Source organism: Achromobacter sp. D7-1, from assembly GCF_059760445.1.
Window position 1 is genome coordinate 1 of the sequence record NZ_JCBAMT010000042.1, and the last position, 55190, is coordinate 55190.

The 55190-nt window shown below is 66.7% G+C and carries 20 protein-coding genes; 10 read left to right on the forward strand and 10 right to left on the reverse strand.

What is annotated here, in order from left to right:
* Positions 1-118: 118 nt before the first annotated feature.
* Positions 119-787 carry a Crp/Fnr family transcriptional regulator gene (locus AC6LKD_RS18395; protein WP_013395551.1) on the forward strand — a complete coding sequence of 223 codons (669 nt, stop codon included), beginning with the start codon at positions 119-121 and terminating at the stop codon, positions 785-787.
* Between the two features lie 22 nt (positions 788-809).
* Here the strand turns inward: AC6LKD_RS18395 and AC6LKD_RS18400 are convergent, their stop codons facing one another.
* Genes AC6LKD_RS18400 through AC6LKD_RS18420 form a run of 5 tightly spaced genes read right to left on the reverse strand, consistent with a single transcriptional unit; the run spans position 810 to position 5466 of the window.
* Positions 810-1175 carry a hypothetical protein gene (locus AC6LKD_RS18400; protein WP_498117043.1) on the reverse strand — a complete coding sequence of 122 codons (366 nt, stop codon included), beginning with the start codon at positions 1173-1175 and terminating at the stop codon, positions 810-812.
* Entirely contained in the window at positions 1172-2848 is a 1677-nt protein-coding gene (locus AC6LKD_RS18405; RefSeq protein WP_498117044.1) for an ATP-dependent acyl-CoA ligase, read from the reverse strand. The genes AC6LKD_RS18400 and AC6LKD_RS18405 overlap by 4 nt, the downstream gene beginning before the upstream one ends.
* A gap of 9 nt (positions 2849-2857) precedes the next feature.
* Positions 2858-3874 (reverse strand): tripartite tricarboxylate transporter substrate binding protein, encoded by a 1017-nt coding sequence (locus AC6LKD_RS18410; protein WP_013395548.1) that lies wholly within the window; start codon positions 3872-3874, stop codon positions 2858-2860.
* Between the two features lie 12 nt (positions 3875-3886).
* Complete coding sequence (locus tag AC6LKD_RS18415) at positions 3887-4300, reverse strand: Zn-ribbon domain-containing OB-fold protein (protein ID WP_013395547.1); 414 nt, start codon at positions 4298-4300, stop codon at positions 3887-3889.
* Positions 4297-5466 carry a thiolase family protein gene (locus AC6LKD_RS18420; protein WP_013395546.1) on the reverse strand — a complete coding sequence of 390 codons (1170 nt, stop codon included), beginning with the start codon at positions 5464-5466 and terminating at the stop codon, positions 4297-4299. The genes AC6LKD_RS18415 and AC6LKD_RS18420 overlap by 4 nt, the downstream gene beginning before the upstream one ends.
* Before the next feature lie 277 nt (positions 5467-5743).
* Here AC6LKD_RS18420 and AC6LKD_RS18425 point away from each other — a divergent pair, with 277 nt between their 5' ends.
* From AC6LKD_RS18425 to AC6LKD_RS18465, 9 genes are all read left to right on the forward strand, one after another.
* Positions 5744-6079: a hypothetical protein gene (locus AC6LKD_RS18425; protein ID WP_498117045.1), complete on the forward strand. Its 336-nt coding sequence runs from the start codon at positions 5744-5746 to the stop codon at positions 6077-6079.
* Positions 6080-6469: 390 nt separating this feature from the next.
* Entirely contained in the window at positions 6470-7240 is a 771-nt protein-coding gene (locus AC6LKD_RS18430) for a SapC family protein (RefSeq protein WP_498117046.1), read from the forward strand.
* A 16-nt stretch (positions 7241-7256) separates the two neighbouring features.
* Positions 7257-8126 carry a hypothetical protein gene (locus AC6LKD_RS18435; protein ID WP_013395543.1) on the forward strand — a complete coding sequence of 290 codons (870 nt, stop codon included), beginning with the start codon at positions 7257-7259 and terminating at the stop codon, positions 8124-8126.
* Positions 8119-9780 carry a TolC family outer membrane protein gene (locus tag AC6LKD_RS18440; protein ID WP_013395542.1) on the forward strand — a complete coding sequence of 554 codons (1662 nt, stop codon included), beginning with the start codon at positions 8119-8121 and terminating at the stop codon, positions 9778-9780. Before AC6LKD_RS18435 ends, AC6LKD_RS18440 begins: the two co-directional genes overlap by 8 nt.
* A 146-nt stretch (positions 9781-9926) precedes the next feature.
* Positions 9927-42119 (forward strand): DUF4347 domain-containing protein, encoded by a 32193-nt coding sequence (locus AC6LKD_RS18445; protein WP_498117047.1) that lies wholly within the window; start codon positions 9927-9929, stop codon positions 42117-42119.
* Positions 42112-43935 (forward strand): efflux RND transporter periplasmic adaptor subunit, encoded by a 1824-nt coding sequence (locus AC6LKD_RS18450; protein WP_492276536.1) that lies wholly within the window; start codon positions 42112-42114, stop codon positions 43933-43935. The genes AC6LKD_RS18445 and AC6LKD_RS18450 overlap by 8 nt, the downstream gene beginning before the upstream one ends.
* Positions 43936-43945: 10 nt before the next feature.
* On the forward strand, positions 43946-46099 hold the full coding sequence (locus tag AC6LKD_RS18455; RefSeq protein WP_498117048.1) for an efflux RND transporter periplasmic adaptor subunit: 2154 nt from the start codon (positions 43946-43948) through the stop codon (positions 46097-46099).
* Between the two features lies 1 nt (position 46100).
* Positions 46101-48080: a preprotein translocase subunit SecA gene (locus tag AC6LKD_RS18460; protein WP_498117049.1), complete on the forward strand. Its 1980-nt coding sequence runs from the start codon at positions 46101-46103 to the stop codon at positions 48078-48080.
* Position 48081: 1 nt separating this feature from the next.
* Positions 48082-48897 (forward strand): efflux RND transporter periplasmic adaptor subunit, encoded by an 816-nt coding sequence (locus tag AC6LKD_RS18465; RefSeq protein ID WP_498117051.1) that lies wholly within the window; start codon positions 48082-48084, stop codon positions 48895-48897.
* Positions 48898-48903: 6 nt separating this feature from the next.
* On the opposite strand, the gene AC6LKD_RS18470 is transcribed toward AC6LKD_RS18465, so the two are convergent.
* The 5 genes from AC6LKD_RS18470 to AC6LKD_RS18490 form a co-directional block, all read right to left on the reverse strand.
* Positions 48904-51339, reverse strand: a complete 2436-nt coding sequence (locus AC6LKD_RS18470; protein WP_498117052.1) for a TonB-dependent siderophore receptor — start codon at positions 51337-51339, stop codon at positions 48904-48906.
* 74 nt (positions 51340-51413) lie between these two features.
* Positions 51414-52400, reverse strand: a complete 987-nt coding sequence (locus tag AC6LKD_RS18475) for a FecR domain-containing protein (RefSeq protein WP_498117053.1) — start codon at positions 52398-52400, stop codon at positions 51414-51416.
* A gap of 25 nt (positions 52401-52425) precedes the next feature.
* Entirely contained in the window at positions 52426-52929 is a 504-nt protein-coding gene (locus AC6LKD_RS18480; RefSeq protein WP_498117054.1) for a sigma-70 family RNA polymerase sigma factor, read from the reverse strand.
* Positions 52930-53037: 108 nt separating this feature from the next.
* Positions 53038-53688, reverse strand: a complete 651-nt coding sequence (locus tag AC6LKD_RS18485; protein WP_498117056.1) for an HD domain-containing protein — start codon at positions 53686-53688, stop codon at positions 53038-53040.
* A gap of 82 nt (positions 53689-53770) precedes the next feature.
* Positions 53771-55099: a purine-cytosine permease family protein gene (locus tag AC6LKD_RS18490; protein WP_498117057.1), complete on the reverse strand. Its 1329-nt coding sequence runs from the start codon at positions 55097-55099 to the stop codon at positions 53771-53773.
* Positions 55100-55190 lie beyond the last annotated feature (91 nt).

Sequence of the window (55190 nt, forward strand, 5' to 3'; positions counted from 1 at the left end):
GGCCAGGGCCGGCCGCCGCGTGCCTTCTCCGGGAAAGCGATGATGCGGCAGATCCATCCCTCGTGGAAAAACCTGTGTTGCGCGCTCTAGAATGAGCCTCGAGCAGGAGGAGGCGAGGATGTGGGATACCGCGCTGGACGGGCTTTCCGAGGCCCAGCGGCAGCATATTGGGGAATGCATGACGCGGCGTGAACTGGCTCCCCGGACGGTCCTGCTGCGGCAGGGATCCAAGGCCGGATGCATCAGTGTGATCGTCAGCGGGCGGATGCGCAGCGTCCAGGTCGCCCGCGATGGCAGGGAATCCAGCAACGTGTTCGGCAGGAACGCCATGCTGGGCGTGATATCGACCATGCTCGACGAACCGGCCTTTGCGTCGCTGGAAACCCTGGACCGGACGGTGGTGGCGCAGCTCGATCGCGCCAACCTGCTGCGCCTGATGGAAACAATGCCGCGCCTATCGCTGAACATCGCCATGACCTTGGCGCGCTTTGGCGCCACCAGCGTGCAGCGCCGCTATCGCGCCGAAGAGCAGACGCCGCTGCAGCTTGCCCAGGTCCTGTGCGAACTGGCCACGCTCGACGGCGCGGGACCGCGCGGCGAAATCCATGGCCTGACCCAGCAGGACCTGGCCGCCATGGTGCATGCTTCGCGCAGCTGGGTGGCCACCAAGCTCGGCCATCTGGAAGCGCTGGGCCTGCTGGATTACCGGCGCGCCATCATCGTCATTCCGGATCTGGACGCGCTGGCCAGCTACAGCCGCGGGCTATGGCAGCCTCCGCGGCGCTGAAAGCCGCCTGGGGCTGTGGGCGCTAGCAGGCGTAAACAATGCCGCCTGCAGGCCCCGCCGTGAATACAGGCGTGGCCGCCGTGAACGCATAGACGATGCGGTGCTCGTCCAGCGCGTCGCACATGCGCATGGCAGGCGTGCCGGCGCGCGACAGCAGATCATCCAGCGTGCCTTGCAGGTCCTCGGTTTCGATCTCCAGTATGGTCATGTAGCGCCAAGACTGGGGATATTGCCTGGCCTGCGCATGCGACCACGCATAGCGCTGGCCGGACACGAAGCCAGGCACGCGCATGACGTCCGGCATGTGTGTGTTCATGTACCAGTCGTCGAATTCCTCTTCCCGTCCTTCGACGGGGTTGGTGAAGACCACCAGTTTGTGCCTGGTCATGGTTCCTGCCTCTCGATTGTGGCGGGGAGCGGCCGCTGGCTGTCCCACAGGTTTTGCAGGTTGGATTCGGCGCGCGCGCGCAGTTTGTACTTCTCGACTTTGTTGGTCAGCGTCAGGGGCAGCTCGGCGACGAACTCAACAAAGCGCGGAACCATGAACTTGCTCATGTTTTCCTGGCAGTACCTGACCAGTTCATCGGCTGCCAGCGCCTGACCGTCGCGTAGGATGACCGAGGCCGCGACCTCGTCTTCGGTGAATTCGGAGCGCACCGGATAGACTGCCGCCTGGCGTATGGCCGGGTGGGTCTGGAGGATGCTTTCCACTTCGTAGGCCGAGATGTTCTCGCCCCGGCGCCGGATCGCGTCTTTCTTGCGGTCGGTGAAATGCAGGTAGCCGTCGGCATCGATGCGGCCGCGGTCGCCGGTATGGAACCAGCCATTGCGGTGCGCGGCGATCGTGGCCTCGGGCATCTTGTAATAGCCCAGCGGCGTTGCCCAGGGCTGTTCGACGCGCAACAGGATTTCGCCGGAGGCTCCGGCGGGGACATCGAAATCGTCATCGTCGACGATCCGTAGCCGGACGTTGTCGCGTGCCAGGCCCACGCTGAAGATCTTTTCAGCAGGCGCATCCAGGGGACTCCAGGTGGCGGCGCAGTAGTCGCTGAGCGCGTAGCCATTGAGCACCTTGATGCCGAAGCGTCGTTCGAAATCGTGAACAAAGGGCGGTGGCGGCGCCAGCGAGCAGACCCGGACCTGGTGTTCTGGATCGCGCCCGTCGGGCGGTTGGGCATACAGGAAGTTACCGACCGCGCCGATGGCGTTGAAGCGGGTGGCGCCGGCTGCGCGCACCTCATCCCAGAAGCGGCTGGCGGAGAAACGCCGTGCCAGCGCGATGGCGCTGCCCGCCATGAGCGCGGTGGTCATGCCCAGCAGCAGAGCATTGGCGTGGAACAGCGGCAGGAAAACATAGTCGACGTCGTCGGGCCGGAAGTGGCGATAGCGTATGTTCTGTTCGCCCCAGAAGTGGGCGCAGGCATGCGTGATCATGATGGCCTTGGACGGGCCGGTGGTGCCTGACGTGTAGAGCAGGTAGGCGAGGTCGTCGAAGCGCACGGACGAATCAGGCGCTTCATCGCAGGCCGCATCGGCCGCAAAGGCATGGATCGAGGCGGCGGCCGCCAGCCGTTGCGCGGCCGCGCCAGCGTGGCCGACGATGAAAATGCGCTTCAGGCGCGGCAAGTCGGCAATGATGTCGCAAAGCGACCCGGCCAGGCTGTCCGACACGACGATCGCCGAACAGTCGGCATGGTCCAGGTAGTAGCGCAGCAGTTGGCCTTTCGCGGCGGTATTGATCGGCACCGATACGGCGCCCAGTTTGCCTAGCGCGGCGTAGCAGAAGACCTGGGCGGCGCAGTTTTCCAGCATCACCGCGACATGGTCGCGATGGGCGATACCCTGGGCCTGCAGCGCCTGAGCGATGCCATTGCTGCGGCGGTGCAGGTCCATATAGGTATGGAGACTGCCGTCCGCCATGTCGCGCAGAAAAATGTCGGAACCGTTGGCCGCCGCGCGCCTGGCGATGATGTGGCCGGTGGTCCAGTGACGCATGTCACCGAACGCGGCGTGGACGTCGATGGAGGACGCGGGAGGGGTGATGCACCGTGAGTGCTCCATGATTCAGGTTCAGCCTTGTTTGGGTTTGATGAATCCCGCCTGGCGCAGCAGCGCTGACCAGCGCGCTTGTTCGGCGGCTGCTTCGGCCGGCCAGGCGTCGGGCCCCATGAAGGAAGGCTCCACCCCTTGTTCTCGGGCGAACTCGCGGAACTCGGCGCTCATCGTGACGCTGCGCATGCCATCGGCCAGCGCGGCAATGGCTGCCTGCGGCGTGCCGCTACGCACGAATGCGGCGTTCCAGGACACGAAGCCGAATCCCGTGGCGCCGGCTTCGGCCAGCGTGGGAATTTCCGGCACGGCCAGGGAGCGCGTCGGGCCGCTGACACCCAGCGCGTTGAGCTTGCCGGCGCGCACCATCGGCGCGACGCCAGCGATGGCCGCGGCAACGGCGTCCACGTGACCGGCTGCGGCATCCGTTATGGCCTGGGAGGTGCTGGTGTAGGGAACGATGTTGAAACGCACGCCAGTGGTCGATTTCAGCGCGGTCGCGACCGCCATGGCCGCGGACCCGGAAACGGCGATATCCACGCTGCCGCCTTGGCGCCGGTTCAACTCGATCAGCTCGCGCAGGCTGGTGAATGGCGCATGCTTGCTGGCCGCAAACAGCCACATGGCGCTGGAGCAGCGCGCGACCGGTTGGAAGTCGCGCAGCGGCACATAGGGCGCAGAGTCCAGCATCTCGGTGTTGTAGAGAAACGGCGGGCCGGTGAACAGCACGGTGTGGCCGTCGGCGGCGACCTGCAACACGGCCCGGGTGCCTACGACGCCGTCGGCGCCGGCCTTGTTCTCCACCATCACAGTGATCCCCCACAGGCCGGTCAGCTTGGCGGCGATGAAACGCGCCACGGCGTCGGCCGCGGTGCCGGCCGTGTACGGCACCAGCAGCGTGACGCGTTGCGCGGGAAAACCGGCTTTCTGGGCGAGGGCGCCGCCGCCCAGCATCAGCGCCGGGATGGCGGCCAGCAGCGCGCGGCGGGTGCTGTTGGGCCGGGCCGGAGCGTTTCGGCCGATGGATTCGATTTTCATGCGGCGTTTCCTTCAGTCAGGCATGACGGTGAATACGGGGACGCAGCGTCCCTCGGGAGTGGGCCGGAAGGCGGCACGCACGCCCTGGCCGATGCGCAGGCGGTCGAGATCGCAGTCGACGATATTGGTGAGCAGCAGCGGTCCTTCAGCCAGTTGCACGTAGGCGATGGCGTACGGCTGAGCTGCGGCCCGCATGACGCTGAAGGAATACAGCGTGCCGGAACCCTGCGCGTCGACCCAGTCGAGCGAGGTGGAGCCGCACAGCGGGCAGATGCCGCGTGGATACCAATGGCATTTCCCGCAGGCGCGGCAGCGCGGCAGCACCAGGCGGCATTGCGCCGCAGCTTCCCAGAACGGCAGGCTTTCCGGGTTGGCCTGCGCATAGGGATCATGCTCGAGGTTCTTGGCGTGGCTTTCCATGTTCATTCGCGTTCCAGGATGACGGTGGCGTGCGAGTGGCCTATGCCGAACACCAGCCCGGGGCCGGCGGCCAGGGCCAGGTTGCAGTTGGGGACTTGTACGGCGGGATGGGCTTCGCCGCGCAGTTGGCGCACGGCTTCGATGGCCTTGGTGATGCCGCCGCGATTAGCCGGGTGGTTGTTGCAGAGTCCGCCGCCGTCGGTGTTCCAGGGCAGCCGTCCGACACCCGATATCAGGTTGCCGTCGGCGACAAAACGCCCGCCTGCGCCTTTCTCGCAGAAGCCCAGGTCTTCGAGCTGCATGATCACCATGATGGTGAAGTTGTCGTACACCGACGCATACTTGACGTCGCGCGGCGTAATTCCAGCCTCGGAAAAGGCCGCCGGACCGGAGCGTGTTGCGCCGGTGTGGAGCATGTCGGCGTGATGGCCGCCGTTGTTGGTGCGTATGGTTTCGCCGCAGCCCAGCACCCGGATGCGCGGACGGGAAAGGCTGCGCGCCACCTCGGGCGCGACCAGCACCAGCGCGCCGCCGCCATCGGTGATGACGCAGCAGTCCAGCCGGCGCAGCGGATCCGCGATCATGGGGGAGGCCAGCACGTCGTCGACGCTATACACCTTGCGCAGCAACGCGTGCGGGTTGTGCTGCGCGTGATGCGAAGCCGCGACCTTGACCCAGGCCAGTTGCTCGGGAGTGGTGCCGTACTCATGCATGTGGCGGCGCGCGAAATTTCCGTAGATGCCTGCGACGGTCCAGCGGTAGGGAGCTTCCCAGGCCGCCGCGGGGCGGTCTGGTCCTAGTTGACGCGCTTCCGTGCCGGTTGCCTGGCCTGCGCTGCGCGGCTTGCCCGCGAGAGTGATGAGCGCCACGCGGCATTTCCCGCTGGCAATCGCCTGCGCGGCGTGGCCGATCAGCGCCAGATACGATCCGCCACCGATTTCGGTGCCGTCGACGTGGCGCAACCGCAGATTCATATGATCGACAAGCATGGCGGGGCTCACGCCTGCGTCGCCGGCACAGAAGTAGCCGTCCACGTCGGCCAGGCTCAGGCCGGCATCGGCCAGCGCGCCTAGCGCGCATTCGGCATGCAGTTGCGCCACGGAATGTTGGGGGGCGTAGCGCAGAGGATGTTCGTAGGCGCCGACGATGTAGGCTTTGCCGCGTATGCTCAAGATGGTCTCCGATGGCCGTGGCCCATGCGGCCAGGCCGCGTCAGGAGCAATCTACGTGCGTTGGCAGCGGGCTGTCTGTTTACTTCTTGACAGAGCGGACCGCGGCGGGACTCAGCCCGGCTATGGGTCTCATCGGCTGGCGTGAAGGGCTGGTCTTGAGCTGGACTGCATGACCTTCGGACGACGCAATATCACTGATTTCAGTGATAGGCGCGCATGACTTCGTTGGCTAGAGTGCGCATCAACTATTTCAACCCACTCTACCAACGGTGAATAAATGAAGGTTCGGCAATTTGCAGTCGCGGCTTTGGCATGCTTTCCCATCGTCGCCGCGGCTGCGGACGTCGTGTTCGTTAATCAGTCGTCCTGGGAAATCCACGAGATCTACTTTTCGCCCGGCAAGCAAAAAAGCTGGGGCGAAGACCACCTGGACAAAGACGTGCTGCAAAAGGGCGATTCGCTCACTCTGTCCGGCGTGACTCGGGGCAAGTGGGATGTCCGTGTCGTCGACGAGGACGGCGATCAGTGCGTGCTCGAAGATGTCCAGATCGACGGCGCCGACAAGTGGGTGATTACCGACAAGGAACTGTTGGCTTGTCAGGCCGCCAGCTGATGGGCGTGACGCGAGCGGCAGGGTTTGCGGGACTGGCGTGAGGCAATTCGCGCCGGGAACGCTGGGGCCGACAAGCTAGCCAACGCAATCAAGAACCCGTTGCCCCGGCGGCGGGTTTTTTTACGCACCATTGCTCGCATCAATGTGAAATACATCAATTTATTACGATATTACTAGTTGTAACTCAGAAAAAAGCCTTACGCCATACAGAGATATACCTAGTTTCAGGTATAGACGAAGAGTTTCAATCACCGTCTAATACTTGCAGTCAATAGACAAAATGATGCATTGACTTGAGCGAAAAAGGCTGCATTTCAGAAACAGTGTGTGCAACTTTTACGTAATGCTCTGGTTAGTGACTGGCAAAAACAGGCAAGGAGGGTTGGAAGCATGTCAGCGACTGTGTTTTATGAACGGGCTGTGGCGCTGGATCGGGCAGCGCACCAGGACACCAGGATCCAGATTCAGCCGGATCATTACGCATTCGCGCAGGACACGAATGCGCTACCCATCGCAGCCAGCGAATTCGCCGACGCGGGCCGCCACTATCCCATCGTGTTCGTGGGCGACGACGCCGGCAACTTCCACGTAGCCGTGCTGCTGGGCCTGGAAGACAAGTCCAACCTGTTCGTGACCGAGTTGGGCACCTGGAAGGCCGACACCTATGTGCCTGCCTTTGCCCGCCGCTATCCCTTCGTGCTGGGCACTACGGCCGAGGCCGACCGACTGGCCGTGTGCATCGATGAGTCCTATCCCGGCGTCAATACCGCCGATGGCGTGGCTTTGTTCGAAGACGGCAAGGAAACCGGCTACCTGACGCAGATGATGGAATTCCTGCGCGTGTTCCAGGGCGAGATGGAACTGACCAAGAGCATGGCCCAGCGCCTGAACGAGCTGGGCCTGCTCACGGCCAAGACCATCACGATTTCGCAGGCCGACGGCGACCGCTACCTGAGCGGCTTCTGGGTCGTGGACGAGCAGAAGTTCGCCGGCATCGACGATGCCCGCGTGACCGAGCTGCACCGTGCCGGCATCCTGCGCCTGATCGAACTGCATCGCGCTTCGCTGGGCAACGTCCAGCGCCTGGCCATGCAACTGGACGAGCAACGCCGCTTGAAGGCGCAGCAGCAGGACGCCGCGCCCGCCGCGTCCGCGGCCTGATCCGCGCCGCAGGGCCATGCTGACCGCCACCTTGACTCCCGCGATCGGCCCGGCCCCCAGCCAAGCCGGCGCCGAGCCCGAGATCCAGATCCCCCTGCATACCCTGCGGGGGGAGCAACGGATCTGGGCGGACCGCCTGCTCGCGGTGTTCAAGAACCGGCAGATCGACGGGGTCGAGTGGTCGATGAAGTTTTCGGCCGCGGGCCTGGTCGGCAATCGCTTCATGCTGGGCATCCAGCGCGAAAACTGGCGCCAGCTGGACCTGGCCACGTTGTCGCGCGCGCTCGCCATGCCGCAGTCGCTGTGGATGCGGGTGGTGCAGGACATGGAGCATGCGCGCGCCATGTTCTTCGCCTACGAACCCGACGGCGCCGCCGGCACGTACCGCGTCTACCTGGAGTTCATGCCCACGTCCGAGGCGCTGCGCCAGCATGGCGTCCTGCCTTTGGGCTGCGGCTACAAATGGCATCCGGCCACGCAGCGCGAGGCGGCCGTGACCACTTATCGCATGCGTTATCTGCAGGACCGCGCGGCGTTCGATGCGCATCTGGAGCCCTATTTGGCCAAGCTCGCCAACCCGGTGCTGCGGCAGGTCGCGCAGGCGATCGTGGCGCAAGCATGCGTGGCAGCCGACCCGGCCGGCTTCATGTTCCTGGAAGTGGACGAGCCCGATACCCGGCGCGATTCGTTCACGCTGACCTTTCGCGGGGCAGACCTGCCCTTGAGAGCTTTCATTCCCGACCTCTTGCGTCTTGCCGCCAGCCTGGCTCTGGCGGAAAGCGATGTGCTGGGTTTTCTTTTGCCCGACGAGCCCCGCAGCCTCTATAGCCTGGCCGCGGGGGCCGCGCGGGACGGACACGAGTTTCTGACTGTCTACTATGACTGACAACGACAAGCTTCTCTTCCGCCTGGCGCATGCGCGCAAGGGCCTGCTGGCGGTGGCGGCGCTGGCCGCATTGGGCATGGCGGGTTGCGCGACGCGCGACCAGAAAGCGCCGGTCGCGTCCACTCCCGCAACGGCTTCCGCGACCGCGTCTGCTTCGGCTGCGGCGTCCTCCAGTCCGCAAACCGAAAGCGGCACGCTCAAGATCGGCCAGCACACCCCGCAAGAGGACTCGGGCTTTGGCAAGACGACGCCCAGCGCCCAGATGGACGAGGTTCCGCCCGCGCCCGCGCCGCGTTTCGACGAGAACACCACGTTCCCGGCGCCAGCGTCGTACCTGGCGGAGAACATGCCGGCGTACAACGGCGCCCAGTTGCCGGACCAGGCCGATCCGATGACGCTGGATCAGGTCTACATGATGGCGCTGCAGAATGATCCGCAGATGCAGGGGGCCTACCAGGAGCTGCAGGCCGTAGGGTATGGCGTCATGTCCGCCCGCGCGGGTCTCTTGCCCAGTATCAGCGGCGAAGTCAATCGCAGCCGCGTACGTCAGAACGTGGTCGACAGCGAAAATAGCGTCTACCAGACGGGCCGCGCCAACTGGGCCGAGAACGGCTGGGCGCTGACCCTGAACCAGCCGATCTTCGAGCTGGGCGCATATCACAAGTGGCGCCAGTCGCAGGAGGCCGAGCGCAAGGAGGTGGCCAGCTACGCCTATGCACAGCAAGACCTGATGCTGCGCACGGCAACCGCCTATCTCAGCGTCCTGGCCGCGCAGGATCAGATCGAACTGACCGAGGCCGAACGCCACACCACCCGGAAGCAGCAGGAGCTGGTGCAGGCGCGCTACCAAAGCGGCCAGGAAACCCGCGTTGGCCTGAGCGAAGTCCAGGCCCGCCTGGACATCCAGGACGCCAACACCCTGCTGGCGAGGAACGACTACCTCGACAAGCAGCAGGCCGTGCAGGAGATCGTCGGCTACGGCAACCTGAAGTTGCGTCCGGTGCGCAAGGATCTGCCGATGACGCTGCCCCTGCCCAACGATCCCCAGGCCTGGCTGCGCACGGCGCTGGACCAGAACTGGTCGATCCGCGCGGCCTCGGCAGGCGTGGCGGTGGCGGAGAAGGAGGTGTCGGTGCAGAAGGCCGGCTACTACCCCAGCGTGAATCTGCGCGCCTCCACGGGCCGCAATGAAACGGGGGGCAGCCTGTTTGGCGGCGGCAGCACCGTGGCCGACACCCGCTTCACGGTGAACCTGTCGGTGCCGATCTTCCAGGGCGGCTACACCTACGGCATGAGCCACGCGGCGGCCAGCCGTCTGAGCGCGGCCTCGTCCGACCTGAGCCTGACCCGCCGCAAGGTGCAGCGCCAGGTGTTCTCGTCGTTCCAGAACATCGTGATCGGCATCGACCGGATCAAGGCGCTGAACAGCTCGGTGGAATCGTTCGAGCTGGCGCTGAAACTCAAGGAAGAGGGCTTCCAGGCAGGGCTGAACGACATCGTCAGCGTGCTGGACGCGACGCGCAATCTATACAACGCCAAGCGCCAGCAGGCGGAGGCTGGCTACAACTTCCTGCTGGACGGCCTGAAGCTCAAGCAGGCCGCCGGCACGCTGAACGCCGCGGACATCGCGGCGATCAGCCAGCAGATGCTGTAGGGCAAGACGGGCTTGCGGCGCCACGCGCAGGCCCGGCGGTACGCGGGCAAGACTACAACAGGGCCGTCCGGCGTTGCGCCGGATGGCTCGGAATCGTTTAAATCAGGGCGCTGCATGCGTCCGCACAAAAAGTGTCGAGCGACGATATGAGCATGAAGAAACTGGCGCGCAAACTCTGGACCGGCCGTTCCTCCCGCGAGGTGCAGCAATCCCTGTTTCGCAGGCGGCCGCTCTTCGAGGCGCTGGAGCGCCGCTATCTCATGTCGGCCGAATTGCTGGTGCCGCCGCCGCCGCCCGCCAGCGACCAGGCTCCGGTGGTGGCGCCTGCCCATCCCGGGGCCGGCGGTCCGGCCGCCGGCGCCCAGGGCAAGACGCCCAGCGCGCCCGGCTCGCATCCCTACCTGGTGGAGCGGGCTGCCTTCAAGGCCGCTACCCAGCACAGCGAGATGCTGACGCTGGAGCAATACGCCAAGGCCAACGCCACGCGCCAGGGCGATGCCAAGGCCTGGCTGCCAGGCCAGGAAGCGGGACAGGCCCGGCCGTCCGCGATGGCCGCCAACATCCCCGGCTACACCACGAACTCCGAACAGACGCCGGTGCGCCAGATCATCTTCGTCGATCCGGCGGTGGACAACGCCGAGCAGATCGTACAAGGCCTGTATGGCTTGATCAGCGGCAAGACCGAAGGCCTGGACGGGCTGGCAAGGCCCACCGGCGACGGCCCGCAATTGCAGGTGCTGCGCAGCCACGACACGGAGATCATCGTGCTGGACGGCCGCTACGACGGCGTGGACCAGATCACGCAGGTCCTGGGCCAGCATCGGGACCTGGCCGCGGTGCAGATCATGAGCCACGGCAGCGTTGGATCGTTGACGCTGGGCACTGCCGCGCTGGGCGCCGGCCAGCTGGACGCCTATAAGGATCAGTTGCGCGCCTGGGGCGACGCCCTGTCGGATGATGGCGACATCCTGCTCTATGGCTGCAATGTCGCTTCGGGCCGCGCGGGCATCGCTTTCGTGGACAGCCTGGCGGCCATCACGCGCGCCGACGTGGCGGCGGCCACGCATACCGTGGGCAGCGCCGCGCTGGGCGGCGATTGGGCGCTGGATTACCGCCGCGGCGTGATCGACGCCAACACGGTGACGGTCGCCAGCTGGAACGGCGTGATGGCCAGCGCCGCCGGTCTGCAGAGCGGCGGTTCCACCTTGCAGGGCGTGGCGGTCAATGAACATTTGATCGGCTACGGCAGCAATAACACATTCGTGTTCGACAACAATTCCACCGCGGCGCTGACGACGATCGAAGTGCGCCAGGGAATGAAGCTGGAGAACGGCGTCTGGATACGCAACGAAGACGACGACAATAGCAATAACACGCTGGATTTCTCGGGCATCCGGGGCAATGTCACGGCCATCATCAGCAGCAACGACGCCTACCAGATCACGTATTCGACGGTGGATGCCGGCAACAACTGGACCCAGCGCGTCGTCAACGTGGTGTTCAAGTCGGCCGACGGTACGCAAAGTCTGAAGATCGGCGACAAGACCTTCAACCTGATCGGCACGGCGCAGAGCGGCAAGACCATATTGGACTACAGCGGCTATGCGACCGGCGTGACGGTCGATCTGTCCGGCCCCACGGCGGACTCCAATGGCGAAGAAGTTCCGCCGCCGCCGCCGACCGGATTCGGCTATGTGCGCGCGATCAGCGGAGTCAAGGGTTCCACGCAGGGCGGCAACAGAATCACGGTGGTGGGCGACACCACGGTCACGATCAATAACTCGCAAGACATCGTCAAGGGCAGCGGCGGCGGCAATACCTACATCGCCGCGGGCGGCACCCTCGGTTTCACCCTGACCCAGCAGGCCGGCCAGAGCGGCAACACACTGGACCTCACCCAATTCGGTACTGATGTCACGGCCCGCGTGCAGACCGGCGGAGGCATCAGCGTCTTCATGGGCGCGGGCGTGGCGGCCGACGGCAGCGTCAACGGCCTGGCGACTGCGCTGGTCAACAACCTCGATGTACAGATGTTCTTCGGCGTGGCGGGCAGGACGACGCTGGATTACTCGGGCTATGAAGACAACGTCACCGTCAACCTGAACTTCCAGGACGGCAATACCGGCCTCTACGACGCCAGCGGCCTGGCGGGCGTGCTGAACATCAGCAACGTCATCGGCGCGGGTGGCGACTATGGCAACGACATCGTCGGCAGCCTGGGCGACAACATCATCACCGTGGCCTACAGCCGCGGACAGAACCGCATCAGCGGCGGCGGCGGGAACGATCTGGTGATCGGCAACCTGGCCGCAGGCGGCGCAACCGAATACATCGCGGGCGTGGAAAGCGACGCCGCGCTCAGTGGCGACAAGACCTCGGCCACGTTGACGAACATGCCGCCGGGCGCGGGCACCGCAAGCACGGTGACCCTGCGCGGCGTGAACGCCGTGACCTTGCAGGACTATCGCACCATCGACGCCGCGGCAGCGGCGGGCAGCACGAATCACGCCGCCACCAGCGTCACGCTGGACGGCACGAACTACCGTGGCGACCTGACGCTGATCGGCAGCGCGGGCGTCAACGTCCTGCTGGGCGGCCTGGGCCACAATACTTTTACCGGCTATCAAGGCGCCAACCAGCTGTGGGCGCAGGCGGGCGCGCAAAGCAACACGCTGGACGAGAACGGCCAGTGGAATTTCACGCTTACCAACAATCAGCTGTCGGCAAGCTACGCCTCCGATGGCACGCCCCTGGGTACCGGGGTGCCGGTTCCCACCTTGAGCAATACGCTGAACGGCGCCTTCAGCCAGGCGCGCCTGAACGGCGGCCTGGGCTCGACGCTGATCGATGCGTCGGCCTTCAGCGGCAATACGGTGCTGGTCAGCGGCCTGATGGCGGGCGGCGTGATCCGCGCGGGTTCGGGCGACAACACCCGGCACCAGATCATGCTGCTGGGCGGCCGCTACAACCTGTACGGCGGCACGGGCACCAATGCGGCCACCGAACTGGTGGTGGCGGCCGACGGCCTGACGGGCACGGACGGCGCGGGCTACCAGTCGCAGATGGCGGCCAGCGGCGGCGTGGGCTATGTGTCGTTCCAGCAGACGGGCGCCACCGGCTGGATCCAGCGCGCGGCCAACGAGTCCCAAACCACCGCTTCCACCTATGCCGGCATCTCCAGCGTGCGCGTCATCGGCGGCGAATACGGCAACTGGATCGATACCTCGCGCTTTGCCGGGGCGGCGGTGCTGGACGGCATAGCCGGCTTGTCCAACTATTTCATTATCAGCAATGCCTACGCCACCCAGGTGATCGGGTCCGCGGGGTCGAACACGATAGAGCTGTTCACCGGCGGCAGGAGCGTGTCCCTGGACAATAGCCAGGTGAAGATCGGGGCGGGCGCGTCGCAGGTCAACAGCACGTTCACCAACGTCAACGACTTCCGCTTCGTGGTGGAAGGCAGCAGCGCCAACATCGTGGACACCACGGCCCACACGGGTGTGACCACGCGGACCTATCTGTCGGATCTGAGCTCGGGCTATACGCCGGCGGAAGGGCCGGCGCTGGCGTTCGTGTTTCCCAACCACGCTAACGCGCGGGTCGATGTTGGCCTGGAAGGCGTACGCACCATCCAGGACCTGCTGGACGCCATCGGTGCCGGCATCATGGTCAACGCGGCGGGCGAGCCGCTGCGTATCGCGGTCGGCGGCCCCAATGCCGGCAAGCTGATTCCGGCCAGCGACAGCAGCACGCCTTGGGATTATCTCTACGCGCTGACGGCCAGTCTGGACGTGCAGGGGCGTCTGCAGATCAGCTACAGCCAGGACGCGATTGCGGCAGGCTACTCCGGCGTGTTCTCGCTGGCGCCCGGCATGCAGACGGCGCTGAACGCCGACGGCACGGTGTCGAATTCGACGGTCAGCCTGTCGGACGCGGCCTACAAGCTGGGCCTGATCGCGGCCGGACAGGTGCAAAGCAGCTCCAACGGCACGGGCGTTCTGACGGGCGCGGCGCTCGCCATCGGCCATCAGACGCAGTTCGTACTGGCTGGCTCCAACTCGACCATCCGCTCAGGCGGCGGGGAAAATACGTTCGTCGTGAACTATGGCCAGCCCGGCCAGAATACCGGCGCCGGCAACAGCATCGCCACGCAATCCGGCGCGCGCAACAGCCTGGTGGTCAATACCGGCGTCGGCGCGGTGCTGTCGAACGCCAATGTGCACTATGTCGATGGCGGCTCCAATAAGAGCCTGGTGACATTCGCGGGCGCGCCATTCTCGGACGCCACGGTCATCGCCACCAACACCAGCGGCGCGACCACGCTGGACGCCAGCATCTGGACCCCGGCCGTCACGCTGGCCACTCGCGGCGGCTACGACACCCTCAAAGGCAATACCAGCAACGTTTCCTTCGTGGTGACGCAGCCGGCGGATACCGCCGCAGGCACCGTGACCGTGACGCTGGCGTCCAACAGCGGCACAGGCAACAGCCTGCAGGTCATGGCGCTGGGCGGCAGCGCCGCCTTGTCGAATCTGATCTCCACGACCGGCACGATCGCCGGGGTGACGCTGGGCGCGAATACGGACAAGTTGGATTACGTGCTGGACATCGGCAGCGGCACGCTCGATCAGGCGTTGACGGTCAGCGGCCGCAACGTCATCATCCGCGGCCAGTCGTACTCGGTGCTGCAGAACATTACGCTGGATGCGGGCTATGCCCTGCGTCTGGAAGGCGAGAAAATCACCGTCGGCGCCAGCAACGGCGCAAATATCGTGCTGGCGGCCGGCGCGATCGAGCTGGCGGCGCAACGCTACCGCCCATGGCGTAGCGCGATGGCCCAGATCTACAAGCTGGACGCCGCCATCACGGTCAACAACGCGACGCTGTGGGCCAAGGACACCGGCGGATCCGGGGTCAGCTTGACCAGCAAGATCGATAGCAAAGACTACGATCTGGATCCGCTGATCAAGAACGGCGCAAACCAGGGCGGCGTGCTGGGCGGGCTGGCGGGCGGCGTCAACTCGGCCTTCGACGCCCTGATGAAGTTCCTGGACGGCGCCAGCGCCATGGCGGCCTGGGCCGGCATTGAATACAACTCGTCGATCAAGGTCGGCACGCAGGCGCGGCTGGTGTCCAACGGCGACGTGAGCATCACGTCCACGACGTCGGCCACGGTCAAGCTGAGCCCCTTGGTCGCGAAGATCGCCGGCATAGCGGTGGGCGTGCTGCAGAACAAGTCGACCATCGATGTGCAGGGCACGGTGATCGCATCCAAGTCGATCACGATCAAGTCCGATCTCACCAACGAAATGGAGATCGCGCTGCTGCCGGGCCAGGTCGGCGCCGTGCCGGCGGTGATCGGCGTGGGCGTGGCGGTCATCATCAGCGAATCCACCGTGCACATCGGCGCGGGCGCCAGACTGGAAACCGGCTTGCTGCATGCCACCGATCCGATCACCCACGCGCTGAGCGGCGTGGGCGGAGACGTGACGATCCAGGCCCTGACCAGCCACAAGAGCACGATTTCGATATCGGCCGCGGGTGCGATGGCCGAAAGCGACGACACCAAGCCGGTGACGGGGGCCGACGGCAAGATCGATCCTTCCAAGGAAGCGGGCAAGTACAAGGCCGGCTACGCCAAGGTCGGCGTGGCAGTGGGCTTTGCGTACAACCAGCTGACCACTGAGGCCTTTATGGACGGCACGGTGGTGGCGCGCAATGCGGGCAAGGTGACCGTCGAGGCCAAGGCGCAGGACGCCGGCAGCGCCATCGCCGTCAAGACCATACTGGGCGGCCGCGCGGCCACCGGCAGCGATTTCCTCACGGCGGCGCAGACCGAGGCCAAGAACGCGGCCATCGCCAAGACCGTCAGCCCCATCGTGAGCGGCGCCCTGGGCGGCCTGGGCACCGGGGCACAGTACACCAAGAGTTTCTTCAGCGCGCTGGTGTCGGATAGCCGGGGCGGCAAGTTCGGCGACAAGATCAAGGAAATCAAGCAAGAGAAGGATTTCGAGGACCGCGCCAAGTACGACTCCGACATCCAGAAAGAAATCGACAACCCCTCCACCGAGTTCCAGGTCGGCGCGGCGCTGGGCATGTCGATGAACAACATCACGACCACGGCCCGCATCGGCAACGGCGTGGCGGCGGCCACGGTCAGCACGGCGGGCGGCGACGTCATCGTCAATGCGCAGACGCAATACAACACCAAGCTCACGGTCATGAGCGGGGTGGATGACCAGCCCATCGCCGACAAGCAGGCCTTCCTGAAAAAGAAGAACAACCTGACGACCAACCAGCCCGAGCGCGCGGCCGGTCCGGACGGTTCCGACTTCGGCGCCGCGGCTGCCGTGGTCATCGGCATCGACAATGTCAAGACCCAGGCGACCGTCAGCCAGTTCGCCACGATTACCTCCCAGGGCGGCGACGTGGCGGTCACCGCCAGCAGCCTGAACCAGATCGACCCGAAAAAGCTGTGGCTGGTCAATCTGTACGCGCCGTTCGACGGCATCAACACCAAGTGGAACGACGCGGACGGCACCAAGGCAAAGGCGGAGGTGGCGGGCAAGGCGGCCGCGTCCTTCCTCAACAATCTGCAGGCCACGCTGACCAGCACCGGGGGCATCTCGTCCAGCTTCAGCAGCTGGGCCAGCGCCACGGCCAAGAGCAAGAAGCTGGCCCTGTCCGGCGCGTTCACGGTGCTGGTGCAGGACACCAAGACCCAGGCCCAGGCCGCGGGCAAGATCAATACGACGCTGTCCGGCGGCACGGCCGGCGATGTGACGGTGCAAGCGGAAAACTCCTCGCAGCGCCTGAACCTGGTGGGCAACATCATCCTGCCGTCGATATCCCTGGGCGGGGCGAAGTCGCTCCAGCAGGCCGCTCCCCGCGGTGCGTCCGAGGGCCGCTTCAGCTATGGCAAGGACCGGGTCAAGGGATTCCTGACGCCGAAGTACCAAGGCTTCGAGTACGGCAGCAGCTCGAAGGAAGGCTCGGCCATCGGCGTGTCGGTGTACGTGAACGCGGCCAGGCACGAAACCCGTGCCGTGGTCAGCGACACTGCCGAGATCAATGCGGGCAAGCTGACGGTCGATGCGGACAATGAACTGATTTCGGTAACGCTGGGGGCATCGGGCGGCCAGGCCAAGACCCTGGCGCTCAACGGCGTGGTGCTGGTCAACTCCACCAGCGCGACCACCCTGGCCCAGGTCGGCCGAGGCGCCCGCATCGTGGCGGCAGGCGCGGCGGACATCCAGGCGACGGATGCGACCTGGGTTGGCACGGTGGCGGGCGCCGCCGCCGGATCGCAGGCGGTGGGCGTGGGCATGAGCGTGTCCATCAATGACGTCAACCGCTGGACGCAGGCCCTGATCGGCGACACGCTGCGCGCGGCGGATGGCGCGCCTACGGCCTTGCCGGTGGGATCGTTCTCGGCGGCCGCGCTGACGATCCGGGCGGAGAACAAGGGCTTTGTCGGCAATCTGGCCGTGGCGGGTTCGCGCGTGTCCAGCCCGGTGGCGGGCGCGGGCGCGGGCGGCGGCACGGGGGCGGGGGCGGGCGGCACGGGCGGGGCAGGGGGTACGGGTACCAGCCTGGACAACCTCAAGCTGCCCACCGGTCAGGGCGATGCGGCGCCGGGCACGGACAGTTCCGCGCCTGCGTCAACCACCGACCTGGGCTCCAAGCTGGAGGGGCTGAGCGGTCAGGTGACTCAGCTGACGCAGGATGCGGGCGCGGCGCCGGGAGGCGGCTCCGGCAGCCAGCAATCCAAGGCTGGCGTAGCCATTTCGGGCGCGGTGGCGGTCAACATGGTCAGCGACTTCGCGCAGGCCTACGTCAACGCCGCCGGCATGAAGATCACGATAGGCGGGGACGCCAAGGTCGAGGCGCAAAACGGCACCCATACGCTGGCCCTTTCGGGTTCGGCTGCGCTCGCGCAGTCGGATAGCGCAAAGTCCAACGTGGGGGTCGCGGGCGCCTATAGCATGAACATGCTGGGCGGCGAAGCGCGCGCCCAGGTGCTGGCCGTGGGCGAACTGGTGGTGGCGGCGGATCTGGCGCTGGCCGCGCGGCGTACCGGCGTGGCCGTGACCATCGCCGCCGGCATGGCCGGCGCCAAGGGGCAGAAGGGCGTGGCGGTGGCCGGTTCGGCCGCCGTCGGCGTGGCGGATTACGCCAACATCGCGCTGCTGGGCAACGCAGCCAAGGTCAGCGCGCGCGACGTGACGCTGGAGGCCCGCGACCTGAGCGTGCTGGCCACGGTGGCGGGCGCGGTCGCCAGCTCGGACGGCAAGGCCGGCGTGGGGGCGGCGGTCGCGGTCAACGTCAGCACCAGCAAGGTCGAGGCGGGCATCCGCCAGGTGACCGAGCTGTTGTACACGGGCCGTGTCGATGTGTCGGCGGAATCCACCCAGGTTGCGGTGGGCTTCGCGGGCGCGCTGGGCGCGGCGCGAGATGGCGCGGGCGTGGGCGGATCGGTGTCCGTCAATGTCATGTCCAACCGCGTCGAAAGCTATCTGCTCAACAGCAAGGTCGTCTATGACGGCGCCGCCAGCGGCAGCCATGACGTCACCGTGCGGGCTCAGGACAAGACCACGCTGGTCGCCGTTACCGGCGCTGCGGGCGTAGGCAAGAAGGCGGGCGTGGGCATCGCCGTCAGCTACAACGAAATTGGCAACGCCGTCATGGCCGGCATCCAGGGTTCGACCGTGGATACCGGCGGCCATGGCGCGGTGAAGCTCACCGCCAAGGATACGTCCTCGCTGGGGGGCGGAGCGGTCGGCGTCGGCGTGGGCATGGGCGAGGCGAAGTTCGCGGGCGCGGGCTCGGTGCAGGTCAACCGCGTCGGGTCCGCCGTGGCGGCCTATGTGCTGCCGAGCCGCGACAGCAACGGCGCAGTCACGGCGCGCAGCCGCATCGACGCCTCGTCGCTGACGGTCGAGGCGACCGAGAACAATACGCTGGTCGCGGTGACCGGCGGGGTTGCGGTCACGGCCGGCGGCTCGGTGGCCGTGGGCGCGTCGGTCAGCGTCAACGAGTTCAGCTCGCGCACCAGCGCGCTGATCGAATACGCGGATGTGGACGTCACCGGCAAGGTAGACGTGTCGGCGCATTCGTCGCCGCTGCTGGTATCGGTGGGGGCGGCGGGCGCGCTGTCCAAGAAGTTCGCGCTGGCCGGAGCGGTCAACGTCAACATGATGCGCGCGGCCACCGAGGCCCGCATCAGCGACAGCACCGTCAAGGCAGGTAGCCAGGCAGGCTTCACGGGCGACGCCGTGCGCGTCAATGCCTCGGACGCGTCGGCCCTGTACGCCATCACGGTGGCGGGCGCGATCGCGACCCAGGGCGCGGCGGTGGGACTGGCCGTGGCCGTCAACATCATGGGCGGCAATACGGCTTTCGACCGTGATCTGCTGGCCTTCAACAATACGACACTGGCCGATTCGGGCGCAGCCGTCACCACCGTGGGCGTGGCCGACAACGGCGGCGCCGCCGCCAATCCCAAGGTCGCGGCTTCCATTCTGCGCAGCGACGTGCATGCGGTGCAGGGCAACGTCAACGTATTCGCCGGCCTGGTGGACCCCATGGCCGCGGGCGGCAATGCCCAGCTCAACGGCGGCGGCCAATTGCCGGTGGGCGACGGCGACATCCGCGTGGACCAGGGCGGCAGCACGCTGACCTTCACGGGCGATGCGGCGGCCGTCATCAACGGCGCCAAGGACGATAGCGGCAACGCCGGCATGCCGGCGCAAACTGGCGGCACGGGCGGCGAATTCTCGGGCTGGCAGACCGGCGACGGCGTCTACCTGAGTTCGGGCGCCGGCAACATCACGCTGGCAGACGGCACGGCCTTGCGCAATGACCGCGTGTACTACGTGATCCGGCGCGAGGCTCCTGACGGTCAGGCCATCATCCAGCTGGCGGATACTCAGGAAGACGCCCTGCGCGGCAAAGCGCTGCAATTCGGCAGCGTGACCAACCTGGCCGCGATCGGCTTCGCGCATGTACGCATGCAGGAAGCGACCAGCGTCAACCTGCAACCCTTCCACGGCGTGGATGCCGGCGCGACGGTGAATACCGGCGCCAATACGCTGACCCTGGCGCTGCCGTTCCCGGGCGTGCAGGAAGGGGCGGCCATCGTTTACAGCGGTTCGGTCGGCGCCAACGGCCAGATCGAGGACGTGCTGGCCAACCGCATCCTGGCCCAGGGCAAGGATGTCTTGAAAGTCGGCGTGACCTATTACGTCGTCAACCTGAGCGCCGACCAGCGTTCGTTCCAGCTGCGCGACGGTCAAGGCAACCTGGTCGATTTCAGCGGCGCGGCGGTGGGCGGCGCGCTGCAGCGCTTCAGCGTCAACAATCCGGCGGGGGCGGCCCTGAACGCGGACGGCAGCCTGACCTTGCCCAAGGCCCATGGCCTGGCCACGGGGGACAAGGTCGTCGTCAACCTGGCGGCAAACGGCGTGCTGACGGGCCTGTCCGACGACCACGTCTATGTGGTTGAAGTCGTCAACAGCACCACGCTGCGCTTCAAGGACGTGAACGGCGCCGCGGTGACGTTGGGCAAACTGGCCTATGTGCCGGAGTTCAACGCCGCCACCAAGCGCTACGAGTATTTCCTGACCGATGCCAATGGCGTCAAGCTGCTGGACGCGCAGAACAAGCCGATTTCGGTCAATCCGGACGCGATGATCGCGTTCACGCAGGTTGCGCTGGTGCGCCAGACCTCGCAGACCTCGACCAGCACGGGCAGCGACGGCACCCAGAACACCAGCATCACCCAAGGCACGCCGACCGACGCAACGCTGTCGGCTTCCTCGGCCCAGAGTCAGGCCATAGGCGAAAACAGCTTCTCGTTCGCCAGCGACGCGGGCTTGGCCACGGGCGACGTGGTCATCTACCGCAGCCAGGGCGCCAACATCGCTGGCCTGGTGGACGGCCAGCGCTACTACGTGATCAATGCCTCGCAAGGCGGCGGCTTCCGCTATCAGCTGGCGAGCTCGCTGGAGAATGCCCGCGACGGCATCGCCATGAAGCTGGGCGCGGCCACGGGCACGGGCGGCATCAGCCTGCAGAAGGCGGTGGATCGCATCACGTCCGGCGGCCTGATCTCGCTGGACATCGGTTCGCTGACGCAGGGCCATGCGCTGAGCAACAGCATGTTGAGCATCACGGTGGCCGGCGCGGGCGGCAAGTCGCTGGGCGGCGCGGGCGCCGTGGGCGTGAACATTTCGCGCTCCGAGGTCAGTGCCATCATCGACAACACGGGTGCGGCGGCCGGACAGAAGCTGCGGGCCGAGGCTGGCGTGGTGTCGGTGTCGGCGCAGGACGCCAGCCGCATCGTGACGGCCACGGGCGCGCTGGGCATCTCCATCACCCAGGGAGCATCGGCAGCCATCGGCGCGTCCGTGAGCGTGGCGGACATGCGCAATGGCGTGCGCGCGGCGATCGCGCAGGCGACCGTCGAGGCCCAGGCCGTGCAGGTGCGCGCCGAAGAGCGCGCCAGCATCTACAACGTGTCGATCGGCCTGGCCGGCGGCGCGGGCGTGGCGGTAAGCGGATCGCTGGCCGTCAACACGATCCAGAACACGGTGCACGCGCAGATCCGCGACTCGTCGGTGACGGCGACCTCGGGCGATATCCGCATCGTCGCGCGCGACGTCGCCAGCATCGCGGCGTTGGCCGGCAATGTGGCGGTATCCGTGGGCGGCCGCGTGGCCGCCGGCATGGCTTTCGCGGTCAACCAGGTCTTCGATACGGTGTACGCGGGCGCGCTGCGTTCTTCCTTGTCGGCGACTGGCGATATCGTGGTGCAGGCCGCCTTTGCCAAGCCCGATGACTTGTCGCCCGGGTTGAATGCGCAGATTTCGGCGATGGCGGTCAGCGGCGCGGTCGCGGCCGGTGGGTCCGGCGCCAATGTGGGCTTTGGCGGATCGGCTGTGCTGAACTGGATCGCCAACAGCATCAAGGCCGAGATCGGCGAGACTGCGGTCGGACAGGATGTTGCGGCTGGCGGCGATATCGTGGTCCGGGCCAGCGACGAATCCACGATCAACAGCCTGGCGGGCGCGGTGGCCCTGGGGCTGGGATCGCAGGGCGCGAGCGTCGCGGTGGGCGCCAGCCTGTCCTACAACTATCTGGGCGGCGCGCCCGCGGGCAACGCGCGCGAGCACTCGATTTCGGCGCAGATCCGCGATACGCAGGGCGCCGTGCGCGGCGCGCACGTGGAGGTGGCCTCGCTCTTCAAGGGGCAGATCCACAACGTGACCGTGGCGGGCAGCGTGGCCGTGGGTACGGCGGCGGTGTCGGTGGGCGGCGCGGTGTCGGTCAACCGCCTGAACAGCAAGAACGACGCGGGCATACGCAACGCACGCCTGGTCGAGGCGCTGTCGGCAGGCGGCGCGCCGGGCGTGGCCGTGCAGGCGCGCGACGACGGCTATGTGCTGGCCGTGGCCGGCGGCCTGGGCGTGGCGGTGTCGCCGGGCAGCGGCGCGGGCATCGCGGCCGGAGTGTCGGCGACCCACAATACCGTCAACAACCAGACGCGGGCGTATATCGACGGCAGCAGCGCCGGCAACGGCAACCTGAATACGGCCATCGGTTCGGCGCATGGCATCGCGGTGGACGCGATCAACGAATCGCGCATCGTTTCGGTATCGATAGGCGTAGCGGCGGCAGTCGCCGTGGGGCAGGGATTCGCCGGGGCGGGCGCCGGCGCGGGCAGCGGCAATACCATCGGCGGATCGGTGGAGGCCACGCTGAAAAATGTGGTCCCGCTGAACAATGGATATATTGCCGGGGACGTACGCGTCAACGCCGAAAACACGGGCAGCATCGTGGCCGTCGCAGGTGCCTTGGCGGTGGCGGTTTCCGCGGGCGGCATGGGCGCGGGCGCGTCGGTGGGCGTGTCGGTGGCGATCAGTGAAATCAGCACGACAGTGCGCGCGCTGGTCGAAAACTCCGTGATCCGGACGAACGGCACGGGTCAGGGCGTAACGGTGTCGGCGTCGGACCGGGCCACGATCACGGCCATTGCCGTTGGCGGCGCGGTCAGCGTGCAGGCCGGCAGTGCAGGCGTGGCGATCGCGGTCGGCACCAGCGTTGCGGTCAACAAGGTTTTCAATACGGTGCATGCCGACATCCGGGGCGGCAATATCCAGACGGCAGGAGCCGGACTGTCCGTCAGCGCGAGCCAGCAGGCCGACATTCTGTCGGTGGTGTTGGGCGCGTCCGTGGCGGTGTCGGTGGGCGACAGCGCCAATGCCGCCATCGGCGGCGGTGGCGCGTTGGCGCGCAACGTCATCTCGGCCAGCGTGCAGGCTGGTATCTCGGATGCATTCATCAGCACGGAGGGCGCGGGCGGGACGAAGGGCGGGCTGGACGTGCGGGCCCTGGGCCTGTCCCGGATCAACGCGGTGGTGCTGGGCATGTCCGCGTCGGTGTCGGTCAGCCACTACGCCGCCGCTTCGGCGTCCGTGGGCGTGGCCATGGCGGAAAACGTCATCGGCTACGACGTCAACAGCGCCGGCCAGGTGGTCGCGTTGGGGGCCGGCCGGCCGGTCAACGAGATCACGGCGTCGATCGACCGCAGTACGGTGACCGCGGGCGCCGTCACGGTGGATGCCAGCAATGTGAAATTCAAGGGCGATGGCAGCGTCGACTGGCAACAGAGCATAGACGCCGTGGTGGTGGCGGGCGCGGTGGCGGTATCGGTGGCCTACGCGCCGCCTATCGTCGATGGCGCCAGCCTCGCGGTATCGGGAGCTGGCGCGGGGGCGCGGGCGGTCAACAAGATCAAGACCGCCATCACGGCCCGCATCACCGACCAGAATCAGGCCCACGCCTGGAACGCAGCCAGTGTGTCCGTCATGGCGACGGACCAGTCACGCATAGACAGCACGATTGCCGCCGTGGCAATTTCGGTGGCGGTGTCGCTGGGCGCGACGGCGTCGCTGTCGGTGGCCGTGTCGCTGGCCCAGAACGAGGTCGCCAACGACACGCTGGCCAAGGTGGATGGCGTGAACTTCACCGGCGCGCCGGTGATCACGGTCAAGGCGGATAGCCAGGCCAGCATCCACACGGTTGCGGTGGCGGTGTCGATCGCCGCCGGCGTCAGCCTGGGCGGGATTTCGCTGGCGGGCGGGGGCGCCGACGCGCACAACGTGATCGGGTCGTCCGCCGTGGCGATCATGAGCAATTCGCGCGTCAGCGGCAATGGCGCCAACGCGCTGACGATAGACGCCGGCATGAGCGGCACGATCAAGGCCACGGTGGTGGTCGCCAGCGTGGCCTTCACGGCCGCGGGCGGCTCGTTGGCCATCGGCGCTTCGCTGGCCGAGAATGAGATCACGCAGGCGGCAGGCGCGCGCGCCAGCCTCGCCAACACCCAGGTGTCCAATCTGGGCGCCATCAACGTCACTGCCGATACCGTGCAGACGCTGGAAGCGGTGGTGGTGGCCGGCGCCGTGGGGATCGCGTATCAGGGGGCTGCGCTCGCCGCGGCCGGATCGTCGGCCTATAACACCTCGCGCGCCGTCACGCGCGCCGAGGTCAACGGTTTGACGCAGATCGATCCCGACGTGCGCGCCGCGGACAGCTTGTACATCAAGGCGTCCAATCAATCCACTCTCAAGGCCACCGCCGCAGGCGCAAGCCTGGCGGGCACGTCCCAAGGCCTGGCGTTGTCGGTCGGCGTGGCGCTGGCCAGCAACAAGGCGCTGGGCGCGGTCGAGGCGGCGCTGTCGAATTCGGTGCTTAGCGCCGGCGCGGGGGCGCAGATGGCGCGCGCGACCATTGTCGCCGAGGACACCGCGACCCTGGAGGCCAAGGCCATCGGCGCGTCGCTGGCGTTCGCAATGCAGGGAGGATCGCTGTCGGTGGGCGCTTCGGTGGCGCGCAACGTCGCCGCCATGAGCGTGCAGTCTTCCGTGACCTCGTCGACGCTGAAGGTGTCGGACGCCGTGGCGGTGTCGGCCAAGGAAACCGTGACGCTGGACGGCGTGTCGGTCGCTGCCTCGGTGGCGGCGGGCTTTGCGGGCGTGGCGGTGTCGGGGGCGGGCGCCGAAAGCACGCAGACGGTCGCTAACGACGTAGGCGGCTACATCAGCGGATCCGTCATCACGGCCGGCACGGGCGTGTCGGTCAAGGCGGACAACAGCTCCAGCATCAAGGCGGTCAGCGGCGCGGTGTCGGTGAGCGTCACGGGCGCGGGCCTGGGGGCCAGCATCGGCGTGTCCATCGCCCGGAATACTTTCGGCGTGCACGCTGGCGACGGCGTGAACCGCTCGAACCGCGCGCTGGCCTACATCGAGAACAGCACTATCTCCGTCAATCGCGGCAATGTGGACGTGCTGGCCACGTCCAGCGAAACGCTGACCAGCGTCAATTTCGCCGGCAGCGTGGCGGTGGCGGGTTTTGGCGGGTCTGCCGCCGGTTCCGGGGTGCAGGTCAGCAACCGTTTTGCCACGGCGACGTCGGCCTATATCGCGGGGTCGCAGGCCATAGCCGGCATCTCCGGCGGGGCCGGCTCCATAAATGTGCGCGCCCAGGACAGCAGCACCATCCTGAAGTCCGGCGCCTATGGCGTGGCGGTGGCGGCCTCGCTGCCTGTGCCGGGAAATTTCGGCTTGAACCTGGCCCTGGCTGTGACGCTGGTGGATAGCGTGGCGGCCAACGAGGTCAGCGCGTATATCGATACCGCCAGCGGCAGGAACGTCGGCGCGCAAGACGCGGTCTCCGTCGTGGCCGTCGAGAAGACCGAATTCAAGGGCCTGGACGCGGTCACCGCCTCGGTGGCGGTGGGTGGCGGCATCGCGGCCGCGGGCGCGGGGGTGCGAGTGACCAACACCACCCGCAACAATGTCAGCGCGCGGATTTCGGGCACGGGCAAGGTGGGGGCGCTGGGCAAGGTCGAGATCAAGGCCGATACCCAGGTCCGCGCCGACATCGACCTGACCCAGGTCAGCGTTGCGGTGGGCATGGTGGGCGCGGCGATCGGCGTAGGCATTGCCGAGAACATCGCGCGCGACGCGACCACGGCAACCGTGGACGGCGCGACCGTCAGCGCGCCGCTGGTGGACATGAACGCGTTGGTGAGCGTGGACTTCGGCCAGACCCAGACCGCCGGCGTGGCCGCCACCACGGGGCTGGCCGTCAATGTGAACAAGGCGCTGGTGGACATCGCCACGACAACCCTGGCCGAAGCGCGCAATGGCGCGGTGCTGCAGGGCCTGTCGGTCACCGCCCCGGGCCAGGGCGAGACCCCGGGCATGGTCAATATCAACGCGCAGGGCACGTACTACGGCCGCGCCTATTCGAAGGCGATCACCGGCGGCGTGATCGGTGTGGGAGTGATGAGCGCCGAAACCCGACTGGGCGGCTCGCTCAAGGCGTCGGTGGATAACGCGACGCTGCAGGGCGCCATCATCGGCGTTACGGCAAAGGGAACCACCGAGCGCAACGGCGAGGCGGGCCTGCTGGCCGAGGCCCGTTCGCTGGAAGTGGGCGGGGTGACGGTATCGATAGACAGCGCCACGCTGACGACCGCGCTGGATACGCGCGTGCAGATCGGCAACAACGCCCGCATCGATGGCACCCTGCTGAGCATCACGGCGGACCAGGTGCAGTCGGTGGACGTCAAGATGGACGCAGGCACGATTGCGCTGGTGGCCGGACGACAAGGCAAGATCGATGTCGTGGTGGGCGGCAAGTCCGCCATCGACATCGGCGGCGGCGCGCACGTGATCGGCAACAAGCTGGATTTCCGCAGCAACAATACCGTGCGCGGTACCTCCACCCTGAGCGGCTATTCGGTCAGAGTGGCGGGGGCCGACGTCAGCAAGCACACGGTCACGCTCAAGCCCGAGTCGACCATCAGCGTCAGCGGGGCGCGGCAGGCCGGCAGCACGATCGATACGGCGGGCATGACCGTGGTGCAGGCGCGGGGCAATTTCGATACCCCGGGCATGCTGGACCTGGTGGCGACCAACGACATCATCTACACCCAGCGCAACAAGATCACCGGCGTGTCCGGCGTGTCCGTGACGCTGTCGACCAACAAGCTCAGCACCGACGGCACGCTCGCCCAGGTCAAGGTAAACGGCGCATTCCTGCGCAATGCCTTCGGCGACGTGGTCATGGCCGCGAACACGCGCGGCGTGACAACCACCATCAGCGATCTGCTGGTGGTTTCCGTGTCCAGCTTCAGCAAATCGGACAGCAACAACGATCTGACGGTGCGCAACGCCATCCAGATCGACAATGCCTCGATTGAAGGCGACAACATCCTGGCGCTGGCAGGCAACGGCAAAGCGACCGATCCGCTGTCGACCGGCTATCTGCTGGCCAACGATAACGTGTCGTTCACGCTGGTCGGAATCGCCCAGGTGCCGGCGGTTGACAGCGGCGCCAAGGCGCGCCAGATCAACACTGTACTGATCGACGGGGTAGCGGCCAACGGCTCGCTGCTCAAAGCCCACCGCAACGTGCGGCTGGAGACCAATCCCTCGAAGCTGGACCAGGCGCGCGTGAACGGTTCGGTGCAGGTGATCGGCCTGAACCTGAATCCCACGGTCAAGCTGGCCGACGGCGTGGTGGACACCACGTCCAGCAGGGTGGCCACGGGCGCGGCCACACGCATCATTGCGGGCGTGAACAATGCGGCCAACCTGTTCGTGATCCCGGCCGAACTGCTGGAGCAACTGGGCTATACCAGCGCCACGCTACCCGCTGCGGGAGCTCCTCTGCGGTTCGACTCGAATTCGCCCGCGGTCAAGGCGATCCTGGAGAAAATGCTGGGCGCGGGCAAGACCAGCCTGGACGGAGCGCCAGGCACGGTCAATATCGACGTGCGCTATGAGCTGACGGCGTTCAGCGCCAGCGACATCAAGGTCAACGTCACGGCCGGGATGATCATCGAGCACAACGGCAGCTACTACCGTTACAACAGCCCGAACAGCCGCGATCTGGATCTGGCGGCGGAGGACTACGCCAATAGCAGCTATTGGATGTACTTGAGCAATCCGACTGCCACCCAGGTGGGCGACGCCCTGAAGTCGAACTTCGGCAGCACAGCCGCCGGCAACGTCGGCAAGCTGTACTTCGTGCTGAAGACGGTGGACATCGCCCAGCCCACGCTGCGCTACGCCAGCCAGCAGAATGTCATCAGCGAGCAGATCCGCACGCTGACGCGGATGCAGGCCGAGCATGCCTCGAACCCGCAGGCCGTCGCGCGCTATCAGGCCAACATCGCCGCCTTGCAGCAGCAGCTGCAAAGCATCCAGATGGGCGTGAAGCTGCAGAACGGACAGATCCGCTACCTGGATTCGTTCAGCACGTTCTTCATCGACATGCCGGATATGTACGCGTCCGGCGGCTCGGTCTATGTGAACGCGACTGATACCGGCGGCGTGTACCGGTCGGGCATCGACGCCCGCGCCAACACCCAGATCAATATCGTCAACGACTCGCCGATGCTGATGAACGTCAGGGACGCGGTCGTGCTGGACGGCACCATCATCCGCCCGGGGTCCGACGGCCAGCTCAAGGTCTTCAAGACCGGGCACCTGTACGTCAACGACGTGTCCGTGAAGGGCGCGTCGGGGGCCGACACGGCCGAGGTCAGCATCAGCCAGATCAAGAACGGCTGGGCCGCGGACCCGTTCGGCGGGGCCTTGAACGATCCGTCAGACCCGGACAGTGGCCTGGCGAAGATGATTGCGAACGCGCCGGTCGACCTGAGCCTGATGGGCGCGGTGGTCAACCCGCTGGGCAAGGTGTCGGTGGTCAACGCGCTGGGCAGCATCAACGTGTCGGGAACCATCCAGGCGCTCAGCCTGGACATCGTGGCCAAGGGCAACTTCAGCCTGCAAAGCGAAGGCTGGTACAACTCGGGCGTCGATCCCACGTTCCTGAACGACAAGTGGCAGAGCGTAATCAACGCCCTGAAGAACAGCGGCGTCAGCACCGGCATCGATGACACGATGCAGAACGTGCTGCTGAAGTGGGGCTACACCAAGCTCGATCCGTTCTCGAAGTACCTGAATGACAATCCGGCAGCGCGGGATTCGCGAATTTTCGCCCTGGGCGCCATCAGCATTTCGGCCTTGACGCTGAATATCGACGGGAAGATCCAGAGCGGCGTCACCGATGCCTACATCAAGATCGACAGCTCGTTCCGCGGCGATCAGGACAAGGCCTTGCAGGATGGCAATGGCTACGCCATCAACGGCGTATCGTTCAGCGCGGACGGATCCTTGAACCGCTATGGCGCCATCACGGGCCGCTTCGACTACGCCACGCAGACCATCATCCTGGACCCGATCAGGTTGGCGGGGGGCAGCATTTCGCTGACCGGGCAGATCGTGTCGGTGGGCAACGGCAACCTGGTCGTGGCCAACGGCTACGCCTCGGTCCATATCGATAACCAGACCACCTACGCACTGGTGACGCACGATATCGACGTCAGTACCTATCGCCGCGGCCGCATCGAAATCATCGACACGTCGCGCGGCCAGAAGGACCTGTACGAACTGCAGGGCCTGAACAATGTCGTGCACACGGTCTGGAACAAGTTCGTGCAGGTCACGCCCGACCCGGCCGATCCTCTCGCGCTCAGCTGGATCTGGGTCTACGAGAACGCTGCGGGCCAGCGCGATGCGGGCGGATTGAAGAATTCCGCCGGCACGCTGCAGGATGGCCGCACGCTGACCCTGTCATACAAGCCGCAGACCGGCCAGATGATGGTCTGGGTCATGGGCTGGACGTCGGGTGAGACCACTACCACGGTCTACACCACCAAGCGCTTCAACCTGTTCGGAGACTGGGACCCATTGGGTTGGCTGACGGACAACGACACCACCAAGTCCGGGCCGGTGACGGTCTATGAGACGCCGCGCCCCGTGCTGGTGTCCACCGTCCTGGCCTACGACGGCATCAATTCGGTGCCGGACGCGCTAAAGCAGCAGCTACAGGCCAGCGGCAAATTGAACGAGGCGTTGCTGCCGTCCACGATTGAAGGCAGCGGCACGCAGAGCCTGGTCGAGGACGCCAACGGCGACATCGTCGGCCCCGACGGCAAGCATTACCGCCTGGAATCGTCGGGCGGCACCGCGCTGGATACGTCCGCGTTCAGCGTGGCCTACCGCAAGTTCAATACTGGCGTGATCGTGCGCAACGACGGCCCGCACACCAGTGGCGGCGGCTGGCTGCGCACCAAGACCACCACGCTCACGCAGGTGGTCGAGAAGAAGCAGCAGGAGCTGTTCACCTTCTATGTTCCTGCATCGCAGGAGATCACGCTGAGCTTCCTGGGCTCCAGCAACAGCGACAACGCCATCTACATCCGTAGCAACGGCAACGTGACGCTGGCCGGCAACCTGATCGTCGGCAATGGCAAGACCGTGCACATCGAGGCCGTCTCGGCCTCCACGCCGACCTCCATCACGATGCAGGGCGAAGTCGGCATCATGGCACGCGACGTCAACGGCCAGATGCCGTCCGGCGCATCCGCCGTGGTCAACGTCGACGCCATCGCGCTGGGCGGCGCGATCAACCTGAATATCATGGGTTCGAACGGCTATACCCGGGCCGAAGCGCGCAACGACATCCGGCTGAACTACTTCTCGGACGGCGGCGCCAGTTCCTGGGCCTCGCTGAAAAAGGTGGCCTCGTCCGCGGGCACGGTCTACATCGAAGCGCTCAACGGCATCTTCAGCCATGCGTCCGCCGGCAACGACACGGTGGTCTCGGGCAACCGGATCGAGCTGAACGCCGGTTATGGCGCTATCGGCACGGCATCCAAGGCGCTGGTCATCCACGCGCGCCAGGGCTTCGCGGCCCAGGCGGGCCTGGCTGGCGGCCCTGCCGGCGCCGACAAGAGCATCTATCTGGCGCAGAACGTCCTGAACGCCGATCTCACGTTGGTCAAGCCGGTGAACTGGAGCAACCCGCAAGCGGCCGTCTATGCGGAGCTGGGCGGCGTGCACATCAGCCTGAACGGCGGTTCGCTGCTGGACGGCGAATTGGCCGACACGCGCACCGCGACAGAAAAGGCCTACCCCACGGTCACGGCCAAGATCCTGGCCGAACTGAGCGCGCAGCTGGCGCAATACGACAGTTACTGGTCCGGCGTGCGTTCGCTGCAGACCGCCAGCGTGACGCTGGGCGGCGCGGGCACCTACCTGAGCACGCAGGCCGAAGGCGGCCAGTACCTGGCGGTCAGCATGGCGGCCGACGAGTATGCAGCGGTATTGCAGGCGGCCGTCGACGGCCAACGCCTGGTGCGTCTGGCGTACAACAACACCCTGAACGGCAACGCCCGCACCGAGATCCTGGGGTATCTGGGGCTGGTGGCGGGTAGCGGCGCGAATGGCGTCTATCAGTTCAGCTTCACGCTGTACGATCCGTCCAACCCGGGCGCCGGGCCGGTGTCGCTGGCTTCGCTGGGCTATACCGCCGGCAGCCAGGGGGTGCTGTACGGACCGTCGTATGCGCTGGCGGGAGCGGCCGAGCAGTCCAACTCCAATCTGCCGATCTCCTTCACTTTGCCCACGGGCGCCCTGACCACGCAGCAGGGATCGGACACGCTGCGCTTGCAGCTCAGCGCCGATCAGATGACGCAATTCGCCGCCAAGGCGGACCCGTCTATCGTCGATTACGCCCAGCGCGTGCTGGCGGGAATGCGCAGCTACACCACCATACTGGTGGGCGGGCAGGTGCTGTCGATCGACCAGATCCTGCCCACGGGATCATGGTGGGGGTCGAACAGCTTCGATACCGTCCTCATCCGGCTCAAGTCGCCGTATGTGGGCGATCTGACCACGGCCGATCCCAACGGCCACCGCGAACTGAACATCGTGCTGAGCAATGGCACCGATACGGCCGGGGCCGGCAGCTACACCGGAACCACCGACACGGTGCGGCCCGCTGTGCCGGCGGTGGGCGCCATCGGCACGCCGCAAGCGGGCGACCAGGACATCACGTCGGCCATCGTCAACGCGATCCTGCAGCACAACCTGGCGAACCCGAACGACCAGATCGGCACGGGCGCAGGATCGCTATACGCGAACCTGACTGCCACCGCGCCGAATAGCGCATGGTCCGTGGTCGAACGCTCCGTGGTCTCCAATCAGCTGCTGCTTTCGGGCACGCAGTTGGGCTGGAGCATGCCAGGAAGCGTCTCCTCGGTGCAGGCCTACAACCAGTGGATGAACAATGCCGGGAACGGGTTGATCGGCAGCGAGATCACCTTCACGATAGACGGCGTGAGCTATACGCGCCGCATCGAGTCCCTGAGCCTGGTCCAGGCGGACGGTTCGCCCGCCAACAGCCTGTACAACTCGCAGAACCACGTGTCCGTGACCTTCTCCGGTGCGGCGGTGGAGACGAAGAACTACTACATCCGCAACGGCCTGGGCACGGTGGTTTCGACCCGCCTGCCGGCGGAACTGGTGTACGGCCTGACCGGCCTGGGCAAGGGTACGAGTTCGGGCGCGGCGTCGCTGGCCGTGGCCTACACGGTGCAGCGCGGCTTCGGCGCCTCTGCGCTCAAGCAGGGCGTGCTGACTTCCGATACGCCGACGTCCTACTGGGGTTGGTATGGCAGCAACCTGTTGCCATTCCACACCTATACGGAGAAATCGGGCTCCGGCGCGGGCTACGCCGAGTACGTGGACATGGGCAACAGCTTCAGCTGGGATCTGACCGGCGCGGGCTTGAGCGACAGCGCGCGGACGCAGCTGGCCAACAGCATCAAGGCGCTGCTGCAGAGCGGGCAGTCGATCTCGCTGGCGGGTCTGGAGCTGTACATGACCAACCAGAACGGCGTCTTGCAGGGCCACGAGCTGGGCGTCTACGACAACGGCACGCTGCACATCCTGACCATCGTCGATGCCAACGGCAATCCGCTGACGGCCTCCAGTTCCGATAGCGACTGGCTGACCGGCCGCATCACCTTCAGCGGCAAGGTCTACGCGCAGAAATCGCAATTGATGGACTTGGACGTATACAAGAACACCAACGTCCACGATCCGGCCGCAACCGGCGCCTATACGCCGACCTTGCAGGGCAAGACCGTCAATGCAGGCATCCGCCTGGTCGATTCGGGCTTCGCGCAACAGTCCCTGACGCAGTTCGGCGTGGCCACGCTGACGCTGCCGGGCACGGACCGCCTGGTGCAGGGCCAGCGCGTCGAACTGAGCTTTGCGAATTCGACGCAGACGGTCATCTACTACGTGCAGAGCGTGAACGGGCGCGTGGTGACCTTGTCCGACAGCGTGGACGGCGCCTTCAACGGCGGCGACCCCGTCACGGTGGGCAAGATCCTGGCCCTGGCGGGCAATGCTCCGGGAGCAGTTACTGTCAGGCTGTTGGACGCGGCCGCGAGCGGCGCTTCGGTGCAGGCCGACAACGTGATCACGCTGACCGACATGAATATCGTGCCGGTCACTGACGCCAACGGTCAGGTGACGGGCTACCGCGGCTTGCAGGATTTCGACCGGGTGTACCTGAACGACGTGCGCCTGCAGACCGGCAAGGTGTCGAGCCTGCAGACCAATGTGGCCTATTACGTGCTGGTGGGCGCCAACAATACGATCCAGCTGTTCGCCTCCAAGGAACAGGCGGTGCTGTATCAGCAGATCCAGGCGTTGAACCAGACGGCCGAAGGGCAGGCGCTGGCCAAGGCGCTGTTCACGGATGCCGGCATCACGGGTGAACTGCTGCGCGGCTTTGCGGCGGCGGACGTGCGCGGCATGTTCACCGTTTCCACGCATCTGTTCCAGACGCAGGCGGCGGGTTCCACCGAGGGCCTGAGCGCCCAGCTGCAAGCGTTGCATGAACAGTTGCGCAACCAGGGCTTCGATCCCAACTACCTGCCGGCCGCGCTGGACATCGCAGCGACCAAGGACCTGGTCAAGTCGACGCGCAATCAGGTCGTCTACGACTATGTGGTCGACAAGGAACTGGCGCAGACGGCCGAGTACCACAACTACTGGCGCGATCGGCTGGAATCCGCCCTTGGAACGGCAGTCTCCGGACTGATCGCCGTGGCGGATGGCAGTTTCAAGCTGGCCAACATGAATATCGTCGATGACGGCACCGGGCAATTGCGTGCCTTGCGCACGGGCGACGAGATCTATTTCCGGCATTCCGTGGGCGACGTGCGGGCCGACACGGCCTATTACGCCGTCGTCGGCGCGGACGGCGCGATCCGGTTGGCGGCATCGCTGGCCGACGCCATGCTCTACCAGACCGGCGCCGGGCAGAACGACGGCTTGCTGGCGCTGTACCCGAACCTGGGCCAGGCCATCACGCTGGCGTTCGACGCGTCCAGCCTGAACGGGGCGGGGGTAGAGGCGTATACGCGCGTCTATTCGGTGCGTGCCGACGCGCCCGCGCAGACCGCGCAGGAGATCGCCCTGTACGGCCAGACCTATGATGCGGGCCATTTCTTCTATTTCTCGACGGCGACGTTGCGCAATATCGAGAACAACCTGCTGTATCCGGTGTCGGCGGCCATCAACGAGCAGGTCTTCGACCTGGAAGGCAGCGGCGAGGGCGCACCGCCCGCCGACCGCTTCCTGAACGTGAAGGCGGGCGCGGACATCGTGCTGCGCACCTCGGGCCAGGGCTCGATCGGCGCCGAACTCGGCGACTACACCCTGCAACTGCCCAGCCTGGGCGGGCTGTCGGAGGCCGACCGCGCCAACGTGTTCGACTCGCTGCCGGAGGCCGACAAGGCCATCCTGTCGCGCGCCAACGCGGTCAATCTGGCGGGCGTCTATCACACGCTTTACCGCTACATCGGCCCGGCCGGCACCATGCCGCTGGACCGCGCCAGCGTCGATTTCTCCGACACGTCGCTGTGGCAGCGCTTCGAGCCGCTGTTCTCCAGCGATGCGTCGCTGATGCTGGGCAGGACGCTGACGGCCAACAGCGCCGTCCAGTTCCTGTTTGCCGACCGTTTCGACCTGTACCAGAACAGCCGCGACGTCTTCATCTACAACAGCAAGATGCTGGAGGGCGCAACGGCCGGCCAGCGCAGCCAGCTGCAGGCCAATATCGATGCCGCGCGCGCCAACGGCGTGCAGGTGGTGGATATCGGCAGCGGTTTCCTGGATCCGGTATGGAGCCAGATCAGCGTGCCGTACATGGCGCAGGATGGCGCCAGCCCGCAGGCGCTGAGCGCCGGCATGCTGGTGGGCGACATGCGTGACCCGCGCTATCTGACGCTGAAACTGACGCGCTCGCTCGCGGTGCAGGCCGTCAACGGCGTGGTGTCCGCGTATAGCGACACCACGGTGGGCCTGGACTCGCCGCAGGGCAGCATCCGCCTGGGCGACATCCATGCCAAGGAAGGCATCACCATCACGGTCAGCGCACAGGGCGGCTCCATCATCGGCACCGACGCCGGCACGCTGGAGAGCGTCGGCCAGGTCAGCCTGGTGGCCGACAAGGACGTCGTGGGCAGCACGCGCGACGCCAACGGCATCTATCAATACGATGGCGGCAAGCACCTGCAGCTGAACCTGGGCGCCGGCCACTCCCTGTACGTGGAAGCAGGCGGCGTGGCGCGCGTGTCGCAGCTGGGCGCGCAGGACCTGAACCTGGTCCTGGCTCACACCAAGGGCACGGCGGCAGGCGGCTCGTCCTACCAAGCGGACGCCAATCTGCTGGTCGGCCAGGTGGTGTCGGCCGGCAGCGTGACGTTGCAGGCGGGGCAATCGATCCTGAACGCCACGGCCGCAGGGCAGCGGCAGTATGCGAACGTGGTGCTGTCGGATCTGAGCGCGACGGACCTTGCCGCATTGGGCTACACGCGGGAGGTGGTCCTGATCGCGGGCAAGTCCGTGGGCCAGTTGGGCGCGGACCTGTCGCAACAGGGCACGCCGCTGTTGATCAGCATCTCGCAGGGCGACTCGCAGGCGGTGGTGCGCGCCTCGGCGGCCCAAGGCGTCAATCTGTACGGCATGCACAGTCTGCGCCTGGGCGGCATCGATGTGGTCGATGCCAACGGGGTCCGCGGGGATGCACGCATCTACGCGCTGGATTCGATCCTGAACGGCACGGCGTCCGGCCAGGCCGCCGTCACGGCGCGCAATGTGTGGCTGGAAACCCTGTCCGGCACGATAGGCGAGTTGGGCTCGCCGCTGCTGACGGACATGTCCGGCCATCTGGTGGCCTCGGCCCAGGGCTCGATATCGCTCAGCCAGTTGGGCGTCCATGACCTGACGCTGTCGCGGGTGGAGTCGCGCGCACGCGACGAGGTGCATCTGGCCAGCCAGGCCAGCATCGTCAACGACAAGACGGCGCATCCGGGAGTTTCCAGCAGCCGGACGGACGCGGTCGTGACGGGCGGCAGCCTGTACTTCACGGCGGGCGGCTCGGTAGGCGGCTATGCGCAGTCAGACACCGCCGGCGGGCAGGTCAACGACGCCTTGATCGTGGCGGCGGTGGGGCCGCAGGCTACGATCAACGCCCTGGCGGGCGGCGATGTGGCGCTGGTGCAGGTGGGCGCGGCGGATGACGCGCAAGGCGTGTCGCAGGCGCTGTCCATGAACGTCGGCCGCATCGAGGCAAATAACGCATGGCTGGTGGCGCGCCACGAAACCGGCCAGGCCACGGCGTCGGGCGATATCGTCCTGGCGGCGGATTCCGTGATCAGCGTCATGGGTGTGCTCGGTCTGCTGGCGGGTAACAATCTGTCGGTGGCGGGCCGCGGCGGCCTGATGCCGGGCGCGCTGGTCCAGGCGGGCCAGCGCATCAACCTGCGCGTGGACCGCGACGATCGCGGCCAGGCCGGCTACGGCAAGGCCGCGGTGGCGGACATCAATGGCCGTCTGCTGGCGCCGCAGGTCCATGTCTACGGCAGTGCAACGGGCGACAACGCCATCACGTTCGGCACCACCGCCGAGATCGGCGGCGGTGTGGATGGCAATGGGGCTTTGACCCAGGGGGTCTTGCTGGACGTGACCGGCGGTTCGGGCCGGGACCGCGTGACGCTGCTGGCGCAGTTGATCGATCAGCAGGATACCGTCGTGCGTACCCTGGACGGCGACGATGCAGTGGTGTTCGATACCTCCGAGCTGCGCGGCAATGCCCTGGTGCAGACCGGGTTGGGTGACGACGCGGTGTCTGTGCTGAATACGCGGATTGCCGGTGCGCTAACCGTGCAGGCCGGCGAGGGCGACAACGTGGTTCTGCTGGACACCGCGACCGTGGGCGGCAATACCGCCATCACGACCGGTTCCGGAGTCGATCAGATCACGCTGCGGGATAGCGGTCTGTCGGGAGCGCTGACGGTGGACGCAGGCGATGGCGACAACACCGTTCTGCTGGACAGCACGACCGTGGACGGCAATGTCACCATCACTACCGGTTCCGGCGTCGATCAGATCACGCTGCGGGATAGCGGTCTGTCGGGAGCGCTGACGGTGGGCGCGGGCGATGGCGACAACATCGTTCTGCTGGACAGCACGACCGTGGGCGGCAACACCGCCATCACGACCGGTTCCGGCGTCGACCAGATCACGCTGCAAGGTAGCGGCCTGGCCGGTACGCTGACGGTGGTCGCAGGCAATGGCCCCAACACCGTTCTGTTGGACAACTCGACCGTGAGTGGCAACACCGGCATCACGACCGGCTCTGGCGTCGATCAGATCACGCTGCTGGATAGCCGCTTGACCGGTGCTTTGACCATGGAAGCGGGCGATGGCGACAACGCCGTTCTGCTGAACACGGTGACAGTCGGAGGTAATACGCTGATCACGACCGGCTCTGGCGTCGATCAGATCACGCTGCTGGATAGCCGCTTGACCGGTGCTTTGACCATGGAAGCGGGCGATGGCGACAACGCCGTTCTGCTGAAAACGGTGACAGTCGGAGGCAATACGCTGATCACGACCGGCTCTGGCGTCGACCAGATCACCTTGCTGGCTAGCGGCCTGGCGGGTGCGCTGACGGTGGATGCGGGCAATGGCGACAACGCCGTTCTGCTGGACACCTTGACCGTGAGCGGCAACGCCCTGATCACGACCGGCTCTGGCGCCGATCAGATCACTTTGCTTGATAGCGGCCTGGCTGGCGCACTGACGGTGGAAGCGGGCAATGGCGACAACGCCGTGCTGCTGCACACCGTGACCGTAGGCGGCAATTCCGTCATCACGACGGGTTCCGGCGCGGACCTGATCACCCTGTCGGAGTCTGACTTCCTGGGCCATCTGGCCGTGGACGCCGGCGCGGGCGATGACAAGGTCTGGATGTCCCGGATCCTGCTGGCCCGCGGCGCCGCAGTGCAGGGGGGAGAGGGCGATGACTACATCTACCTGTCGGCGCGTGCGCTGGCGGGCGGGATTTCGCTGCGCGGCAACGACGGCAACGATCTCATCGTGCTGGATCAACTGCCGTCCCTGACCAGCCAGCAAGGCGCTCCTGGCGTGACGGACCGCGTGGACGTGGACGCGGGCCGAGGCGTGGATCACATCATCGTGAACCTGAACGCGGCGCTGACCTCCATCATCGTCAACGTCCACGATTCCGACGACCACGGCCGCGAGAACCTGGCCGACGTCAACAAGCTGACCATCAACGGCACGGCGCAGGACGAGAGCTTCCTGATCCGCGCCAACTACGTTGCCAGGATTACGCCGCAAGGCACCGGCTACGCGGATGCGGTGCAACGCGTGAACTACGACCGCAGCATGACGGGCGGCCTGCGCCTGAATGCGGTGGATGGCGGCAACCGCTTCTATATCGACGACACCGGCACCCATGTGGTCATAGACGGCGGCCTGGGCAGCGACCCGGCCAAGCGCAACGAGTACCAGGTCGGGCAGTTGTACGCGCTGGACCGCCAGCTTCCGCAAGTGGCTGGCGCCGACCAGATCGGCACGGTGCTGACGACGCAGGGCTATCTGTCGCGCGGCAACAGCTATGGCATGACGCTGTATGGCGCGGAGAACAGCAGCAATGTGTTCCGCGTCTACAGCAATGCCGCGCCGCTGGCCTTGCATGGCGGCAAGCGCGACGACGAGTTCATGGTGTACGCCTTCAAGCAGGCGCAAGCGCAGGCCAACGGCGAACGCGGCTATGTCGTCAATGGGCCGGTGGCCATCGATGGCGGTGCGGGCCTGAACACCTACACCATGCTGGGTTCGGAGGACGCCGACGCCTTTGCGCTGACGCAGGAAGGCATACGCGGCGCGGGGCTGAACACCAGCTACCAGAACATCCAGCGCGTCAATCTGGATGCGCGCGAAGGCAATGACCACATCTATGTGCTGTCCACCCGCAGCAACGTCATCACGACCCTGATCGGCGGCAGCGGCAGCGATACCTTCGACCTGTCGGGAGATGTGGCGGGCAACACCATCGTCACGGGCCGCGGCGGTTCGCGCGATGTATTCGATGGCGCGCAGCCGGTCAGTATCGCGGCGCAGCCGGGCGAGTTGGATGCCCACGGTGGCAACACCTTGTCGCTGTCGGTGAGCCTGGATGCCAGCGTGCTGCCGCGCCCGGCTTCCGGCCAGGCCTATGTGTCCTTGAGCAGCGCGATGGTGGCTTCGGCCCTGTACGGATCGCTGTCCCAAGGCACGGGCCTGTCTTCCCCGGACGCGCTGGCGGCTGCGATGCAGGGCTTGCAGGGGCGGGGCGTGCTGTTGTCCACGGACGGGGGCCAGACCTGGCATCAAAGCGTAGTGCTGGCTTTCGACGCCAATGGAAACGGGGCGCAGGCCTGGGGCGCCGCGCAGCAGGTTTTGATCAAAGTCGAGGACGGAACCGGCGTCGGCCTGCCGGCGCTGAGCCTGGCGGGCCGCGATCTACATCTGTCCGCCTCGCTCTTCACCACTTTGCCGGGCCTGCAGGACGTGTCGCTGCCGCCCATCCTGGTGCGAGTGGCAGACCCGGCCTATGCCGGTCCGGCCAACGAACCGGGCAAGGTCCGCAGCCCGCGCGCTACCGACCAGCCGGTCATCGCGGTCGACCCTGCCACGGGCATCGGCTACGCCAATTTCGGCGATCAGCCGCACGATGTGTCGGGCATCCAGGGAACCCTGCTGGTCGAAGGGGGCACGCTGGACCGTCCGGGCTACGACGGCACGCTGCATGCCGGCGTGGGGCTGCCGGCCGAGTCGGACGGCGTATTGGGCGCGCGCTACGACGGCGCGGCGCCGACGGCTCCTGCCAACGACCGTATCCGGATCTTCGACGATGGCACGAGCGCTGGCCAGACGGGCATGCAGGACCAGGTGGACAACCTGGGCGGGCTGGGCCGGCTGTACGACAACGCGCAGGCGGCCGATTTCGGCCGCATCACCGGACTCGGCATGACGCCAGGCCTGGGCGGCGCGGGCGGCACGGTGTCGCTGACCGGCCAGGCCGGGACCCATGTGTATGACCGCGGCGTCATCTTCCATGGCGTGCAGTCGGTCAACACCATGCTAGGCCAGGGCGACGACACCTACACGGTGCGCCACGCCACGGTCGGCACGGTAACGCTGGTGCAGGGCGGCGGCGGCAACAACCTGCTGGTGGCCGAGGGCGGCACGGTGGGCGGCGCTGACCGCCCCGTGCTGCTGTTCGGTTCGACCAGCCAGGACGATGCCTACTACACCGCGCGGCCCGGCCAGCGCCAGGCGGGCCAGGCCCTGCATTTCGGCGTGGTCGGCAACAACGTGCTGGATGCGCGCACCACCACGCAGGGCGTCATCCTGTATGGCGGCGCGGGCAACGACCGGATACTCGGCGGCTTGGGCAACGATTTGATCGCGGGCGGCGGCGGCCACAACACCATCGACGCGGGCCAGGGCAATAACATCGTGTTCGGGAACGCCGGCATGAACATCGACCTGGGCGCGCCGATGGACATGGGCGCGGCGGCGCGGGCGGATCTGCAATCGTTGGCGGCGCTGACTCTGGTGTTGACGCCGGAGCAGGCCGCCGGCCTGGCCGTGGGCAGCATGGCCGACGGGTTGGCCGCCGGCGGCAACACGATTGCGGCGGGCGACGGCAACAACATCGTATTCGCCAACTTCGGCCGCATCGTGACCGTGGACCCGGTGAACTACCTGCGCGACCGCGGCGACTTCATCGACACCGCGGCGCCGGGCGCCGGTGCGCGCTATCTGGCGGGCGCCGGTTTGCGGATGCTGGAGACGATCAATCTGCCGGCGGGCGGGTTGAACACCATCACAGTGGGCGCGGGTCGCAATGCCTTGTTCGGTGGCATGGGCGAGGACCTCATCCGCGCGGCGGGCGCGGGCGGTTTCAATCTGATCGCTGGCGACGGCGCCCGGGCGCTGTACACCGCCGGCGGCCGCATCGCGTTGTTCGAAACCTTGTCCCCGTCCATGGGCGGCTCGGACAGCCTCTACAACAATGGCGAGGGCGTGATGCTCGGGGGGATGGGCGCGGACCAGCTGGAGAGCGGCGCGGGCAAAAATGTCATGCTGGGCGACAACGGCCGCGTGGTCTTCGTCAACGACCGCGTCAGCCTGATCGAGACCACCGATATCGCCTTTGGCGGCGACGACATCCTGTTGGCGGGGCCGGGCGGCAACTACATGCTGGGCGGCCTGGGTGCGGACAAGTTCCGCGGCGACTTCTCCAAGGATGTGATGGTGGGCGACTTCGCGGCGATCTACATCGACCCGGCCAGTGGCCGCATCATCAACCTGATCCGCTTCGGCCAGGGTGGCAATACGCCCGACCTGATCACGCGGGCCATGGAGAACCTGTACTCCTGGAGCGGCAACTTCGGCGATTGGCCGCGGCCGGCATTCGGCGCGCTTGCCGGCAGGGGCGCGACGGATGGGCACTCGGGCGTGGACGGGCGTGCCATGGCCGTGCGCGTCAGCCTGGGCGTGGCGCGGCCCGACATCGTGATCGAGCGCCACGACGGCGGGCTTTCCGACTATGCTTCGTCGGCTGCGCCGCATCAGGTGTCGATGCGCACGGATCAGACGGTGCAGGATGGCGGCCAAAGCCACGCTGGCGGCGTGCAGAACGCTTCGCCAGCCCCGGCGCCGCAGTCCCGGCCGGAGGAAGACTCCGTGCGGCAGGATGCCACGCCGGCGGTTGAGGACGCCGCGCAAGCCGCGCAGCCGGATGCCAGGGCGCAGGCCGAGGTTCCGGTGTCCGACGCGTCCGCGGCCGAACGGGCGGCGATGGCGGCAGGGGTGGGCTTGCTGGGCTTGAGCGGGGCGTTGGGCGCGGCGGGCAAGGGTACGGTCGTGTTCAATTCGAAGACCAATACATGGGAACCCAAGGCTGCCCGCAAGCGCGGTTTGAGCGTGCGGCGCCGGGAACCCGAGCTTACGGGGATTGGAAGCGAGGATGAATGATGCAGTCGTGCCCGCGCAGGTGAAGCGCGCGGACCTGGCCTGGTGGTCGGCGTTGTCGGCCGCCAGCGACCGCCAGTCTTTCCTGGACGCCTGGCTGGCCTTGCAGGCCGGCCAACTGGCGGCGGTGCGTCATGCGGCCTTGATCCTGGGCGAACCGGATGCCGGTCCATTCGAAGTGGTGTCGCAATACCCGGCGGGCAGCCGCGCCGGCGCGGCGTTCTATGGCGCGGTCGACGAATCGCTGCAAGAGCGGGAGGTTGCGGTAGCGGCCGACGCGCGGGGGCTGGTGGTCGCCTATCCCATCGTGCTGGGCGGACGCATTCATGGCGTAGCCGCGTTCGAAACCGCGGTGCAGGCGCCCGAGCCCGTGGTGCAGGCCTTGCGCTGGGGCGCGGGAGTGCTGGAGTTCTGGCTGTTGCAGCGCCAGGAAACTGACAGCGCGCAGACCGTCGAGCGGCTGATGGTGGTGATCAACAGCGTGGCGCGCGCCCTCAAGGAAGGCCAGTTCAAGGATGTGGCGCTGACGCTGGTCACGGATCTGGCCACCCGCCTGGAATGCGACCGCGTCAGCATCGGCTTTCGCCAGGACGGACGCTCCAAGGTATATGCGTTGTCGCACAGCAGCCGGCTGGTGCAGAACATGAATCTGATGCGCGCCGTCGCCGAGGCCATGGACGAGGCCATCGACCAGAACACGACGCTGTGCCTGCCGCAGGACGAGGCCCGCACCATCCAGCTACGCGCGCATCAGAAGCTGGCGCGCGAGTTTGGCAACGGCAATGTGCTGACCGTGCCGTTCGCGCCCGAGGATGAGGCGCGTGGCGCCCTCGTGTTCGAGCGGCCGGACAAGCTGCCCTTTGACCGGCAGAGCATCGAGCTGTGCCAGAGCGTGGTGCTGCTCGCCGGCCGCGTGCTGTACCAGCGGCTGAGGCAGGAGCGCCCCTTCTGGCGCAAGTGGCGCGATGGGGCGGTGCGCGAAGCGGGCCGTCTGCTGGGGCCGCGCCATATCGGACGCAAGTTGGCCGCGATGGCATTGGTGGCCGCGGTGGCGCTGGGCGTGTTCGCGCACGGGCCGTACCGCATCAGCGCTACCGCCACCGTGCAGGGCGTGGTGCAGCGCGTGCTGGCGGCTCCTTTCGACGGCTACATCAGCGAGGCGACGCGCCGCGCCGGCGACCAGGTGAAGCAGGGCGATGCCCTGGCCGCGCTCGATACGCGCGAAACCGAGCTGGAACTGCTGCGCGCCGGCAACCTGGAAGTGCAGTACCGCCGACAGGCCGAAGAGGCCTCGGCGCGCGGCGACAGCGCGGCGTCGGCGATTGCGCAGGCGCAGGCGCGCCAGGCGCTGGCGCAGATGCAGTTCCACCGCGAACAGATCCAGCGTTCGACCCTGCGCGCGCCGTTCGACGGCACGATAGTCAGCGGCGACCTGAGCCAGCAGCTGGGCGAAGCCGTCAAGCGCGGGCAGGAGCTGTTCAAGCTGTCGCCGCCGGATGGCTACCGGCTGTGGCTGGACGTCGAAGACCGGCTGATCGACGACGTGGCGGTAGGGCAGACGGGCCGGGTTGCCCTGGCGGCCATGCCTGACCGGCAGATCCCTTTCACGGTCACGCGCATCGTGCCGCTGGCCCAGGTGCAGGAGGGCAAAACGGTGTTCCGCCTGGAGGCCAGCCTGGATGAGAAGGCGGCGCAGGCGCTGCGGCCGGGCATGGAAGGCGTGGGCCGCATCGATATCGACGAGCGCCGCTACGTCTGGATCTGGACGCACGGATTTTTCGATTGGCTCCGCCTGAAATGGTGGGCCTGGTTCGGCTGAAGAGCAGAAGATGTCTGGTACCGCGCTCTATAGCAATTCCTGGCACCGGGTCAGCGCGCTGCGCCCGCGGCTGCGTTCGCACATCCATATCCACCGCCACGTTTACCGGGGGCAGGTCTGGTACGTGATGCAGGACCAGAGCAATGGCGAATTCCATCGCTATACGCCCGAGGCCAATCTGATGATCAGCCTGCTGGATGGGCGCCGCACGGTGCAGGAGATCTGGGAGATCGCCTGCGGCCAGCTGGAGGGCGATGCCATGCCGCAGGACGAGGTCATCCGTCTGATGGCCCAGCTGCACCGGGCCGACGTGCTGACCACCGACCGCGCGCCGGACGTGCGCGACCTGGTCGAGCGCCGCAAGCGCCAGCGCATGCAGAAGATCAAGCAGTACGTCGGCAACCCCAGCGCGCTGAAAATGCCGCTGCTGGATCCGGACCGCTGGTTGACGCGGGCGCTGCCGTATTACCGCTGGCTGTTCACCTGGCTGGGCGCCTTGCTCTGGCTGGGCGTGGTCGGCACGGGCGCGGCGCTGGGCGCCATGCATTGGCAGACGTTGACGCACAATATCTGGGACCAGGTGTTCTCCACCGGCAACGTGCTGGCGATGGCGCTGGTCTATCCGGTGGTGAAGGCCATCCACGAACTCGGCCACGCCTGCGCCGTGAAGGCGCGCGGGGGCGAGGTGCACGAGATCGGCCTGATGTTCCTGCTGCTGGTGCCCATTCCCTACGTGGACGCCTCGGCGGCATCGGCCTTCGCGGACAAACGCTGGCGCATGCTGGCGGGCGGAGCCGGCATCCTGGTGGAGCTGTTCCTGGCTGCCGTGGCGATGATAGCCTGGACCCAGCTGGATCCCGGGCTGGGACGTTCGCTGGCTTATACCGTCATCGTCCTGTGCGGCGTTTCCACGCTGTTCATGAACGGCAATCCGCTGTTGCGCTATGACGGCTATTACGTGCTGTCCGACGCCATTGAGATTCCCAATCTGGGCCAGCGCGCCAACGGCTACCTGGGCTATCTGTTCAAGCGCTATGCGCTAGGCCTGCGCGGCGTGGAAGCGCCGCGCGCCACGCCGGGCGAGCGCGCCTGGTTCGCCGGCTACGCGGTGCTGTCCTTCTGCTATCGCATGTTCATCATGTTCCTGGCCATCTTCATCATGGCCGGACAGTTCTTTTTCTTTGGCGTGCTGCTGGCGATGTGGGCGCTGTTCAACACCATCGTGATGCCGCTGTGGCGCCTGGGCCGCCAGTTCTACGCCGATCCGCAGATCCAGGCGCACCGCTTGCGCTCCTATCTGATCTGCGGATTGTGCGTGGTTGGGGCGGCGGGCCTGGTGGGCGCCGTGCCGTTGCCTTCGTCCACCGATACGGAGGGCGTGGTCTGGGTGCCGCCTTCCGCCCAGGTCAGGGCGCCGGTGGCTGGCTTCGTCCGCGCGCGGCAAGCGGCCGACGATGCGCCGGTGGGGCAGGGCGCGCCCCTGCTGACGCTGGAAAACGACGAGCTGATACGACGCGACGCCATGCTGGCCGCCCAGGTCGACGAGTATCAGGCCCGCTATGTGCAGGCCTACGCGCAGAACCAGGTGCAGGCGGCCATCATGCGCCACCAATGGACCAGCCTGCAGACAGAGCGCCGAACGATCCAGGAACAGGTACTGGCGCAGCAGGTGCGCAGCCCGCACGCAGGGCGCTATGTGCCGGCGCAGCCCGAGGACATGACAGGCCGCTATGTGCAGCGCGGCGAGCTGCTGGGTTATGTGTTGGCCGATGCCGAAACCGTGCGCGTGGTGGTGCCGCAATCCAGCCTGGAGCGCATCCACCGCTCGCTCAGGGACGTGCGCGTGCGGCTGGTGCAGGACAGCGGCAAGGAGTTCACGGCCACGATCGCGCGCGAGGTGCCGGCCGCCACCGACGAACTGCCCAGCCTGGCGCTCAGCCTGCAGGGCGGGGGCAGCATAGGTGTCGACCCGCGCAAATCGCAGGAAGGGCGCGCCAAGTCCGCGGAGAACCTGTTCGTGATGGACCTGACGCTGCCCGCGGACGCGCCGCGCGCCTACCTGGGAGCCCGGGTCTACGTGAAGTTCTCGCACCAGCCCCGGCCGCTGGCACTGCAAGCCTACGACGCGGTGCGGCAGATGGTGCTACGCCAGTTCCGCTTCTGACATGCGCGCCTTCGACGCCCTCTGCCCCGACCCGCTCTATCCTGAAAAGGAAAGCGAGCGCCACGCCAATAAGCTGGAGGCCTGGGGCACGGCCGCCCTGCGCTGGCTGAGCCGCAAGCGCCGCCAGCCCCTGTGGCGCACTCGCCGCATCCTGACGCAGGTGCGGCGCGAGACCGAGACGCTGGGCGACATCGATCTGGCGGGCGTGCGCCGGCGCGCCGACGAGATCGCGTTCGACCTGCGCGCCAACGGCATCAACGCGGAAAGCGCGGCGCGCGCTTTCGCGCTGATCCGGCAGGCGGGCCGGCTTGCGTTGGGCAAGGCGCATTTCGACGTGCAGCTGCTGGGCGGCTGGGCCATGCTGCAAGGCATGGTGGCGGAGATGAACACCGGCGAGGGCAAGACGCTGACGGCTACGCTGCCGGCCGCCACGGTCGCCATGGCCGGCCTGCCAGTGCATGTCATCACCACCAATGACTACCTGGTCGAACGCGATGCGCAGATCATGGGCCCCCTCTACGAGGCGCTGGGCCTGTCGGTGGCCTGGGTCAGCATGGAAATGGACATACCCACGCGGCGCAAGGCCTATCAGGCGGACGTGGTGTACTGCTCCAACAAGACCCTGGTGTTCGACTATCTGCGGGACCTGATCGTGCTGGACAGCGACAAGGATGAAGACGCGCTGCGTCTGGAACGCTTGCGCGGAGCGCAGGGCAGGCTGGGCCAGCTGTACCTGCGCGGCCTGTGCTTTGCCATCGTGGACGAGGCGGATAGCGTGCTGGTGGACGAGGCGCGCACGCCGCTGATCATCTCGGGCGTGCAAGAGGACGATACCGCCGCGGTGACGCGCCAGGCCATGGAACTGGCCGGCGGCATGGCGCCCGGGCATTACCGCCTGCACCGCGGCGAACGCCGCGTGACCCTGACCGAACTGGGACGCGAGCATCTGGGTGGCGCATGCGCTGCGCTGGCGGCGCCCTGGAGCATTCCGTTCCGGCGCGAGGAGCTGGTCCTCAGCGCCCTGACCGTGCTGCACCTGTACCGGCTCGACGAGCAATACATCATCCGCGACGGCAAGATCATGGTGGTCGACGAGTTCACCGGCCGCGTGATGCCGGACCGGTCCTGGGGCCAGGGCCTGCACCAGATGATGGAGCACAAAGAGGGGCTGGAACTGAGCGAGCCGCGCGCCACCCTCAAGAGCATCAGCTATCAGCGCTTCTTCAAGCACTATCTGCTGCTGTCCGGCATGACGGGCACGGCCGCCGAAATCCGTGCCGAACTCGGCCGCGTCTACGATCTGCCGGTGGTCCGCATCCCCACGCACCGCAAGTCGCGGCGGCGCCATGCGCCCGACGCCGTGTACCCCACGTTGGACGAAAAGTGGGCGGCGGTGCGCGACCGCGCGCGCGTCCTGCACCAGCAAGGGGTGCCCATCCTGATCGGCACGCGCTCGGTCGCCGCCTCCGAGCAGGTGGCTCGGGTGCTGGCCCAGGCCGGCCTGCCCGCCGTGGTGCTCAATGCCAAGCAGGATGCCGACGAGGCCGACATGATTGCGCGCGCCGGCGAACCCGGCAGCATCATGATCGCTACCAACATGGCAGGCCGGGGCACGGATATCCCCTTGTCGGACGCGGCGCGCGAGGCCGGCGGCCTGCACGTCATCCTGACCGAGCGGCACGAGTCCGCCCGCATCGACCGGCAACTGGAAGGCCGCAGCGGACGCCAGGGCGACCCCGGCCATGTCGAAGCGATCCTGTCGCTGGAAGACTCTGTGCTGGACAGCGTCGCAAGTGGCGTATGGGCGGTTCCCTTGCGGCTGCTGCGCGCCCGCAGGCGGGATAGCAGCCGGCTGGCGGCCCGCTGGCTGCGCTTCGCGCAGGCCCGCACCGAACGAAAACTGGCCCGCGAGCGCCGCCAAATGGTGGCCGCGGATGAAGAACTGGAGAATTCCCTGTCCTTTTCGGGGCAGGGCGACTGATATGCAAAGGCCCGATCCCATGACGCCATGCCACCGACTGTTCCGCCCGGCCCTGCTGGCTTGCCTGCTTGCCGCCACTGCCGCCGCTGCCCAGGGCCTGCCGCCCGATGTCCGTTTGCCGGTGCTGGCCGAGCCGGCCCTGTCGGCGCAGGGGGGCAACCTGAATGCCCCCCTGGCCTGCCTGATCGAACCCTTCCAGGTGTCTGAGCTGGGCAGCGCGTCGGCCGGCGTGCTGAGCAGCGTGCTGGTGCAGCGTGGCGATGTGGTCAAGAAAGGCCAGGTGGTAGCCGAACTGAACACCAGCGTCGACGAGGCCACCCTGGGCCTGCGCCGCGCCGAAGCGGCCTACCTGAGCCGTGTCGTCGACCGCAATACCGACCTGTTCAAGCGCCAGCTGCTGCCCGCGGGCGATTACGACGAAATGACCTCGCGCAGCCGCCAGGCGCAGCTGCAGGTGGCGCTGCAACAGGCGATCCTGGCCGAACGCAGCATCAAGAGCCCGTTCGACGGTGTGGTCGCCGAGCGCTTTGCCGGCCCCGGCGACCGAGTCAACGACAACAAGATCGTCAAACTGGCGCAGATCAATCCCTTGTTGGTCAAGGTCGTCGTGCCCGAAAGCCTGTACGGCCAGATCAAGGCCGACGCCCAGGCGCAGGTCAGCATCAACCAGGCCATCGCCGACAAGCCGCTGGACGCCAAGGTCTGGCGGATAGACCGGGTGATGGACGCGGCCAGCGGCACCTTTACCGTGCTGCTGCGGATGCCCAACGAGGGCAATGCGATTCCGTCGGGCATCCGCTGCTCGGTGACGTTCTGAATTTTTCTACCACCGATAACTCACCGTTCCGATCACCCGCCTGGGCTCGCCGTAAAAGCACCCATAGGTGCAATTCCCGATGTAGGTCTTGTCCGCCAGGTTGGTGCCATTGAGCGCCAGGCGCCAGGGGCCGGTGCTGTAGCTGATCATGGCGTCGAACAGCGTGAAGGCGGGCACGTCGGCGTTGGTTTGGCTGCGCGTGCTGCCCACATAGCGCATGCCGGCGCCTGCCTTCAGGCCGGGCAGCCCGAAGCGGCCGAAGCTGTAGTCAGCCCAGACCGAAAGCTGGTTGTACGGGACGCCGGGAGTGCGCTGGCCTTCCAATTCAGGCTGCAAGGGGCTGGAGCGCGTGGTCCGGGCGTCGGTATAGGCGTAGGCGGCGATGAGGTTTAGGTCGCGGGTGAGGGCCGAGCGGACTTCGAACTCGAATCCGCGCGAGCGGACTTCGCCGGCCTGTACCGAATAGGTCATCGTCGGATCGGAAGGATCGGCGACCAGCTGGTTCTTGCGGGTGATCTGGTAAAGGGCGGCCGACACCAGGGTGCTGGAGCCGGGCGGCTGATAGCGCAGGCCGGCCTCGTATTGCTGGCCGGTGGTCGGCTTGAAGCGGCCGCCGGTGCGATCGTTGCCTTCGGTGGGTTCGAAGGACTCGCTGTAGCTCAGGAAGGGCGCGAGACCATTGGGGGCGAGATAGACCAATCCGGCCCGCCCGGTGAAGGCCTTGCTCTTCTCGTTGTCGGCGGTCTTTTCGCCCGTGAAGAAGTTGCTCGAGTCGAACCGCACCCAATCCTGGCGGCCGCCCAGCAGCACCTCCCACCGCTCCGCGATTTTCATCTGATCCTGGAAGTACAGGCCCAGGCGGTTGGTATCGCTTTTCCAGGCATAGGGGTTTTGCGTTTCGACGTCGCTTATCGGCATGCCATAGACAGGGGCGTAGAGGTCGATATTGCCGAGTTCGCGCTGATACCGCTCGGATTCGTGGTAGGCGACGGAGTAGTCGATACCGGCAAGAAAGGTGTGTTCCACCGGCCCCGTGCGCAACTGGTATTGCAGCGATGTGTCCGAGACGACGCCTGAAGAGCGGTCCCAACGCGGCGCCGCGCCCCGATAGGCGGTAGTGCGGCCGTCGTCCTGCAGGCCGCTGATCCAGACCGAGCGGTACTCGTTGCTGGCGTGCATGTAGCGCAGGCTGTTGCGCAGCTTCATCTGGTCGTTGAAGGCATGTTCGAACAGATAGCCGACCGAGTAGCGCTCCAGGTCGAACTTGTCGTAGCCGGGCTCGCCGGTGAACCGGTCGCGCGGAATCTTGCCGTTGGGGTTGGGCAGGATGGTGCCGCTTTCGGGCAGGCCGTAGACGTAGCCGGTGCGGTCGTGCTGGTAGTCGGCGAGCAGAGTCAGCGTCGTGGCGGCACTGGGCCGCCAGGTCAGCGCGGGCGCTACAAAGGCCCGGCGATCGGGAACGTGGTCGATGAAGGTGTCGGCGTCGCGGCCCAGGAAGGTCAGCCGGTACGACCAGACGCCGGCTTCGTCCAGCGGTCCGCCGAAATCGCCGGAGACCTGCTTGCGGTCGAAGCTGCCGGCGTCGACGTTCAACTCGCGCAACGCCGTGGCCGGCGGCCGCTTGCTGATGGTGTTGATGATGCCGCCGGGCGCCGCCGCGCCGTAAAGCACCGAGGACGCGCCCTTGAGCACCTCGATGCGTTCCAGGCCATAGGGTTCCTGCTGACCGTTGAAGATGTTGACGGTGTACTTGGTGCCGTCGCGGTACTGGTTGCCGTTGCCGTCGAGCTGGAAGCCGCGGACGAGCAGCGTGTCAGAGGTGCGATCCAGCCCTTCCGAGCGGTTGACCCCAGCGACGTAGCCCAGCGCGTCTTGCAGGTTCTGCGGCTTGAGCATTTCGATTTCCTCGGCGCCGACGACGGTGATGGATTGCGGCGTCTCCAGCAGCGGCGTGTCGGTCTTGGTGCCGGTGGCGCTGCGCGTGGCCGCGTAGCCGTAGAAGGGGCCTGCGCCGGTTTCATGCGCGCCGACTACCTCGACGGCAGAAAGCACCTGGGCGCCGCTGGGCCGTAGCACATAGCCGCCGCTGGGCCGCGCGGTGGCCTCGAAACCGGTGCCTGCCAGCAATGCCTGCAAGCCGCCCTGCGCCGTGTAGCGGCCCTGGATTCCCTTGCTCAGCAGGCCGTTGGTCTGCTCGGTCGAGAAGGACAGCATCAGGCCGGACTCGCGGCCGTAGCGGTTGAGCGCCGCGGTCAACGGACCGGCGGGGATGTCGTAGTAGCGTTGTTCCTCCACGGCCTGCGCTTGCGCCATGGGGGCGCCCAGGACAAGCGGGGCGATGGCGGCGCAAGCCGGCAGGCCGCGCATGGCCATGCTGGCCAGGGCGTGCAGGCGCCTGGCCGCCGGAATGGAAGTCGTTGGTGTCGGACGGTTCAAACCCATATACAGTTTCCCGGAGCAAGAATGAAGGCAATGTGTGGTCCTACTCTTCTTGCCCCGCGAAAATCGAAAAGGGATCAACCGCTGCGATTCTTTCCGGCCGGACGGGACCGCACGGTCACCCAATAGCGGGTGAGGTAGCTCAGGCTGACGGGCAGGGTGTCGGCGAGCATGTCCAGGACGCGGTCAGTGTCGGCGGTGGGATAGGTGCCCGTGACCTTGAGATGGGCCACCGTTTCGTCCCAGGCCAGGCGGCCGGGGCGGTAGCGCGCAAGTTCGGCCAGGAACGCCGGCAGAGGCATGTCCTGGGCGACGATGATGCCTTGCGTCCAGGCCAGCGTGTCTTCGTTGGCGGAGCCCACCGCGCCAGCGGCATGGCGTCCTAGCCTGCCTTGCTGCCCGGCTTGCAAAAGGGCGGGCGCGCCGCTGGCTGGAGCCAGTTCCACGGCGCCTTCGAAGACGGCGACCTGGCTTTCCGCGCTGCTGCGTCCGTCCAGGTCGCGTACGGAAAAACGCGTGCCCAGGGCGCGGATGCTGCCTTGGCCGGTGTGCACGATGAAAGGACGGGGGCCGCCCGCGGCCGGATCGGGCGCGGTGGTGACCAGCAACTCGCCGCTGATGAGGCGCAGTGCGCGCGCTGTCTGCGAAAATTGGATATCGATGGCGGTGCCGGCATTGAGCGCGACCTGGGTGCCGTCCGGAAGCAGACGGTTCAGAAGCTCGCCGGTGCCGGTCCGGCTATCGGACGCCCAGCGCCGCCAGGTGCGCTGTTCGTCCAGCATCGAGCCCGCGCCGCCAGCAAAGACGGCAAGCGCCAGTGCCTTGACGAGCCTGCGCCGCGCAAGGGAGCCGGGCGCGCTGAGGGCCGCTCGGGCCAAGGGGGCGGGCACGCCTTTCAATCTGGCTTGGAAGCCTTCGACATGCTGCCATGCCCGTTCGTGTTCAGGATCCGCCGCGCGCCATTCCCGCCAGCGCCGAAGCGTGTCAGAGGCTACGCTATCCGCCTGAAGTTCGACCAGCCATTGTGCTGCCTGAAGACGGACGCTGGCGGCGATGGGGGGCATGGGCCGGTTTCCTGGCAACTCGGGGTCACGCGAAGCAGCAGTGCGCCAAAGCCTTGGCGATGTAGCGCTTGACCGTGGGAACCGATACGCCGAGCTCGACCGCGATCTCGCTTTGGCGCTTGCCGTCGATCTGGGACAGCAGAAATGCTTGCCTCACCAGCCGGGGCAGGGCGTCGAGCAGGCGATCGATCTCGAGCAGGGTTTCGAACAGGATTGCCTGGGTTTCCGGCGATGGCGTCTGCGGTTCCGGCAGAAGCGCCAGCGCTTCCAGGTAAGCCTGCTCGATGCGCTGACGGCGGCGCAGATTCAGGACCAGCCCGTGCGCGATAGTGGTCAGCAGCGCGCGCGGCTCGCGTATTTCGGGCAAGGCATCCTTGGCAAGCAGGCGCACGAACGTGTCATGCGCCAGGTCGGCGGCGCTGCCGGCATCGCCGAGCTTGCGCCGCAGCCAGCCTTTCAGCCAACCGCCGTGGTCAATGTACAGACCTTCAATGTTCTGCTGCGGAAACGCGAATTTGTTGGCCGACACGGCAAGTCCCCCACCGCGCGTCGGACCTGGATTCGGCCGGCATCAGTGTTTATGAGAATAATTCTTATTATATAACATCGGCGCTTGCCGATCGGTGAGAGCGCTGGGTCAGGCCGACCAATCCGCCACGAAATCGTCGCGGAACCGCCGTATCCAGTCCATGCGGGAGCGGGCCAGCAAGCGGCCGCCTTCGGTCTGCATCGAGGCGGCGATGCGCGCGAGCTTCACTTCGATGTGATCCAGGGCATAGGCACCGTCGTCCAGTTCCCGTTGCGTTCCGAGAGGATCGGCGGGATGGGCCAGGGCGCGTCCGAGTTGCCCGCCGACATGGAACATGCGGGCCAGTCCAACCGGGCCGAGCGCGTCGAGGCGGTCGGCGTCCTGCACGATGCGGGCCTCGATGGAAAGCGGCGGGATGTTGGCGGAGTAACTGTGCGCTTCGATGGCGTGATGCACGCTTTCGAGCTTGGAGTCTGGGTAGCCAATGGCCTGCAGTTCGCGCACGGCCTGGCCGGCGGCCATGGACGAGGCACGGGCCCGGTCGGGATGGTTCTTGGGCAGGTTGACCAGGTCATGCAGGTAGCTGGCGGCCATGACGACCATGGCGTCGGCTTCGGGATGGTGCGCCAGCATGCCGTGGGCGGCCTTCCAGACGCGTTCCAGATGGCTCAGGTCATGGGCGCCGTCGCCGGTATCCGCGCTCTGGGCTATCTGTATGAGTTGCGGCCGCAAGGCCGCCAAATCTTCGCGCAGGTTCATTGCTTTCCACCAATTCCGGGACTGGCGGAAAGTGTACACAGGGCGGTTCCAAGCCGCGCCGGGACGCGGCCCTGGAGTGGCGTCAGCCGCCCTGCGTCTGCATCCGTCCCGCCGCCGTGGAGCAGATCCGGTACACCAGCGCCGACACCACGAAGCTGGCGGGCGCGGCCAGGGTGGCCGCGAAGCCGGCCGTGTGCATCAGCGCCAGGCCGCAGATGGCGCCGGCGAACCATCCTGCCAGGCCGGCGCGGTTGAATGCCGCGCCGCCATGCTGCGGCGCGGATTCCGCGTTGCCAAGAATGTGGACCAGCGCCACCGCCACCCACGAGACCACGAAGATGCCCTGGTAGGCCAGTGCCTGGAGCAGATAAGAGAACACGTCCAGCAGCATCAGCGCGTAGGTCACCGCGCCCACGATGACGGCCCACATCGCCTTGGGCCAGCGCATGCCCGGCCAGCGCGCGAAGAACGCCTGCATGTTGATGGTGGCCAGGTAGTAGTTGGCGGTATTGATGCGGGTTTGCGTGATCCACACGAACAGCAGTCCGCCCAGCCCCATCAGCTTGAGCAGCGCCAGCACCACCGACACTTCCGACAGCGCGGCGTCGCTGGGGATGGTGCTGACCAGATAGATGCCGGCGACGCCGTTGAGCAGGAAGGTCACCAGGTAGAACGGCATGCCGAAGTTGTAGCGGCTGTGGTAAGTCTGGTCCTCGCGCTTGCCGAAGCGGGCATAGTCGAAGGTGAACATCATCAGCACCCACACGCCCATGTAGTAGACGAAGGCGTCCCACCAGCCGCCGGGGACCGGGCCCTCGGGCGGACCGAACGACAGCCAGGCGTCGCTGTAGCCGTATTCCTGCGTCGCCATCACGACGGCCAGCAACAAGCCCAGCAGATAGAACGGAAGCAGCACGCCGTTGAACTTGTCCAGCCAGCGCTGCACGCTGCCGAAGATCAGCAGCACGCTGTAGATGACCACCACCAGCGCCACCAGCCAATACGGCACGGTCGGGTACAGATGATGCGCGGCGACCGACATCACCGCGCCTTCGAACACCGCGTAGTAGATGGCGGTGGCGAAGAAGATCAGCGTGGCCAGCGCCGCGCCAGAGGTGCCGAACAGCCGGCGCGAGAACAGCGCCACCGACAGGCCGGTGCGGATGGCGTAGCGGCTGATGACGCCGTTGATCAGCCCGTAGCTGATCACCGACAACACCATGCCGATGATGGCGTTGCGGGCGCCGTACTTCAGCGCCAGCGTCGCGCCGACGACGATATAGAACACGGCGCTGCACACGGCCCACCAGGCCATGGTGAGCGCGTAGCGGGGCATGCGGTCGCCGTCGGCGACGGCGTGCAGCGAGTTGTCCGTCTCATCGGACGGTTTGCGTGGGGTCAGATTGGCCATGTCGGATCTCCTGGCGGGATCGGATGCTGCGGTTCGACTGCGGAACGGGCGCGCGTCGCCCTCCGGCCTTGCCAGGGGGCAAGGCCGGGAT

What these genes read in the sequence shown, in the direction of transcription:
- AC6LKD_RS18395 (WP_013395551.1), top strand. Translation starts at nt 119, where the DNA reads ATGTGGGATACCGCGCTGGACGGGCTTTCCGAGGCCCAGCGGCAGCAT.
- AC6LKD_RS18400 (WP_498117043.1), bottom strand. Translation starts at nt 1,175, where the DNA reads ATGACCAGGCACAAACTGGTGGTCTTCACCAACCCCGTCGAAGGACGG.
- AC6LKD_RS18405 (WP_498117044.1), bottom strand. Translation starts at nt 2,848, where the DNA reads ATGGAGCACTCACGGTGCATCACCCCTCCCGCGTCCTCCATCGACGTC.
- AC6LKD_RS18410 (WP_013395548.1), bottom strand. Translation starts at nt 3,874, where the DNA reads ATGAAAATCGAATCCATCGGCCGAAACGCTCCGGCCCGGCCCAACAGC.
- AC6LKD_RS18415 (WP_013395547.1), bottom strand. Translation starts at nt 4,300, where the DNA reads ATGAACATGGAAAGCCACGCCAAGAACCTCGAGCATGATCCCTATGCG.
- AC6LKD_RS18425 (WP_498117045.1), top strand. Translation starts at nt 5,744, where the DNA reads ATGAAGGTTCGGCAATTTGCAGTCGCGGCTTTGGCATGCTTTCCCATC.
- AC6LKD_RS18430 (WP_498117046.1), top strand. Translation starts at nt 6,470, where the DNA reads ATGTCAGCGACTGTGTTTTATGAACGGGCTGTGGCGCTGGATCGGGCA.
- AC6LKD_RS18435 (WP_013395543.1), top strand. Translation starts at nt 7,257, where the DNA reads ATGCTGACCGCCACCTTGACTCCCGCGATCGGCCCGGCCCCCAGCCAA.
- AC6LKD_RS18440 (WP_013395542.1), top strand. Translation starts at nt 8,119, where the DNA reads ATGACTGACAACGACAAGCTTCTCTTCCGCCTGGCGCATGCGCGCAAG.
- AC6LKD_RS18445 (WP_498117047.1), top strand. Translation starts at nt 9,927, where the DNA reads ATGAGCATGAAGAAACTGGCGCGCAAACTCTGGACCGGCCGTTCCTCC.
- AC6LKD_RS18450 (WP_492276536.1), top strand. Translation starts at nt 42,112, where the DNA reads ATGAATGATGCAGTCGTGCCCGCGCAGGTGAAGCGCGCGGACCTGGCC.
- AC6LKD_RS18455 (WP_498117048.1), top strand. Translation starts at nt 43,946, where the DNA reads ATGTCTGGTACCGCGCTCTATAGCAATTCCTGGCACCGGGTCAGCGCG.
- AC6LKD_RS18460 (WP_498117049.1), top strand. Translation starts at nt 46,101, where the DNA reads ATGCGCGCCTTCGACGCCCTCTGCCCCGACCCGCTCTATCCTGAAAAG.
- AC6LKD_RS18465 (WP_498117051.1), top strand. Translation starts at nt 48,082, where the DNA reads ATGCAAAGGCCCGATCCCATGACGCCATGCCACCGACTGTTCCGCCCG.
- AC6LKD_RS18470 (WP_498117052.1), bottom strand. Translation starts at nt 51,339, where the DNA reads ATGGGTTTGAACCGTCCGACACCAACGACTTCCATTCCGGCGGCCAGG.
- AC6LKD_RS18475 (WP_498117053.1), bottom strand. Translation starts at nt 52,400, where the DNA reads ATGCCCCCCATCGCCGCCAGCGTCCGTCTTCAGGCAGCACAATGGCTG.
- AC6LKD_RS18485 (WP_498117056.1), bottom strand. Translation starts at nt 53,688, where the DNA reads ATGAACCTGCGCGAAGATTTGGCGGCCTTGCGGCCGCAACTCATACAG.
- AC6LKD_RS18490 (WP_498117057.1), bottom strand. Translation starts at nt 55,099, where the DNA reads ATGGCCAATCTGACCCCACGCAAACCGTCCGATGAGACGGACAACTCG.